Consider the following 56063-nt stretch of genomic DNA (forward strand, 5'->3'; position numbering starts at 1 on the left):
AGGTCGAAGCGATGGTCATGCGCGAGCTGCACGCCCACGCGCCTTCGCTCGCCGAGCGTGTGCGCGGCGCGCAGCGCGAGGGCGACTGGACGGCCGCCAGCGTGGGCTCGCACTGCCGCGAAGCCGCCGGCGCGGGCTGGGCGCTGGTGGGCGATGCCGGCGTGACGGTGGACCCGGTCACGGCCGCGGGCATCACCCTGGCGCTGCGCGATGCCGAGCTGCTGTCGGGCCTGCTGCACGAGGGCTTGCTGCAGGACGGCTCGTCGGGCCAGCGCGCACTCGATGCCGCCTTGGCCCATTTCGGCCCGCAGCGCGACGCCGTGTCCCGCCCTTTGCACCAGTTCGCGCAAGACATGGCCCAGCTGCAGGTGCCGCCGCAGGAAATGGTCGATGTCTTCATGGCGCTGGCGGGCCAGCAGGCCCAGATCGACCGCTACTTCGGCGTGTTCGGGCAGACCGTGACACCCGCCGAGTTTTTCGATCCGGCGAACCTGCAGGCCATCCTGTACGGGGCAGTCACCCCCGCCTGAGCGCACCCGGGCCGGGTCGCCAACCCCAGGCTCACAGGCTCACAAGCTCAACCGGTGCGCCACTGGCGCAGCACCGGGTGCCGCGCGCAAGCCGCATCCCACGACACCTGCGCGCGCTGCTGCCAGCGCACGGCCTGCTGCTCGTGGGCCAAGGTCAGGGCCAGGTGCAGCGATGCAGCCGCCTCGGCCACGTCCGCATCCGGCCTGCGCAACAGCAAGTCGCCGCGCACGCGGTGCAGCTCGGCCTCGTACCAACGCTCGCCACCGGCCTGCACGCGCGCTGAAGCCTCGGCCAGCCAAGCCAGGCCTTCGGCAACGGCGCCGGCCTGCCCCAGGGCTTCGGCCAGCAGCGTCTGGAAGAAGGGCACGGCGATGCCCGCACCGGTGGCGCAGAAATCGGCCAGGCCCTGGCGCATGGCGGCCAGGCCATGGCCGTCGGCCAGCGCCGCATCGCCCAAGGCCAAGGCCCTGCGGTGCGCGCACCATCCCAGCAGGAAGGCAGCCATGCTGCGGACGTAAGCGTGGCCGTGGGCCTCGGCCAGGCGCAAGCTCTGGCTGGCGCTGGCGCACAGGGCGTCCACGTCACCACGGTGCAGTCGAACCATGGCGCCCCAACCCAAGGCCCAGGCCAGGGAGTAAGCGTGGTTCAGGTCGTGTGCGCGCTGCTGGACGGCTTGCAGCCGCGCATCGACGTCATCGGTCTGGCCCGTGATCCAGTCGGCATGCAGGGCATGCACCTGCGCCACCAGCAGCAAATCGGTGGAGTACAGGGGGATGAGGCTGCGGTCCTGCGGGTCGTTGTAGCGGTGCCCGACCTGCTCGGCGTGGGTGGCCACCTCCACCAGGCGACCGCTGTAGAAGGTCAGCTGCGACTGCATCATGTCGTGCACCAGCCAGGCTTGGCGGCTGTGCGCCTGGCGGGCCACCGTCTGCATGCGCCGGCCGATGGCACAGGCCTGGACGATGTCGCCCTTGACCAGCTGGAACACGCCATTGCCCCACAGCGGCCAGATGGCGTCGTCGACATCGTCGCTGGCACCGGCCAGTTGCTGGGCGCGGCCGTAGGCCTGTTCGACCTCCGGAGCCGCCCAGCCTTTGCCCAGCATGTGCGTGGTGCCCAGCAGGCCGCGCAATTGCATCTCTTGCTGGTCCCGACGCGCTGAAGGAGGCTGCGCCAGCACCACGGCCAGGCCCGCGTCCAGGTGGGCCACGGCCTCGCTCAGCGATTTCTGCGCCAGGGCACGCTCGCCGGCGCGGCGCCAGTGGTCAACGGCGACTTCGCTCAGGCCGGCCTGCGTGGCGTGGTGGGCCAGCTCGGCGGGGTCGCTGTCGATGCGCGCCAGGAAGTGGGTCTGCAAGGTGTGCACCACCTGCGCGTGCAACTGCTGGCGGCGCACGGCCACGAGCGAGTCTCGGGCGGCGTCTTGCAGCAAGGCGTGGCGGAACGCCAGCTGCGGACCGCGCGGCCCTTCACCGCGCACCAGCACACCGGCCTGCAGCAGGGTGTGGAGGTCGCGCTCGAACTCGGCCGGCGGGCGGGCGTCCATGGCCTGGAGCACATCGAGGTCGAGCGTGCGCCCCAGCACCGCGGCGCGCTGGAGCAGCTCGCGCGCACAGGGGTGGCGGTCCAGGCGGGCCATCAGCGAATCGCGCAAGGTGGCGGGCACCGGGGCATGGCCGTCGTGCAGGGCCACGCCGTCGATCAGCGAGCGCGCCAGCTCTTCGACGAACAGGGGCACGCCATCGGTCTTGTGCGCGATGTGCTGGCGCGCGGCCGCCGACAGGGTGTGCGCGCCCGCGATGCGGTCCAGCAGCGCACCGGTGTCTTCGGCGCTGAGGCTGCTCACAGGCAACGGCGTCAGCACGGACGCTGGCGCGAGCACGGGCAGGGCCTGCGGGCGGTGCGTGACCAGCAAGAGCAAGGGCCAGTCGCGCAAGCGGTGTCCCACGGCCTGGACAAAGGCCAAGGTGCCCGGGTCGGCCCAGTGCAGGTCTTCGAGCAGCAACAAGGTCGGTCGCTGCTGGGCGCGGGCTTCGGTCAAGGCGACCAGGGCCGCCAGGATGGCCGCATGGCGCTCGTGGGCGGTGGTGACCCAGGGGGCCGCGCGGTCGGAGCCCTCGCCTTCGTCGCCGAGCATCAACAGCTCGCCCAAGGCTCGGGCATGGGCCGGCGCGAGGCCGTGGACGCCCAACACCAGCGCGTGCAGGCGCTCGCGCTGCAAGGCCGGCGACATGCCATGGCGGATGTCGAGGCGGCGCATCAGCCCCTCGCGCAGCGGGTGGAACTCGGCATGGCGATGCTGAGGCGCGCACTGCACGACCAGCGCCGCCAGGCCCGCGTTGCCCATGCGCTGGCGCAGCTCGCCGACCATGCGGGATTTGCCGATGCCAGCCTCGCCCGACAGCACCACGACCTGCCCCCGGCCCTGTGCGGCCTGCTGCCAGCGGTCGCTCAGCAGGACGAGCTCTTGCTGGCGACCCACCAGCGGGCTCAGGCGTGCCGACGTGGCCGCCTCGAACCGGCTGGCGGTCTGGGTCAGGCCGCGCACGCGCCAGACCTGGTGGGGCGCACGCACCCCCTTGAGCGCGTGCACGCCCTGGTCTTCGCACACGAAACACCCGCCCGACAAACGCCGCGTGGCTTCGCCGATGAACACCTGACCGGGCGGCGCCAAGGCCTGCAGGCGTGCGGCCAGGTGGGGCGCATCGCCCAGCGCCAGGTGCTCGCGGTGGCTGCCGGCCCCCACGTCGCCCACCACCACGAGCCCGGTGTCGATGCCCACCCGCACGCGCAGACCGCGCACATCCCCAACGCCCCCCATGTTGCCCATGCCACCCACGCCAGCCAGGCCCGCCACGTCCAGCGCGGCCACGGCCTGCACCAGCGCCAGCCCGCTGTGCACCGCGCGGACAGCGGCGTCTTCCTGCGCCAGGGGGTAGCCGAAATAGACCAGCAGGCCATCGCCCAGGTATTGGGCCACCACGCCACCATGGCGCTGCAGGATGTCCACGGCGGCCTGCTGGTAGGCCAGCACGATGGCGCGCCAGGCCTCCGGCGGGAGCGACTGGCACAGCGTCGTCGCGTCCACCAAGTCGGCGAAAAGGATGGTCAACTGGCGGCGCTCGCCGTCGGGCTGGGCCACCGCTTGAGGGCGCCGCGCCAGGGCCTGCAGCACGCGCTTGCGGTCGCCCATGGGCAGGCCGATCTGGGCCAGGTCGGCTTCGCTGAGGGAGCCCAGCACATCGATGTCGATGGCGTGGGCGCGCAGCAGCGCTTCGAGGTGCGGCACACCGGCGTCAAGCAGCCACTGGTGCAATGCCGATGCGCTCATGTCGGCGCCTGGCCCAGTGCCCAGGTGCAGACGGACTCGGGGTCCAGCGTGGCGCCCAGCGCCAGCAAGCGCTGCAGGACGGTGGGCTCCAGCGCGTCTTCCACGGCGGCGTGCGCGCGCGACCAGGCATAGACGGCCAGCACATCGTGCGAGCCCAGCGTGCGGTAGGTCTGCGCTGTGTAGCCCAGCAGGCGGGCCGCGGCTTCGTGGCGGCCCTCCATCGCAGCCAGCAGGGCGAGCAGGCCCGCGTACAGGCCCAGCCACTCCCAGCTGCGGCTGCGCGACGCGTCCAGGAAGTCGCGCAAGGTGGCGCGGGCCTGGGCCAGGTCGGCACGCACGAAGGCCACGCAGGCCACGATGGCCAGGGCATGGACGACGAAGTTGTCGCGGCGGTGGCGGCCCCGCGCCAGGATGTCCTGACTGATGCGCAAGGCCGCGTCGGTGTCGCCCAGCGCCAGGCTGATGGCGGCCAGGTCGCTGAGGCCCGCCGACGTCACGCCCTCCAGCCCGGCCGACTGCGCACGCACCAGCAGGTTCTGGCAGACGCGGCGCGCATCGGCCATGAGCTCCAGGCTGCGCAACACGCCGACCTCGGCCATCAGCCGCTGAGTGAGCAGGCGCACGGGCCAGTCGGGGCGCTCGAGGGTGCTCATCTCGCGCAGCAGGGCCACGGCCTGCGCGCGCGCCAGCATGCCGCTGCCGGCCACGCAGCGCAGCGCCAGGTACACCCCGCGGGCATCGTTGGCCGAACGGCTGGCCTGCTCGGCACGCCGAGCGCCTTGCAGCATGCCGGCGTTGTCCACTCCCCAGTGCAGGCGGCTGTGCTCCAGCCAGAACCGCGCCGCAGCAGGGTCGTCGCCCAGGCGGTCGGCCAGAGGCTCGATCCGGCGCCCGCGCAGCCGGCCTTCCGGGGCCAGCCCCAGCAGCAGGAACAGCGGACCGACGGCCCCTTGCAGGCGCACGGCCAGGTGGGGGTCATGGGCCACGGCCCAGTCCAGGGCCACGCGCACGTTGTCGATGTCGCAACCGAACTGGCCCAGCCAGGTGGCGTCGGCACTCAGCCAGTAGGCCTCGTAGGCACCGTCCATCAGCTCGGCCACCGCGCGCGCATGGTGGGCTTGCAGCAGCGCCTGCTCGCCGCTGGCCTGGAGCTTGAGGCTGGCGTAGTCGCGCATGCTGTCGAGCAAACGGTAGCGTGGCGCATCGCCGCCATCGACGGCCACGAGCGAGCGATCGACCAGCGCGCCCAGGGTGTCCAGCACCTGCCACTCGTCCAGGCAGGTGTCGGGCGTCAGGCCTTGCCCCAGCAGGGTGACCAGGCTGAGCGGGAAGCCACCGGCGAACACCGCCACGCGCCGGAACAAGGCCTGCTCAGGCGGTGTCAGCAGCTCGTGGCTCCAGTCGAGGGCGGCCATCAGGGTCTGGTGGCGGTCGGGCACGCCCGCGCTGTGGCCAGCGAGCAGGCGGAATCGCTCATCGAGGCGCTGTACCACGCCGGGCAAGCCCAGCAAGGGCACGCGCGAGGCCGCCAGCTTGATGGCCAGGGCCAGGCCATCGACCCGGCGGCACAGCTCGCAGACCAGCGCCACCTGGTCGGGCAGCAACGCATGGCGGCGGTCAAGCGCACGCACCTGGTCCACGAACAAAGCCACCGCGCCATGCTGCAGGGCCTCGTCCACCGAGGCGCCAGCCGGCGGGATGGACAAAGGCCCCAGCCGGAAGACGCGCTCGCCATCGACCTTCAAGGGCACCTGGCTGGTGACCAGCAACCGCACGCCCGGCGCGGCCTGCATCACGGCGCGCACCAGGCCCGTGACCGCCTCCAGCACGTGCTCGGCGTTGTCCAGCACCAGCAGAACCTTCAGCGGGCCCAAGGCCGAGGCCAGGCTGCCCAGACGATCTGCGCCAGCGACCGACAAACCCAGCGCCTGGGACACGGCCGTGACCGCGCAACCCGCGGAGTTCAGGCTGGCCAGATCGACCCAGGCCGTGCCATCGGGGCGGTCCGCGCGCCAGCGGTGGGCGGCGGCCAGGGCCAACGCCGTTTTGCCGATGCCGGCCGAGCCCACCAGGGTGATGAGCGGTGCCGGCAGCAGAGCGTCCAGGGCGGCCAGGTCGCGCTCGCGTCCCCACAGGCGCTGCGCCTGCGTGGGCAACGCGGTCAGCGCCTCGGTCTGGCCGGGCTCAGGCTGCGCCCGGCGCACGGGCGGCAGTTGCAGGGCCGAGGCTTGGGACGACGACGCACCTGCGGATGGCGACGGGGTTGTGGCAGCAGGCGCCGACGCAGCACCCGCTTCGCGCAAGCGCAAAGGCAGCACAAAACGGTAACCCCGCCCCGGCACGGTGACGATGGCGCCCGTGCCCAGGACCTTGCGCAGGGCAGACACCTGCACCTGGAGGTTGTTTTCCTCGACCACCAGGCCGGGCCAGACCAGCTCCATCAGCTCTGCCTTGGTGACCAGCCGGCCATGGCGCTGGGCCAGCGCGACCAGCAGCGCCATGGCGCGGCCGCCCAAGGCGGTGGGCTGCCCGTCCAGGTAGAGCACGCGCTCGTGCACACGGAGCGCGAATCGGTCAAAACGGATGCTGTCTGGCAAGGGTTCCCCGGTCGAAAGGACATCTTCAGAGGAATTTCAGGATCTCTTCAGGACGGCCCGTCCGGACACCCGGACAATGTGCAATATTCTAAAGAAACGCGGCACAAACGCACGGCCCCAAAGCTTTCACGAGCCCACTGGACCGCACGTGCAACCATGTGCTGACATCCAAACGCTGTCATCCAGAGAAAGACGGGTCGGAACCGTCTGCCTTGCGCACGCCGTGAGGTTCGCCCGCCGCCCTGGTCACCGGGACGGCGGGCTTCCGTTTTTGGGGTCCGCCACAGGGCCTGCCGGGAGCCGATGTCGGGGCGCCTTCTAAAATGAAGTCACCTGATCAGTGCGGAGCGATTCATGCACGACATCGATATCAAGCACAGCGACTTCCACCGCATCGACCTCAACCTGCTGGTCGCGCTCGACGCCCTGCTGACCGAGTGCCACGTGGCGCGTGCCGCCGAACGCATCTACATCGGCCAGCCGGCCATGAGCCACGCCCTGGCAAGGCTGCGCGTGTTGTTCGACGACGAACTGCTGGTGCGATCGGGCAAGCGCATGGTGCCCACCGACCGCGCCCTGGCGCTGGCGCCGCGCGTGCGCGCCTGGCTGGCCGACGCCAGCGACTTCATCCGCCGCCCTGACGATTTCGAGCTGGCGCGCGCCGAGGGCGTGGTGCGCATGTCCGCCCCCGACGGGCTGGAAATGCTGGTGGCGCCCGGCCTCGTGGCCTGGATGCGGCGGGAAGCGCCTGGCGTGCGCCTGCGCGCCCAACTGCTGGGGGTGGAACACGTGCTCGACGCCCTGGACGCCGACGAGCTCGACCTCGCCATCGTGGCCGTGGACCTGCCCCTGCGCAGCTGGCACCAACAGGTGCGCCTGCTGAGCTGCGCCTTCAACTACATGTACGCGCCACGACAGCTTGACCTGCCACCCGATGCCACTTTGGCCCAGCTGGCCGCGCTCGACCACGTCGCCAGCAGCCACCGGGACGAAACCGCCAGCGTGGTGGACGACTGCTTCGCCGCACATGGCCAGCCAAGGCACGTGGTGGCGACCGCATCCAGCGTCACCGCGCTGTTCCAGATGCTGCAGGCCGCACCGCTGGTGTCCATCCAGCCGGCCATCCACGCCGGGTTGACGCCCTCGCCAGAGGTGGTGATCCGCCCGCTGCCCACGCAGCCGACTTTGCAGATCCACGCGCACATGGTCTGGCACCGCCGACACGACCAGCACCCGCTGATGACACGGGTGCGCCAGCAAATCCAGGCCCTGATGGCCAGCGCCGAAGCGCGCTGCCCTCAGGCCAACCAGGGTGCGCTCACGCACGCAGCTGGGCCATCAGCGCAAATTGAACTGCACGCTGGCCCCGCCTGAGGGGCTGTCGGCCCGGCCTTCCACCGCGACCTTGGAAGCCGTCAGGCGCACGCGCTCGGCATCGAGCTTGTCGGCCAGGTAGGCCTTCACCGCGTTGGCGCGCTCGTCGGCCAGCGCCGTCAGCGCCTCCTTGCCCACCGGGGCCGAGGCCTTGAGCAAGGCGGCCATCTGGTCATCGGGCAGGCTCTGGGCCAGGCCGACCAGGTTGCGCGGCTTTTGGATGTCGGCGGCCTTGTACGCGGCCTTCAGCCAGGTGCTGCGCTCGGCCGGCTCGACGACCACTTCCGAGATCTCCTGCCCGGTGGACTTGGCCTTGGCGCGGCGCATGAGCTGGTCCACATGGGCCTGGCGCAGGCCTTCGGTGTCGATGTCGGGGTCGGCCCAGCCGGTGCCTTCGAGCTTGAGCGCGGGGCGGTCTTTGAGCTTGGTGGCCAGGGCGTCCAGGCGCTCGCGGGCCGCGGTGCTCAGCTCGGTCGAACCTGGCTGGAAGGGCACCACGCCCAGCTCGCTGGACGAGCCGCCGGTCAGCAGCGCGAACGGCGCCGTCACCGCCTTGCCGATCAGGTTGAGGATGACCTTCCAGATGATGCCGCCCACCGAGAACTGCGGGTCGTCGAGCGAGCCGGAGATGGGCAGGTTGACGTCGATCTCGCCGCGAGCGTTCTTCAACAGCGACACCGCCAGCAGCACCGGCAGCTTGGTGGCATCGGGGCTGTCCACGCGCTCGCCGAAGGTGAGCTGATCGAGGAAGACCTGGTTGTCGGCCTCCAGCTTGCCGCCATCGACCTTGTAGCGCACCGTCACCGACAGCGTGCCCTTCTCGATGGCGTAGCCGGCGTAGCGGGCCGCGTACGGCGTCAGGCGCGTCAGCTCGATGCCCTTGGCCGTGCCGGCGATGTCGGTGTAGAGCTTCGGGCCCAGCGGGTGCAACTTGCCGCTGATGCGCAGCGGCGCACCGTCGTCAACCGCGCCACTGACCTCGACCGTGGCCGGCTCGGGCGTGCGCGAAGACACCCCGGAGATGTCGCCAGCGATGCGGGTCAGACGCGCCGAGTAGTTGGGCTTGATGAAGGTGTCGGTGAAGTCCACCTCGCCTTGCGCCAGGCGGATGCCTTGCCAGCGCAGCTGGGGTGCGGGCGGCGCGTCGGCGGCCGAAGCCGAGGGCGATGGGGCGGGCGGCAAGGTCGTGGTGGTCACCGTGACGCCACCGGGCGCGCGGGCGCGCTGGGGTGCCGACGCACCCGACACCGGCGCCTGCGGCGTCGTGATCGACTGATCGCCTTGGCCGGCCTGGTCCGCCTGCTTGACCACGCTGGCGAGGTTCAGGCGGCCATCGGGGTTGACGATGATGCGGCCGTAGAAATCCTTCAGCGCGATGAAGCCAAGGTCGGCGTCGATGGCGCCCTTGGCGTAGCTCAGGTCGGTGCCATCCAGCGAGAAGCTGGCCCAGCGCAGGAAGAGCGCGTCGTTGACGCGGTCGCGCAGGCGCAGGTCGCTCAGGCCCAGCTTGCCCTGGTAGCGCGCGCTCAGACCCTGACGGGCGTCGTCGGCCAGGGTGATGCGCCCTTCGGCCTGGGCCGCGGCCGAGGCCAGCGCGACGTTGAGGTGCGGGTCGAGGTAGGGCTGCAGGGCGCGCAGGTCGAGGTTGGCCACGGCCAGTGCGCCCTTGACCGACAGCGGCTGCGGCCGCACATCCCCCTTGAAGCGGACCTTGCCTTGGCCCTGCGCCAGGGTCTGCAGGGCGATGGCCAGGGGCTGGTCCATGCGCGAGCCCAGGCCCTTGACGCTGAGGTCGGTGCGCTTGAGCGAGAACACCCCCGCCGGGCTGACCGTCTGGTCGGTGAACTGCACCGCGCACGCCAGGCAGCGCAATTCGCCCAGGGTGATGGGGACGGGGCTGGGCCCGGGTGTGTGGCCCTTGGCGGGTGCGTTGGCGGGTGCGTTGGCGCTTGCCTTGCCGGCCGCGGGCGCAGGAGAGGCTGAAGCGCCCCCCGACGCCTGGCCCAGGAACAGGCCCCGGGCGTCGCGGAACAGGGCCGCATCCAGACGGTCGGCCGTGACCGCCGCGGTGGCCAGGCGGCGCAAGCCGGGGCTGGTCGGCGCCAGGCTGGCCTCGGCCTCGATGCCATCGACCGTGAAGGCTTTCAGGGCGATGCGGTCCTGGCGGCGGCTGCCGGGCGCGCCGGGCGCGCCGGCCACCGCGGCCGCATCGGCCAGCAAATCGCTCAAGGTGAACTGCCCGGCGCTGAGGCGGACGGCTTGGGAGAGTGCGGCAGGCGAGGCCGCCGAGGCAGCCGGTGCAACCGGTGAAGCCGTTGCAGCCGGCACAGCCTCGGTCACCCGCATGTTCGCGCTGACGTGCGCCTTCGCGCCCACCAGCCCTTGCGAGATCACCACCGGCAAGGCCAGTTGGCGCTGCAAAGGCTTGAGCCAGGGCGCCACGGGCCACTGCGCCAGGCTCAGGTCGAGCTCGGCGCGTTGCAGCGTCGGGTGGGCCGTGCCCTGGGCGCCGAACTGGCCGCCGTGCTCGTCCTGCACAGACAGCTGCCAGCGCGCGTCTGGCGCCTGGGCGCGGGCGTCGAGGCCCTGCACGTCCAGCAGCAGCTGGGTCAGGCGCGGCCAGGCGGCCTCGGCCTGGGTCTGGGCGTCGATCTGGCGCGCAGCGACATGGAGCTTGGCCACCGACCATTGCCAGGGCGCGGCGGCAACCGTGGCAGGCGCAGAAGAAGAAGAGGAAGAAGAAGCAACAGCAGGCTCGGCCGGCGGCGAGACCGGCTGCACCCGCACGCTCAGCCCGTCCAGCGCAACGCTGGCGATGGCCACGCGGCGGGCCAGGGGTTCGGCGTCGATGCCCTCGACGCGCAAGGTCTCCCAGCCGGTGTCGATGCGGCCCAGGCCGGGTGCAGGCGGCAGGCCGATGTCGAAGCGGCTCACCTGGGCGCTGCCGCGGATGGCCAGCGTGGGCAGGGCCGGCGCCTTGCGTTGCTCGAACACGATGCTCAGGTCGGTGTCGAGCCGGCCGGCGCGGGCCTCGGGCCGCATCCCCTCCGGCATCAGGGCCTTGGCCGCGTCCAGCCAGTGGGCCAGGTCCACGTTCTGCCACTGCACCGTCACCTCGCTGCGGTGGCCTTCCCGGAACGGCAGGGCCTTGCCGGCCACTTTGAGCGGGCTGCCGTCGATGCGGGCCTGCAGCAGCGGCTGCACGGTCACGTCGAGGTCGGCGGGCAGGCTGCTGACAAAGGGCACGTCCAGGCGGAACTGGTCGATGCGGTGGCTTTGCGACAGCACCCGGTCCTCGTAGCGCAGCACACCGTCCTTGATTTCGATGTTGAAGACGGCGAAGCGTGCGGGGCCAGTGTCGGGCTGGGGCTGCGGCGAGGGCTGGCTGAGGCGCTCGATGACGGCGGTGATGTTGAAGCGCTCGGCGCTCTGGCGCTCCAGCAGCAGCTCGGGCTGGACCAGGCGCACATGGCGCAGCACGGGGGCCATGCGCCAGACCGATTGCAGTGAGAGCTGGGTGTCGGCGCGCTGCAGCTTGAACCAGGGCTGGGCGGTCGGGCCCACGGCCAGGTCGCCGGCTTCGACGCCCAGCGACCAGGGGTGGATGCGCAACTCGCCCAGGTGCACCGGCGTGCCCAGGGCCTCGGTGGCCGCGGCCTCGATGCGGGGGCGCAGCCAGTCGGGCAGCCAGTGACCGACCACGCCGGTCCACACACCCGCCGCCACCGCAGCACCGAGCGCCACACGGCCCAGCAAGCGCCAGGGGCCGTGGCCACCGGGGCGCTGAGGGGCCAGGGCAGGCGTGCCCGCAGGCGCGTTGGAGGGTGGGGAGGCGGTGTCAGGGGCCGGAGCGGTCATGGGGCAGCCATCCGCAGCGTGCGGGCAAGGGTGGTCAACCTTCGCATGTTAGCGGGCTGTGCCCCTGCGTGGCTTCAGCCGCCGTTCAGGGACCGGTCGGTGGCAGCGCGGCGTTGCCCTGGCGCAAGTCGGCCGGGGTGTCGGCATCGCGCAGCACGCCCAGGTCATCGACCACCACCTGCTCGGCCTCCGCCCAGTCCAGCAGGGCCTGGGCGCCGCGGTCACCGCGCAGTCCGACCGGGCCTGGCGCATGGGCTGGCGCTGACCCTGCCCCTGGCACCGCATCGCCCAGCAAGGCCAGCCACACGGCGCGCGGCAGCAGGCGCGGGTGGCCCAGGGCCTCACCGCAACGTGGCAGCACCACCCGGCCCGTGGCCTCGAAGCGCTCGCGCAGGCGCTGCAAGGTGTCGGCGCGGACCCAGGGCATGTCGGCCAGCGCCACCAGCGCGGCAGCCACCGGCTCGCCCGGGGCACCTGCCAGGGCAGACAGGCCCGCCTCGGCCTGCAACAGCCGCAAGCCGGCGGCCAGCGTGTGGCCCTGCCCGAGCACCGCATCGGGGCAAGGCATGCACCGGGCGCCATGCGCATCGCACACCGACTGCGCGAAGGCATCGGTCTGGCCGTCGGCAGTCGGACGGCTCAACACCCACACTTCATCGAACACCTCGCGGTGGGTGGCCACCACGGCGTCGAGCAGGCTGCGGCCATCGGGCAGCAGGGCCTGGCGCTTGTCACTGCCGAAGCGGGTGGACGCCCCCGCCGCCAGCACCAGCACCACCACGCGCGGCGAAGGCATCAAGCCGCCTTCAAGCGCAGCGGCAGCGAACGCAGGCGCTGGCCGGTCAAAGCGAACAGCGCGTTGGCCACGGCCGGCGCCACCGGCGGCACGCCCGGCTCACCGACACCACCGGGCGGGTGGGCGTTGCGCAGGATGTGCACGTCGATGCGCGGCATGTGCGCCAGCTTGACCAGGGGGTAATCGGTGAAGCTGGCCTGCTGCACGCGCCCTTGCGCCAGCGTGACCTCACCGAACAGCGCCGCGCTCAGGCCGAAGACGATCGCGCCCTGCATCTGTGCTTCGACGGTGTCGGGGTTGACGGTGTGGCCACAGTCGATGGCGCAGACGACGCGGTGCACGCGCACCTGATCGCCCTGCACGGACACCTCGGCCACCTGCGCGCAGATGGCGCCGAACGCTTCCTGCAAAGCGATGCCACGGGCGCGGCCGGCCGGCAAAGGCTGGCCCCAGCCGGCCTCCTTGGCGGCGCGCTCCAGCACGGCCAGGTGGCGCGGGTGCTGGCCCAGTCGGGCTTGGCGCCAGGCGAACGGATCCTGGCCGGCGGCATGCGCAACCTCGTCGGCAAAGCATTCGACGAAGAAGGCGTTGTACGAGTGGCCCACGCTGCGCCAGTAGCCCACAGGCACGTGGCCCTTCAAGCGCACCTGGCGCACCGCGAGGTTCGGGATGTCGTAAGGCAGGTCGAAGGCCCCTTCGATCTGGTTCTTGTCGGGGGAATCGGCCGCGGCCCAGGGCAGCAGGCGCTTCGTGGCGCCGTAGGTCGGCGACTGCGCCGCGACGCGGTTGTGCCAGGCGACGGCCTGGCCCTGCCCGTCGAGCACGGCACGGAAATCGGCCCAGGCGGCCGGTCGGTACAGGTCGTGTCGGGTGTCGTCCTCGCGGGTCCACAGCAGCTTGACGGGCTGGCCGCCCACCTGCATGGCCACGGCGACGGCCTGCTCGACCATGTCCACCTCCAGGCGGCGGCCAAAGCCCCCACCCAGCAGCGGCAGGTGCAGGGTCACGCGCTCGCTGTCCACCCCGGCGACCTGGCTGGCGCGCCACTTGGCCAAGGAGGCCGACTGGGTGGACACCCACACGGTGACCGCACCGTCCTTGACCTGGGCCGTGCAGTTGATGGGCTCCATGGCCGCGTGGGCCAGGTAAGGCGCGTGGTAGCGGGCCTGCAGCACCGTCTGCTTTTTGTTGCCTGGCTTGTTGCCTGGCTGGCCACCGGCCTTGGCCGCGGCCTCGGCGTCTTTCAGCACCTGCTCGGCATCGCCCCGGTTGGTGAACGAGGTGCCCGATTGCTGCGCCAGGGCCTCGTCGGCCTGGCGGGCGATGTCGGCCGAGCTGGTCTGGTCGTGCGGCGTGGCCGTCCAGCTGACCTTCACTGCGGCGGCGGCTTGCTTGGCACGCCACCAACTGTCGGCCACCACGACCACCGCGTGCGGGATCTGCACCACCTGCTTGACGCCGCGCATGCGCAGGGCCTCGGCAGCATCGAAAGACGCCACGTCCGCACCGAACACGGGGGCCTGCACGGGCACGGCGTAGAGCATGCCGGGCACGCGCACATCGACGCCAAACTGCGCCGAGCCATCGACTTTGGCCGGGATGTCCTTGCGCGGCGCGGCCTGGCCGATCAGCTTGAACTGGTCGGGCGATTTCAAGGGAACATCGGACGGCGGCGTGAGCTTGGCCGCATCGGCCGCCAGCTCGCCATAGCCCAGCTTGCGCCCCGTGGTGCTGTGAACAACCTGCCCGGCCTCGGTGCGGCAATCGGACGCCGGCACCTGCCAGCGCTGCGCCGCGGCCTGCACGAGCATGGCGCGCGCCGTGGCACCGACCACGCGCAACGGCAGCCAGGCATCGCGGATGCTGCTGGAGCCACCGGTGACCTGAAGGTGCAAGACGCGGCCTGTGCGTTGCATGACGCCCGCGGCGGTGCGCGCCAGCCAGCCGTGGTCGTCCACCCCGAAGGGCAGCGCGTTGAGCATCATGGCTTCGTTGGCATAGACCTGCGCGATGGGCGCGGCTTCGACGCGGACGTCCTCCCAGCGGGCATCGAGCTCTTCGGCCAGCAGCATGGGCAGCGAGGTCATCACGCCCTGGCCCATCTCGGCGCGCGGCACAGCCACGGTCACGGTGCCATCGGGCGAGATCTTGACCCAGGCATTGAGCGCGACCTGGTCGCCCTGCACGGGCAAATCGGCGGGCTTGCCCAGGCGCTCTTGCGGCGTGGGCGCGCCACAGCCCACCAGCAGGCCCCCGGTGGTGACGGCCCCGGCGATGAGGAAGCTGCGGCGGCTCATCGGGTTTGTGCGGCTGTTCGTGCGGCTGTTCGTGCGGACGTCGGCGCTCATGCGGCCCCCTTGTCGCGGCCAGACGCGCTGGGCGAAGCACCGGCAGCCGTGTGGATGGCCGCGCGCACGCGCTGGTAGGTGCCACATCGGCAGATGTTGGTCATGGCCGCGTCGATGTCGGCGTCAGAGGGCTTGGCGTTCTCGCGCAGCAAGGCCGTGGCGGCCATCAGCATGCCGCTCTGGCAATAACCGCACTGCGGCACCTGGTGCTGCACCCAGGCCGCCTGCAGCCGTGTCAGGATGGCATCGTCCTGGGTTTCGATGGTCTGCACCGACTGCCCGGCCACCGCCGAGATCGGCACCACACACGAGCGCACGGCGCCGCCATTGAGGTGCACGGTGCAGGCCCCGCAGGCCGCGATGCCACACCCGAACTTCGTGCCGGTGTGGCCGAGTTCGTCCCGCAAGACCCACAGCAAGGGCATGTCGTCTTCGACATCCACCTGCACGGGCCGACCGTTGAGTTGGAATTGATGCATGGTGGACAGCGTACATCTTTCTCGCGGATGCCGTCAAGCGTGAAGGCACAGGCGGGGCATGGCGTTACAGTGAGCCGATGTCCTACCCGAAAAAGCTCAGCCGCGAGGCCATCGTGGCCGCCGCACTGGCGCACATCGAAACCCATGGCGTGGACGCCCTGTCCATGCGCACCCTGGCCGCCGACCTGGGCGTGGCGCCCAATGCGCTCTACCGCTACTTCCCCAGCAAGACCGACCTGAGCTTCGCCCTGGCCGACGAGGCCGGCCGCATCCTCTTGAGCGCCCTGCAAGCGGCCGCGCAAGGCCTGACCCTGCTCGACGCTGTGCGTGCCACCGCGCAAACCTACCTGCATTTCGCCCGCACCCGCCCAGCGCTTTACGCCGTCAAGATGCGCCACTGCAAGTCCGGTGGCGAGGAACCGCCCAGCCACGCGCAGGTCTGGGACTTCGTGCTCTCCTTCACCGCCGACCTGCACACGCCCTGGGACCGCGAAGACCTGGCGCTGTCGCTGTGGGCGGCGCTGCATGGCCTGGTCGAGCTGGACCGCGCCGACATGCTCGATGGCCGCGACGCGCAAGCCACGCTGAACGTGATGCTGGACGTGCTGCTGGCCGGCCTGGCCTCGGGCCTGGCCGCCGCAACCTCAACCCAAGCCACACCCCAAGGGCGCCAGGCCTGACCAGGCCTCGGCCCGGGCCCAGTGCGACAGCGGCAGCGTGGTGTCGCAACGCAAAGCACGGACCTGCTCCTGCGCGCTCAGCCCGTCCCAGCCATCGCCGTGCAGCGCCCACTGTTGCGCCAGCACGGCCTCGTCGGCCTCGGACGCATCCCCGGCCAGACGCCGCGCCGCGATGCGCTCGCGCATCACCGCCAGCGGCGCCTGCACGTGCACGATGGCCCAGGGGCACCCCAAGCGCTCGGCGATGGCGATGGCCGCCTGGCGTTGCGCCGCGTCCAGGCAGGTGGCATCCAGGATGACGCGCTGGCCAGCCCGCAAGGCCGCCTCGGCCAGCGTGTGCAGGCGGGCATAGACGGCCGCGACCTGCGCAGGGGCGTAGCGGTCTGAGGACGCCATGCGTTGGCGCTCCACGTCCGAGCGCAAACGCACCGCGCCCCACACGCCGAGCAGGCCTTGTGACACGGCCGTCTTGCCGCAGCCCGACAGCCCGTGCATCAACACCAGGCCCGGCGACGGCGGCTGCAGCAGGCGCAGGCACAGCGCCAACTCGGGCAGCCCCGCGGGGCCCGCTCCCTTCAGCCGCGCCACCTTGAAGCGCACCAGCGCGCGCCACACCATGCACATCGGCAACAGGGGCAGGCCCGCGTGGTCGCCCGTGGCATCGAGGTAGCGGTTGAGCGCGCGCCAGGCCAGCGCCGACGCGCCTTTCGCGTGCAGGTCCATGAGCAGGAAAGCCAGGTCGTTCATGGCGTCGATCGTGCGCAAGGACGCGTTGAAATCGATGCCATCGAAGACCGTGACGCGGCCCTCGAACAGGCAGACATTGCCCAGGTGCAGGTCGCCATGCAGCTCGCGCACGAAACCGGCTTCGCGGCGGGCACGGCACAGCGGCGCCAGCGCGGCCTCCTGCGCCTGCAGCCACGCGACGATGCGCTGCAACCGCGCACGCTCCTGCGCATCGCGGGCCAGGGCCAGCCACTGCGCGGGGGACTCGGCCGTGGCCGCGTGCAGGTCCGACATCAACCCGAAGCCTTCGGCGCACACAGGCCGTGCCGTGGCGTGCAGGGACGCGATCTGGTCGGCCAGGGCGTCGATGCGATCGGCCCACACCGCGTTGAGCTCTGGCGTGGGCGCATCCGCGCGCGAAGCCGTCTCCGGTGGCACGGGCCATGTCGCTGCGAGCAGTTGGTCCAGCGTCTGTGCCGGGTCGAAGCGGCGCATGCAGACAGCGAAGTCGGCGGCGTCGGCTGACGGAGGCGATCCAGGCAGCAAGGCGCCCGCCTCGCTCACGCCCACCACGCCCAGGTACAGCGCCGGCGCCGTGCGGCGGTTGAGCCGCAGCTCCTCCTCACAGCCATGCTGGCGTGCGGCCAGGCTGCGCTGGTCGATGAAACCGAGGTCCACCGCTTTCTTGAGCTTGTAGGCGTGCTGTGGCGTGAGCAGCACCCAGCTGATGTGGGTCTCGATGCACGCCACCGCCCCCCCTTCCTGCGCGGCCAGCCAGGCCTGCAGGCGCACCACCCGCGCGCACTGGTCGGCGGGTGGCGTGGGCGTCATGGCGCGGGCAGGCGTTGACCTGGTTCTGCAAGGTCCACAAGATCACCGTTCGGCGGTTTCGCCAGCGCATCCCGCACAGGCACCGGTTGCCACAGGCCCATGCCCGGCTGCCAACCCGGTGGCATGAACAGGTGGCCCAACACGTCGCGCAGGCGCCGCGCCGAAGCCAGGTCACGCAACAGCTCGCCCCAGCCCGTGAACCACACGCGCAGCGGGTTGTGGCTGAGGATGGGCTTGACCAGGCCGTAACGCGGCGTCACGTCGGCGCGCTCGGGCACGTAGGTGCCGAACAGGCGATCGAAGACCAGCAGCACGCCACCGTAGTTGGCGTCGAGGTACTGCGGGTTGCTGGCGTGGTGCACGCGGTGCGCCGAGGGCGTGTTGAGGATGCCTTCCAGCCAGCCCAACTGGGGCAACCACGTCGCGTGGATCCAGAACTGGTAGAGCAGGTTGAGCGTCAGCGCCAGGCCCACCAGCTTGGCGTCGAAGCCCAGCCACACCAGCGGCCCGAAGAACACGAAGGTGCCCGTGACCTTGCCGAAGATGCCGATGCGCACCGCCGCCGCAAGGTTGAGCTCGTTGGACGAGTGGTGGATGGCGTGGTTGAGCCAGAACCAGCGCACGCGGTGCGAGGCGCGGTGGAACCAGTAGTAGCAGAACTCCAGGCCGACGAAGAGCAGCAGGAAGGCTTGCCAGCCGTCCAGCGAGAGGTCCATGAGGCGGTGCTCGCGCGCCCAGGCCGTCACCGGGGACGACAGCGCGAAGGGCACGAAGATGTTGACGAGCAGGCGCACGACCAAGTCCAGCACCGACACGCCCGTGGCCAGCCAGTCATAGGTCTGGCGGCGCGACAGCCACCAGCCTTCCACGAGCGCGGCCAGCACGATGGCGGGGGTCATGCCGAAGAGCAGGAATTGGTCGAGCGGGGTCATGGGGGCTCCGGCGTGCTGGGACGGTGTCGAGCTATCTGACCAGGCAGTGTGTCACATCTGCCGGCCGAGCACCTGCCGGGCCACGGCCTGGCCGCTCAACCAGGCGCCCTCCACTTTGCCCGCGGCCAGCCAGTCGCCACACAGGCCCAGGCCCAGCTCGGGCAGCCAGTGGCGCAGGCCGTGCGGTGGCGGCAGGCTGTCGGCGTAGCGCCAGCGGTGGGCCGTCCAGGTTGCGGGGCGCGGACCGCCCCAGCCGGCAAAGGCGGCCAGCAGGGCCTCGGCGGCGGCCTCGGGGCTGTCGTCGATGTGGGCCTCGCTCCACGCCGGGCTGGCGTGCAGCACCCAGGTCTCGCCCGCCGTCACAGACGCGGGCCGTCCCGGCTTGTGGCTGTCACGCGCCATCCAGCGCACGGGCCCGGCGTTCACGAAGGCTGCGTCGAAAGGCAGGTCCACGGGCGCGTCGAAACGCAGCATCAGCGCCCAGCAGCCGCGCATGGTCACGGCCGCGGCGACATCGGCCAGCACTTGGGCCTGGGCCTGGGCGTCCACCTGGGCGTCGGCGTCCACACCGGTGCCATCCGAGCCCTGCCAGCCCTGCCGCAACAAAGCCTCGGCCTGGGGCGCCGGCATGGCCAGCACCAACGCATCGAAGGCCTCGGACAGCCAGCCGTGTTCGACCGTGCCCAGGCGCCATTGCACACCGTCGCGCTGCAGGGTCTGGACGGTGTGCCCAGTGCGCACCCCCAGCCCCTCGGCCAGCCACTGCGCCGGCGAGGTCATGCGTGGCACACCGACGTGGCGCACCAGGCCAGCATCACCCGCATCACCCGCATCACCCGAGGCGCCACCGCCCAGCGATCCCCGGACATCGCGCTGCGGGTCATCGCCCCCCAGCACCGCGATGCGCGGCGTCCAGGGCGCGGCCACGCCAGCGTCGGTCCAGCGCGCCACTTCGGCAGCAAAGGCCGGGTGACGCGCTGTGAAGTACTGGGCGCCATGGTCGGCCTGCCAGCCCTCGCTGCGGCGGGTGCTCATGCGGCCGGCCACGCCACGGCTCTTGTCCAGCACGGTGACCTGCAGGCCTGCGCTGCGCAAGGCCTGCGCACAGCTCAGGCCGGCCAGGCCCGCACCGACGACGGCAACGGAGGAAATGGATGTCATGGCGGTGGCGGTTCAGTAGTGCGGGGGCAGCTCGTCGCGCAGGCTGCGAAAGGCCGTGGGCTGGCTGTCGGTCTGCTGCTGGCGCAGGGCGCTCAGCTCGCGCAGCAGCAGGTCGATCTGGCGTTGCTGTGACACGATGGTTTCGTTGAGGTGATCGAGCAGGTCTTCGGTGAAGGCCGACTTGATCTCCAGCTCGGTGAGGCGCTGCTCGGTGCGCTCGGCCTCCGAGGCGGGTGCCGTGGCCTGGGTGGCAGAAGGTGCGGAAGAAGGTGAAGGCATGGCCGTATTGGACAGCATCCGGGCAGCATCCACATCAAGGCAGATTGAACAGATCGCGCAGGCCCGCAGGCTGGCAGCGCAGGTACTGCGGCGGTGCGTGCACGCGTGCACCGAGCCGCGCCGCGGCATGCCAGGGCCAGCGCGGGTTGTAGAGCATGGCCCGCGCCAGGCCCACCAGGTCGGCCTGGCCTGAGGCCACCACGGCTTCGGCTTGTTCGGGCTCGGTGATCAGGCCCACGCCGATGGTCGGCATGCCGACCTCGCGCTTGAGGGCTTCGGCAAAAGGCAGCTGGTAGCCCGGCCCCAGCGTGATCTGCTGCTCGCCCGACAGCCCGCCGCTGGAGACGTGGACGAAATCACAGCCGCGCGCGCGCAGGGCCTGGGCGAACACCTGGCTTTGCGCCAGGTCCCAGCCGCCGGGCACCCAGTCGGTGGCCGAGATGCGCACGCCCACGGTCATGCCCGCAGGCACGGCCTCGCGCACTGCGTCGAACACCGCCAGCGGGAAACGCATGCGCCCTTCCAGCGTGCCGCCGTGGGCATCGGTGCGCGCATTGCTCAGGGGCGAGAGGAACTGGTGCAGCAGGTAGCCGTGGGCCGCGTGGATCTCGATGAGGTCCAGGCCCAGGCGGTGGGCGCGCCGGGCCGCGTCGGCAAAGGCCTGGCGGATGCGATGCAGCCCTGTGTCGTCCAGGGACGCGGGCGCGGGGTCACTGTCCTGGAATGGCACAGCCGAGGGCGCCACCGTCTGCCAGCCGCCTTGCTCAGGCAAGACACCAGGCAACACACGCGCGCCGCCCGTCCAGGGCGCGGCCACCGAGGCCTTGCGCCCCGCATGCGCCAGCTGGATGCCCCAGCGGATGGGCGAGTGCTGGCGCGCCGCATCCAGCGCGCGGCCCAGCGCGGCCTCGGTGTCGTCGGACCACAGGCCCAGGTCGAGCGGCGAGATCCGGCCCTCGGGCGTCACGGCGGTGGCCTCCAGGATGAACAGCCCAGCGCCCGACAGCGCCAGGTGGCCCCAGTGCATGAGGTGCCAGTCGGTGGCCAAGCCATCTTGGGCCGAGTACTGGCACATCGGCGCGATCACGATGCGGTTGTCCAAAAGGACCGATCCGAGTGTGAATGGCGAAAACAAATGGCTCATGGCACGCTTTCTGCAAGATGTGCGGCAAAGGTCTGGCACATTGTGCCCACCTGCCTGCGGGTTTGCTGGCACGCTTTGGATGTCCCTGCGGCACCGCTTGTCTGTCTGCCCCCTTGTCTGTCTGCCATCACCGAAAGGCCTCGCGCCATGTCCCACACCCCCTCTGACGCCCACCCGGACGCCCAGCAGCACTTGACCACGCAGGCCATCGAACTCTCCATGGCGGCGCCCCAAGTGGTGGCCCAGCGCCTCACGCGCATGGCCCTGGCAGGCATCAACCCGAGCCAGGGCGACCACGACGAGCTCATGCTCATGGGCAGCGAAAAGCTGCTGGCCTTCCAGCAGTCCTGGGTGGCGATGTGGCACCAGGCCTGGCACGCCCAGGTGGCCATGGCCGAATCGCTGACGCGCGGCTCGCTCGCCCTGGCCAGTGGCAACGACGCCCACGACGATCACCCGGCCCAGTGGCTGATGCAGATGCCGACGGCGGCGGCCAAGGTGCTGTCGGCCGGCCTGGCACCGGTGCACGGCCAGGCGATGGCCAACGCCCGGCGCCTGTCGGCCACTGGCGCCTGAGCCCATCCTGCGAGACCCCATGCACCACGGCGAACGCTTCAACACCCTCACCCACCTGCTCGGCCTGTTGCTGGCCGTGGTGGGCACGGTGTGCCTGCTGGGCCAGCCCAACGTTTGGCAAGACGCCGACAAGCTGGCCTGCATGTCGGTGTTCTGCGCCGCCATGGTCACGCTCTACATGGCCTCGTCGGCCTTCCACGGCTTGCGCGGTCAGGCCCGCTTGTGGTGGGCCAAGGCCGACCACTGCGCCATCTTCCTGATGATCGCGGGCACCTACACGCCCTTTGCCGTGCTCAGCATCGGCGGCCTGCTGGGCGGCGCCTTGCTGGCCGGGGTGTGGGGCCTGGCGGTGCTGGGCATCGTGCGGGAGTTGCGCGCGCACGAGGATGCCGCCCCCTCTTTGGCGCTCTACCTGCTGATGGGCTGGCTGGGCGCAGCATCGGCCGCCACCCTGCTGGACCGCCTGAGCACGCCCGGTGCCTTGCTGCTTCTTCTGGGTGGCCTGCTGTACACCGTCGGCGTGGTCTTCTACGTCAAGGGCGAACGCTGGCGCCATGCCCATGGCATCTGGCACCTGTTCGTCATGGGCGGCAGCGCCTCGCACTACCTCACGGTGTACCACTTCGTGGCCTGATCTGACATCCCGCGTGACCGCATTTCACGGCGCGGGCGGACCAGAGCGCGCTATCCTTTCGACCTCTGCCAAGGTGCGGGCCTGTGCTGCTCCCCGGGCAGGCGCAGTATCAGGAAGCCGAGCCAGGGGAGTGACAGCAGGTGCGCGGAAGGATGTTCAAGCTCTTGCAAACAGGCTGGCTCGCGGCATGGTGCTGTGGCCTGGCGCTGACGCACGCCATCACCGCGCAGGCAGGCCTGATCCCCAGCGCCGTGGCCGCTGCCGCCGACAAGGGCGCTTTGCGCGTGCTGGCCTGGCCGGGCTATGCCGAGCCCGAGGTCGTGCGCAGCTTCACGGCGCGCACCGGTGTGCGCGTGGAGGTCACGGTGGTGGACACCGACGAGGCCCTCTGGCAGAAACTCAACGCCGCGGGCAAGGCCAGCGGCAGCGGCAACGACACCGATGGCTTCGATGTCTTCGCCGTGAACACGGCCGAGTTGCAGCGCTACGTGGCCAGCAACCTCGTGCAGGGCATCGACGTCAAGCGCATCCCCAACACCCGGCTGCAACTGCCGCGCTTCCGCGACCGAGCGTCCATCCCGGGCTTGGTGCGGCAAGGCGCGCGGGGCGAACAGGTCCTGGGCATCCCCTTCACCTACTCGGCCATGGGCCTGATTTTCGACAAGCGCCAGCTGCGCGAGCCGCCAACCTCCATGGCCGCGCTGTGGGATCCGGCCCTGCAAGGCAAGGTCGTGATCTACAACGGCGGCACGCACAACTTCTCGCTGGCGGCCATGGCCATGGGCTGGGACGCACCCTTCCAATATGCCGACACGCAGTGGCAGGCTGGCGCCGACAAGCTCATCGCCCTGCGGCGCAACGCGGTGGCGGTGTACACGCAGCCGGCGGAATCTGCGCGGCTGTTCATGCGACACCATGCCGCCTTGATGTTCGCCAACTACGGCATGCAGCAACTCAACCTGCTCAAAGCGGCCGGGGCCGACGTGGGCTATGCCATCCCGGCAGACGGCGCGCTGGCCTGGCTGGACTGCTGGGCCATCCCGCGCAACGCTCCCCACCGCCACCTGGCCCACGCCTGGATCGACCACCTGCTGGGCGTCGAAGCCAGCGCGCTGCTGGTGACGCGCCAGGGCCTGTCCAGCACCGTGAGCGAGACCGGCCAGGACGGCACACACCCTCGGCTGCTCTGGCTGGCCCCGGTCGAAGACGCCATGCGGCGCGAGACCCTCTGGCGCCGCATCCGCTCCGGTGACCGGCTGGGCAAGGTGATGGCGCCATGAAGCAACGTTTCGGCATCGCCTGGCGCATGGGCGTTTCGCTGGCCCTGATCGGCGTGATCGCCTCGGGCCTCACGGGCTACTGGGGCTATGGCGAAAGCCGCAAGCTGCTGCGCAGCGCGGCCGAAGAGCGCTTGCTGACGGCCACGCGCGTGCTGGGGCGCCAGCTGACCGTTGGCTTGGGTGGAGCGGCACAGGACGTGCGCCTGATCGCCGCGCACCCGGGCACGCGGCAGTTGCTGGTGTCTCAGGATGCGGCCGCCGTGGCGCGGGGCCAGGAGACGCTGGCACAGCTGTTCAAGAGCATGCTGGGCACCCACCCCGAGTACTACCAGATGCGGCTGATCTCGGCCCGCCAGCACGGCCTGGAGCTGGTGCGCGTGGACCGCAGCGATGGCCCCCTGTTGCGGATCGAGGGCGATGACCTGCAGGAAAAGGGCCACTACCCCTACGTGGCCGACACCTTGCGGCTGCCCGAAGGCGCGGTGTATGTGTCGCGCGCCGAAATCAACCACGAGGTCGGTGCCCATGCCGGCCTGGACAAGCCCTCGCTGCAGGTGGCCACGCCCATCCATGGCAGCAAGGGCCAGGTGCTGGGCCTGATCGTGGTCAACATCGACCTCAACGGATTGTTCTCCCAGCTGGCCGCCGACCTCCCGTCCGACCTCAGCCTCTTCCTGAGCAATGGCGAAGGCGACTTCCTCATCCACCCGGACCCGCGCCAGGCGTTCGCCTTCGACCGCGGTCAGCGCTCGCGCGTGCAGGACAGCTTCCACGGCGTGTCGGAGCTGCTGTCGGATGCGCACGAGCGCAAGGCACAGCTCGTCACCACCACCGCCCACGCGTCGGCCCAGAACGAGCTGGTGGCCGCCTTCGTGCGCCAGCCGCTGGCGGGCCTGCACAGCGAGGACGACTTCATCCTCGGCCTGGCGCAACCCCTGAGCGCGGTGCTGGCCGACAGCGCCCACCTGGGCCGCGTGAACCTGCGCATCGTGCTGGCCTTCAGCGCGCTGGCCGTGCTCATCGCGGTGGTGCTGGCGCGCGCCCTGTCGCGCCCGCTGGAGCAGATCGTCGAAGCCATCCGGCACTTCGGCCAGGGCCAGGTGGTGGGCCGCCTGCCGCTGCACCGCAACGACGAGATCGGCATGCTGGCGCACAGCATCGACGAGATGCAGCACCAGATCCGCGGCCAGTTCGCCAACCTCGCGCAAAAGCAGGAAGCGCTCGACCGCCTGGCCGGCCATGACACGCTCACGGGCCTGCCCAACCGGCGTCTTTTCTTCGACCGCCTGCACCAGGCCCTGGCCCGCGCCAAACGCAACCACACGCACCTGGCGCTGCTCTACATCGACCTGGACAATTTCAAGGACATCAACGACACGCTGGGCCATGCGGCCGGTGACGCCGTGCTGTGCGCCGTGGGCCAGCGCCTGAGCCAGCTGGTGCGCGAGGCCGACACTGTGGCGCGTTTGGGCGGCGACGAGTTCATCGTGCTGCTCGATGGCGCCGAGGACGAACGCGCCATCGAGCTGGTGATGCAGCGCGTGCGCGAAGCCCTGGCCAAGCCAGTGCACTACCAACGCACCGAGTTGCAGTGCGATGGCAGCGTGGGCATGAGCCGCTACCCGGACGATGCCACCGAGGTGGGCGACCTGATCGCTGCGGCCGACCACGCCATGTACACCGCGAAAGCGGCCGGGCGCCAGCGCATCCGGATCTCGGCCCAGGCGGTCGATGCCGATGCCGGTGGTGGGGACGCGGGCGTCTGAGGCCGCAGGGTCCAGGCGCGCATCACACCCGGCGCACACCGGCAACATGCCGGCGCAAGGCCCATGCGAAGGCCACCGCCATCGCGGCATCGAAGGCGGCAAAAGCCGTCAAGGCAGCGTCCGAGTGGCTCAAGGCCACCGCCTGCACCTGCCCCAGGCCCACGCAACACAGAATCATCCAGGTGCCCGACAAGGCCGCCGCCGTGCCCGCCTCCTTGGGGAAAGGCGCCACCGCACCGGCCTGCGAGCAGACCTGGTTGAAGCCGTGGCCCAGCATGTAGGCCATCTGCGCGGCCACCAGCCAATGCACCGCGTGCCACTGGGGGCACAGGCTCAGCACCAGGAAGGCCGCCATGCCGCACGACGACAGCACCATGCCGCACAGCAAGGCCGCCCGGCGCCCCGCCCGGCGCAAGACCTGTCGGCAGGCCATGGTGCCCGCCAGGAAGCAGCCCGAGTAAGCCGTCATGAAATAGCCGAAGGTGTCGGGGCGCACGCCATGCTGCCCGACCAGCACCAGCGAGGAGCCGCCGATGAACAGGATGGCCTCGGTGTAAGTGAACGCGGCCAGGCCGGTGTTGAGCAGGAACTCGCGGTGCACCAGGATGCGGCCCCAGCCCCCACACACCTCGCGCCAGCCCGGCGTGTGCCCGGCGGTGGCGGGCGGGCGGCTTTCCTCGAAGCGGTGCCAGGTCAGCAGCAGCACCCCGCCGGCCAGCACGGCCAACAGGCCCAGGGTCCCGCGCCAAGGCACCCAGCGCGCCAGCAGGCCGCCCGCCACACCGCTGAGCGTGGCCGTGATGGCCATGCCCGTCAGGGCTTTGGCAAAGGCCTGCGGCCCCTCGTGCACGTCGAAGAGGTCGCGCACCAGCGCCCGCGCGCAGACGATCATCGCGGCCAGGCCGCAGCCCATGGCCACGCGCGCGGCCAGCAGCCAAGCGGCACTGGGGGCGAGGGCCGCCAGCAAGGCGCTGCAGGCATAGAGGCTGGTGCCCGCTAGCAGGACGCGGCGGCGCCCGATGCGGTCGCTGTGGTGACCCCAGAACAGCTGCGACACGGCGAAGCCCAGCAGCATGCCCAGCAAGGTGCCCTGGGCCTGCACCACGCTCAGGTTCAGGCTCTGCGTGATGAGTTGCAGCGAAGGCAGGTAGAGGTCGGTGCTGAGGGGCTGGAAGCTCAGCAAGAGGCCCATGAAGCCGATGACGAAGCCGGTGGACATGGGCCTGGGCGCGGTGGCTTCACGCATGGCAGCCCCCTGCACGATGGCTTGGAGGGGTGGTGAGCCGGTGCCACAATGGCCCAAGCCCCGTTGCCTGCTCACCATGAAGACCCGTTTGCCTGCTGCCAAAACTGCTGCCGCCAAGGCCCCGTCCCAGCCCACCGCCACGCACGGCCAACCGCGCCGCGGCCGCCCCAGCGCCGACCAGCGCCAGGCGCCCGACCAGACCGCCCAGAACATCCTGGAGGTGGCCACGCGGGAGTTCGCCGACAAGGGCTTCAGCGGGGCGCGCATCGACGCCATCGCCGAGTCCACGCGCACCAGCAAGCGCATGATCTATTACTACTTCACCAGCAAGGAAGGCCTCTACCTCGCCGTGCTGGAAGACGCCTACAAGCGCATCCGCAGCATCGAGAGCGGGCTGAACCTCGATGGCTTCGAGCCCCTGGACGCCTTGCAGCGCCTGGTGGCTTTCGCCTTCGACTACCACGTGGCGCACCCCGATTTCGTGCGCCTGGTGATGAACGAGAACATCCACAACGGTGCCTTCCTGGCCAAGTCCGAATCGATCCAGCAGGTCAACCGCTCGGCCATCGACCACCTCAACCGGCTGTACCGGCGCGGCTGCGAGGCCGGCGTCTTCCGCACCGGGCTGAACGCGGTGGACCTGCACATGTCCATCAGCGCGCTGTGCTTCTTCACCGTGGCCAACCGCCACACGTTTTCGCTGAGCTTCAAGCGCGACCTGAGCTCGCCCAAGGCCCTGGCAGCCCGCCGCCGCAGCATCATCGACATGGTCGTTCGGCACGTGCAGCAAGAGGTGCCGACCCCGCACTGAGCGGCCGGCCAAGGCGGGGCGCCTCGGGGTTGGGCATGGGTTCATTGACAAATAAACGTACCAGTTAGTACATTATGACACTCACCTCCCAACCGCGCAGCCCTTTCGCCCCGACCGTGACCACCGCCCTGTTCGACGCCTTCCTCTCGACCGACGCCATGGCGGAGGTGTTCAGCGCGCAGCGCCTGGTGCAATCGATGCTGGACGTGGAAGCGGCCCTGTCGCAAGCGCAGGCCGCGCAAGGCCTGGTGCCCGCGGCCGCGGCCGATGTCATCCGCCAGGCCTGCGATGTGGCGCTGTACGACATCGCGGCCCTGCTGCAAACCGGCCGGCGCGCCGGCAGCCTGGCCATCCCGCTGGTCAAGGTGCTGACGGCCGAAGTCGCCCGCCGCGACCCGCAGGCCGCGCGCCACGTCCACCAGGGCAGCACCAGCCAGGACATCCTCGACACCGCCGCCGTGCTGCAAACGGTCCGCGCCGTGGCCCTGCTGCAAGACGGCCTGGCGCGGCTGACCACCGCCCTGGCCACGCTGGCCCGCACCCACGCCGCCACGCCGGTGCTCGCGCGCACCCTGATGCAACCGGCCACCGTGACCACCTTCGGCTTCAAGGTCTGCGGCTGGCTGGAAGCGCTGCAACGCAGCCAGCAGGCCTTGCGCGAACGCAGCGCCCAGGCCCTGGCCCTGCAACTGGGCGGCGCGGTCGGCACGCTGGCCGCCATGGGCGAGGCCGGCCCGGCCGTGGCCGCGCACATGGCAAAGGCCCTGGGCCTGCGCCAGCCAGCCCACTGCTGGCACACCCAGCGCGACGACTGGATGCGCCTGGGCGCCGAAGTCGCCATCCTCACCGGCAGCCTGGGCAAGCTCGCCACCGACCTCTCGCTGATGGCGCAGGGCGAAGTCGGCGAGCTGGCCGAACCGGCAGGCGCGGGGCGCGGCGGCTCGTCCGCCATGCCGCACAAGCGCAACCCGGTGTCGGCCATGCTGGCCCTGGCCTCGGCCCACCGCGCACCGGGCCAGATGGCCACGCTGCTGGGCTGCATGGCGCAAGCGCACGAGCGCGGCCTGGGCGACTGGCAGGCCGAGCTGGCCGAGTGGCCCCACCTCTTCCACAGCGCCAACGGCGCCTTGCAGGCCCTGGTCGAAGCCTTCGAAGGCCTGCAGGTGGACAGCGCGCGCATGCGCCGCAACATCGACAACTTGCAAGGCCTGGTGTTCGCCGAAGCCGCCACCCGCGTGCTCGCGCCCGCCCTCGGCGGCGCACCAGCCCACCACCTGATGGAAACCTTGTCGCAGGAAGCCGTGGCCAGCGGCCAGCACCTGCGCGAGCTCACCCTGGCCCGCGTGCAGGCCGACGACGCCCTGCGCAGCACCATCGACACCGCCGCGCTGACCGCCGCCTTCGACCCCCACGAGGCCGCCCGCTGGCCGGCCGGCCTGACGCTGCAGCGCCTGGCCGCGGCACCCACAGGACACACCCCATGACGCCTTTCGACCACGACCTCGAACGCGGCCTGCGTAACCGCCGCAGCGTGCTGGGCGACGCCTGGGTGGACCGCTCGCTGTCCAAGGCCAACGCCTTCAACGCCGACTTCCAGGCCTTCATCAACCGCTATGCCTGGCACGAGGTCTGGGGCCGCCCCGGCCTGGACCACCGCACCCGCCGCACCCTCGTGCTGGCCATCACCCTGGCGCTGGGCCGCTGGGAAGAGTTCGAGCTGCACGTGCGCGCCGCGCTCTCCGGTGGCGACGAGGCCTCGCGCCTGACGGTCGATGAGGTCAAGGAAGTGCTGATCCAGTCGGCCATCTACGCCGGCGTGCCCGCGGCCAACACCGGCCATGCGCTGGCCTTGGCCATCCTGCGCGAGCTGGGCGAGGCGCCCGAACACGCCGACCTCCACGCCCGCCTGGCGCCCGCGCTGCAGCCCGCCGCCGTGCCCGAGATCGCCCACCCCGGCGTGGGCCGCAGCCACTTCACCGCCACGGCGCCGGCCCTGCACTTCACCGTGCGCGGCGCGCCACTGGGCCACGCGTCCCACCCAGCCGTCACACGCACTTTCGTGCTGTGCCACGGCCTGGGCACCGACCACATGGTCTGGGACGCGCTGGCCAACGCGCTGGTCGCCGCCTGGCCGGGCGCCCGCGTGGTCTGCTTCGACCTGCGCGGCCATGGCCTGAGCGACGCCCCCACCAGCGCCTGCACACTGGCCGACCTGGTCGCCGACGCCCACCACCTGCTCGACGCGCTCGGTGCGCCGGCGGGCACCGACACCGGCACCAACAAGGACACAGACACCGCCAGCGGCCCCATCACCTGGATCGGCCACGGCCTGGGCGGCACCATCGGCCAGGCACTGGCCGCGCAGAGCCCCGCCCGCCTGGCCGCGCTGGTGCTGGCCCACACGCCCGCGTCCACGACGCCCGCCTCATTGACGCCGTTGACCGCCCTGACCCGCGATGGCGCCGCCACCGACGCAGCGACCCGCGAGGCCCAGGCCGACGCCGTCATGGCGCACTGGTTCAGCGACGACTTCCGCCAGGCCCAGGCCGCCACCGTGGTCCGCTGGCGCCGCCGCCTGCTGAGCGCGCCGCTGTCCGGCCTGGCCCTGCACCCGGTGGCCGTGGCCGCCGCGCAAACCCGCCCCGACACGACGGCACTGAGCGCCCTGCCAACCCTGGTCATCACGGGCGCGCTCGACACCGACGCCCCGCCCACCGAGGCCCGCCAGCACCTGCTGCGCCACCCCGGCGCCGCATTGGTGCTGCTGCCCGACGCCGGCCACCTGGGCATGCTGGAGCAGCCCGCCCTCTTCCAGGCAGCCGTCCTGCCCTGGCTGACCTCGCTCGCCCAGCCCTGATTCAACCCTGACGCACCCCTGACGCCAAGCGCCGAGGCTTGCGCGCAAGCCTTTGGGTGTCACGCGCCGCCCCTCCATGGTGGCGCGCAAGGCTGGCCGAGCGGCATGCCGCTCACCCGGTGCGGCGCGTCGCTGTGGGGCAGTGGCGCGCCGAGTGCCTGTGCTTCGACCGCCGCACGGTGCGCGTCAACGTCCAGCCCTGGGGGCTTGCGTGCCGGGCTTTGCGCCCCGCGCACCGCACCGATCGGCTCGGTGCGCCCAAGCCCTGAGCCTCGGCCGCAAGGCCATGTGCGCGGCGCGCCGCTGACAAGGCCCGGCGCGCGACGGCGGGAAGGCGGCATGCCGCTGGAACAAGGCGATGTGCCGCTCGGGCAAAGCGGCGCGCCGCAGCGGGATGGCGGCGCGCGGCTCCAGCAGCGCGACAGGCCGCGCCAACGCGGCGACAAGCGGCGGTTTGAACTCGGCTGGCGGCTGAAGGAGCCCGGCACGCCGAGCCGCTTGGGCGGCACACGCAGCCCGGCGCCTGGCCTTTGCGGCTCACCGGCCCGCGCATGAAGCATGGCGCAGCACATCCCAGCATCGTCCTACCAAGCAGAACGCCCAAGCACCCCCCCACAATGCGGAGCCGCAGACAAACCTCACTGGTCTGACAACGGACATTGACGATGCGCCGACTCACCCTCCTCCCGATCGCTGCTGGCGCGCTCACCCTGGCGTCTTGCGCCACAACCCCAGGCCCGGCCGACTGTCGGCCTGCCTTGAACGACTTCCTTGAACGCCGGGAAATCTGCGATCACCTGCGCGGAGAGATCCCCGACCCGGACGACCCCGATGGCCTGCAAGCGGCCATCGCGGCCATCAACCAGCAATGCCAGGGCACCGATGAGGCGCTGCGCCGCATGAAAGCACGCTGCGCCTCAGACCCAGACGCCATGGCACAGCTGAACGCGCTGGTGCCGCGGATCGAGCGCAAGACACCCCATTGAAGACGGGGTCGAGCGGCCGATCCCCCTGGGCAACTCACCTCAATCCAGCACCACCGCGCCAGCCTCGGGGTAGAGGCGAGGGAACAGCATCGACAAAGCGTCCAGGGGGAAACCGATGCGCACCTGACCTTTGGGCGAGTCGCTCTGGAGCAAGCCGTCATCGAGCATGGCCTTGAGCGCCTTGCGGCCCGTGCGCTCGCCCAGGCCCGTCATCTGCACGAAGTCACCCCGGCTCACGGGGCCGGCGATCATCACGTGCTGCAGAGGCAAGATGAGCTCTTTGCGGTAATCGCTGGCATTGGGCCTGAGCTCCTTGCCCGTTTGCGCGCGGAACACGATCAGCGCGGCGATGTGCTCCTTGATGCGCGCCAAGTCCAGGACTTGGGTCATGAAGTCCACCTGGTCCTTGCACACGCCGATGAAGAAGCGGCACCACTCGACCAACATGCGCTCGCTGAGGTTGCCACGGCCATCGAGGTCGCCATGGCGCGGCATGTCGGCCTCGGACAGGCGCACGTAGTACTCGTCCTGCCTGCGCGCCAGACCGCGGTTGACCGACCAGAGCCCCCGCGTGAGGTGGTGCATCGCGCCATGCAACTGAAGCCGGCAAGCCCGCCCATTGCCGTCGATGAAGGGGTGCACCCAGAGCATGCGATGGTGCTGGCATGCCGCAGCCACCAGGAAACGCTCCAACGCCCAGGGCTTGGCGTAGGCATCGTCAGCGGCGCGCAAGAAACGCGGCACAGCGTACGCGATGGGCGGCTGGTGGCGCTGCACAGCGACATCCTGCTGGCGCAGTTGGCCGGGCACGATCACCAGGCCCGCCTCCGAGACCCGGTCATCCTGGCTGAGCCGGCTGTACAGCAGGTCGTGCGCCTTGACCAGCATCTCGCTATGGAACGCCACAGCGTGGGCCGCATCGCCGGCATCGGGGTGCTGCTGGCGCACCGATGGATGGGCCGCTGCATGCGCCAGCAGCGCCTCCAGTTCGGCCTCCGCCTCGATGTGCGCCAGCGCCAGGCGCTGCCGCTTGGCCACATCGGGCTTGTCAGAGAAGTCCTTGCGCAGGGCTTGCGCGATGTGGACCGGGTGGGTGCTCTGCCCTTCGATGCGGTTCGAGTAGTAGGAATTCATCGCGCGCGTGAGCTCGCGCAGCTGAGAACGCGTTTGTTCGTTGGTGGCCGCTTGCAAGCGCAATGAGGCCTCGACCACCGGACGCGCCATGCGGCCGAGCTCGTCCAGGGGGTGGCCTGCCGGCATCAGGGGCAGGAACTGGTGCGGCTGGTCGTAGAAGGCGATGGGCGTGGCTTGGACGGACATGGGGGTGCGCACGATTGACGCCGGTTATTTTGCCGATCTTTCTGCCGATCACTTTGCCGGCTTCCATGCCGCGATCCTAGCCTCAGCCCCCTTCCATATCAAGCACTTGCATGAAAATCAACCCATGCCTGAGGCCATCCAAGCGCAGATCTTCTGAGACTTTTGTGCCGATCTCGTTGCCGCACCGCTTCGGCGCTGAGTCCTCTGCCGTCAGCGCACAAAAAAAGGGCCCCTGTGGGGGCCCTCGGCGTTCCAGCGAAGCCCAGCTTGTGGCCGGGCTGCACCCATCGAGCACAGATCGCTCAAACGACCATCAAACGTCGAAAAACACGGTTTCCTTGCCGCCGTCCGGGGTGTCCTGGATGCGGATGTCGAAGCGATAGACCACCTCGCCGGCGCGCTGCTCGCGGGTGGCCAGCAGGGTCTTGCGGCGCACCTCCCACTCGATGCCGTTGAGGATGGGGTCGGTGGCGTTGGCCAGGTCTTCGTCACCGAAGTACAGGCGGGTGTGCAGGCCGGTGTTGATGCCGCGCGCGAACAGGATCAGGCAGATGTGCGGGGCTTGCAGCTGGCCGTTGGCACCCACCACCTGGCCGGGCTTGATGGTCTCGAAGCTGAAGACGCCGGTGTCGAAGTCGGCGCCGGTGCGGCCCCAGCCGCGGAAGGCGGGGTCCAGCGGCTTGTCCTGGCGGTCGGCCGGGTGGGCGTACTTGCCAGCGGCGTTGGCCTGCCAGACCTCGATCAGCACGTCGCGCATCAGCGTGCCGCTGCCGTCGAACACGCGGCCTTCGACGCGGATGCGCTCGCCCAGGGTGTCGGGCTGCACCATCACGTTGCCGAAGTTGTTGTCGAAAATCTCGAAGCCGGCCTGTTGGGGGGCCAGGCCGATGTGCACGTAGGGGCCGCCGGTCTGGGAGGGGGTCTCGGGGTAGCGGGTCAATTGCGTGGTCAATGGCGTGGTCAGTTGGATCGTCATCTCGTGGGCCCTCGTCTCAGTTCTCGAACCAGGTGGCGTTGCGGCCGCGCAGGGTGATGTCGAAGCGGTAGGTCAGGCTGTCCATCGGCTTGGCGTGGTCCTTGTCCAGCAGCGCGATCAGGCTGCGGATCTGCGACTCGCTGGGGATGGTCTTGATGATCGGGCACTCGGGGATGAGCGGGTCACCTTCGAAGTACAGCTGCGTGATCAGGCGCTGGGCCCAGCCGTCGCCGCTGATGGAGTAGTGGATGTGCGCCGGGCGCCATTCGTTGATGCGGTTGCGCCAGGGGTAGGGACCGGGCTTGACGGTGCGATAGACGTAGTGGCCATTGGCATCGGTGAGCACACGGCCGCAGCCGCCGAAGTTCGGGTCCATGCTGCCGATGTACTGGTCCTTCTTGTGGCGGTAGCGGCCGCTGGCGTTGGCCTGCCAGACCTCGACCAGGGCGTTGCGCACGGGCTGGCCGAACTGGTCGCGCACGAAGCCGTGCACCACGATGCGCTCGCCAATCGGCAGGCCATCCTTGGCGAAGTTGGTCAGCAGGTCGTTGTCCTTGGCGCCCAGCTCTTGCGGCTGGAACACCGGCGCCGTCATCTCCGACAGCGTGGGCAGGTTGGCGATCAGCGCGTTGCGCGGCGAGCGCAGGATGCTGGTCTTGTAGCCGGGGGTCAGCGCGGGCGGATGGGCTTCGCTGTCGCGCTGGACGAAGGGGCCCAGTGGGCCGCTCTGGCCGTCGATGGAGAGGATGTGGCTCATGTCTCGGTGCAATCTCTGTGGGTTGGATGGCGTGGGGGCACTGTAGGCAGTGGGGTGCGCGGTGGCAATTGAAGATTCGTCGGCGCAGCGATCACCAGGCGCTATATCTGACGGTGTCTGCCGGTGTCTGACAGCACACCCGCCCTCACACCTGCAGCAAAGCGAGCTGCTCCTGACAGCGGTGGCGCCAGGCCAGGCCGGCATCGCGGATGACGTCCGACATCGCGGCCACGCGGGCCGACCCCAGCGCCGGCACCGCCTGCGTGAACATGCCGACGGCTTCGGTGGCCGTGCCGGGCAGCACGCGCCCCACCAGCAGGCCCGAGGCCAGGTCGTGGCGCACCGTGCTCAGCGGCGTCAGCCAGACCGCCCCGCCTTGCAAGGCCATTGTGCGCGCCACGGGCACGACCAGGGTGTCGATGCCGTGCGGGTGCGAGGCGGGCCAGCCCAGGCTGGCGGCGAAGGCGTCGGCCACCTGGCGGATGCCGGTGCCGGGCAAGGGCATCACCACCGCGCCATCCCAGCCGCGCCAGGCTTTCCAGGGCGCCTGGGCCAGCGGGTGCTCGGGCACCATCACGGCGATCAGGGGCTCGGCCCACAGCGGCTCGAAGCGCAGGGCCAGCATGCGGTCGGGCTCGGCCAGGCGGCCCAGCACGGCGTCCAGTTCACCGCGTTGCAACTGCGTCAGCAGCTCGTGGTTGCGCCCGGTCACCACCTGCACCGCGCCCTGCATGCCGCGGCCCCGCCAGGCCATGAGGATGTCGTGGACCAGCTCGACGGCCAGGGTGGGCAGCACGCCCAGGCGCACCGGCCCGGCGTCGGCCTCGCTCACGCTGAGCAGGGCGTCTTCGAGCGCGGCCACGCCCTGGCTGGCATGGCGAGCAAAGCGCTCACCGGCAGGTGTCAGGCACACGCCATGGCGCAGGCGCTGCACCAGGGGCTGGCCGACCACGTCTTCCAGCTCCTTGATGATCTTGGTGACGGCCGGCTGCGTGATGCTCAAGGCCTCGGCCGCCGCCTTCATGTTGCCGTGCGTGGCCGTGGCCAGCAGGCAGCGCACGTGCTGCAGGCGGATGCGGTGCACCAGGGGCGTGGCCATGGTCGGGGCAGCGCGGAGGGTGACTCAGCCCTGGCGCGCGCGCTTGAGGCGCATCTGGCCGGGCAGTGGCACCGAGCGTTGCAGCACGGTCTCGCCCAGCCACACGGCCGACTTGTGCGCCCGCTGCGCCACCGTGGCCGGCGGGATCTGCTGGTAGTCGTCGTTGAAGACTTCGAAGCTGTAGTCGCCGCGGTAGCCGATGCGGTCGAGCTTGCGCACCAGCTCGGCGACCTCGGCGCTGTGCGCACCTTCGCCGGGGAAGACGCGGAAGTGGCGCGCGGTGTTGATGCGCTCTTCGACCGAGCGGATCTCGTTCCACATGAAGTCGGCCAGCTGCACCAGGAAGATCTTGTCCGGGTCCACCTCGTCGAGCAGGTCCAGGTCGGTGCGGGTGGCGAAGGCGTGGAAGGAGTCCACGCCCAGGCCGAGGTTGGGCATGTCGGCGCGACAGACCGCGTCCCAGGCTTGCGGGAACTCGTTGATGGTGCGCCCCCAGGACAGGCCCTCGAAGGCCACCTTGATGCCGCGCGGCAGCGCCAGCATGGCCAGGCGGCGCAGGTCGGTGGCGATGGCGTCCATGTCGTCGGTGGCGTGCGTCGAGGTCGATGAGCACACCAGCAGCACCTTGGAGCCCACCGCCGAGCACAGCGCCAGCATGGCCTTGGCGATGTCCACCTTGTACTCGCGCAGGCCGCCGCTGAGGCCTTCGAAGTCGCGCAGCACCTGGAAGCCGGTCACGCGCAGGCCGCTGTCCTTGACAGCGCGGATGGCCGCCTCGACGCCGCCTTCGTGGCCGACGATGTCACGCGCCGACAGCATCACCTGGGTGAAACCGGCCTCGCGCATGGCCTTGAGCTTGCCTTCCAGCGGGCCGGCCAGCGAGATGGTGTCCATCCCGAAGCTGTCAATGTTGCCGTTGAATTGGGTCATGCCGGGTCCTCCGCGTCAGGCGCGTTCGCTGTGCACCAGCTCGAACGACAGCCCGAAGAGCTGGCCGGCCACCACCGCACCGCGGTCGCTGATGGGCGCGCGCGCCGACTCCGAGAACAGCACGCCGCGCTGCTTGAGCTCGGCCACCGCGGCGGCCACGTCGGGCGTGCCCAGGCCGATGCGCTCGATGTACTCCTGGCCATCGGCCTCCAGCTCCAGGCCGGGCTCGGGCTCGACCAGCTGGAAGTAGAAGGTGCCGCAGGGGCTGCGCAGCAGGCGGCCCTTGGGCAGGATGCCAAAGCGCGTCTGGTCGGGGATGGCGGTGAAGCCGAACAGCTCGGCGTAGAAGGCCGTCCAGTCCTCAGTGCGCTCCCAGCCGATGTACTGCACGGCGCCGAAGAAGTGCATCTGGGCCAGCGAGGCCGGGCGCTTTGCCACACCGGGGATGGGCACGAAGTCCACGTCGTAGATCGAGAACTCCTTGTGGCGGTCCACGAAGTAGATGCGGCTGGCGCCCACGCCGTGGATGGCGGGGATGTTGAGCTCCATCACCTCGACCTGCGTGGGCACGGCCCAGGCGCCCTTGTCCAGCGCGCGGCGGTAGGCCAGGCTGGCGTCGCGCACGCGCAGCGCGATGGCGCCGATCACCGGGTTGCCCTGCGCACCGGCCAGGCGGCCATCGGCGGCGTCATGGGCGTTGACGATGATGTTCATGTCGCCCTGGCGATAGAGCAGCACTTCGCGCGAGCGGTGGCGCGCCACCGGGTGGAAGCCCAGCGTCTCCAGCACCTGGCCCAGGGCCTGCGGCTTGGTGGTCAGGTACTCGATGAACTCGATGCCCTCCATGCCCAGAGGGTTGTCGGTGGCCTGCAGGCCTTCGCGTTGGGTGGGGTCAATCTGCATGGTGTGGTTTCCGGGAAAATCAGATCAGGCGTTCTTGGCGCGGGCCACCAGGCCCTCGATGGCCAGGCGGTAGCCATCGACACCGAAGCCCACCACGATGCCAGCGGCGGCCGGCGACAGGCAGGAGTGGTTGCGGAAGGGCTCGCGGGCGTGGACGTTGGAGATGTGCACCTCGATCACCGGCACGCCCGTGCCCTTGATGGCGTCGTGCAAGGCCACCGAAGAGTGGGTGTAGCCACCGGCGTTGAAGACCACGCCGATCAGCTCGCCGGCGCGGTGGGCGCGGCCCGCCTCGTGCAGCGCGTCGATCAGCGCGCCCTCGTGGTTGCTCTGCAGGCAGGTGACCGTGTGGCCGTGCGGCTGGGCCGTGGCCAGGCACAGGGCCTCGACATCGGCCAGGGTGGCCGCGCCGTAGATGCCGGGCTCGCGCGTGCCCAGCAGGTTCAGGTTGGGACCGTTGAGGACCAGGATCGAGGCCATGCGTGCGTCTCCGTGGCGCGTGATCTGCGCGCTTGTTGTGGGGAATGGCACCAGCCTATGCAAATTGAAGCCCCCCCACAAGCACATCAGCCCTCGATTGCGCGACAATCGCTCACGGCGCGCGACACGCGTCTGTTACTGGGGTTATCACGCATGGATGACAGCGACTTCCAGATCGCTCGCAAAGACCTGATCGAAAGCCTGGGCAAGGGCCTGTCGATCATCGAAGCCTTCGACGACGAACACGTCCGGCTCACGCCCAGCGAGGCCGCGCGCCTCACCGGCATGACCCGCACCGCGGCGCGCCGCTACCTGCTCAGCCTGGTCCACTTCGGCTACGCCGGTACCGACGGCAAGCTGTTCTGGTTGACCCCGCGCGTGCTGCGCCTGAGCCAGAGCTACCTGGGTGCCGCGCGCCTGCCACGGCTGGTGCAACCCTTCATCCAGCGCATCTCGATGCAATGCGGCGAGACGGTCAACGTCAGCGTGCTCGATGGCCACGAGGTGGTCTATGTGGCGCGCAGCAACTCGCCGCGCGTGGTCTCCATTGGCTATCACACGGGTGCGCGCGCACCGGCCCACGTGGTCACCCCCGGCATCGCCATGCTGTCCACCCTCACCGACGAGGCGCTGGACGAGTGGATCGGCGAGCACTCCTTCAGCGGCTTCACGTCCTACACCATCACCGACCGCGACACCTTCCGCGCCAACGTGCGGCACGCCCGGGTGCTCAACCACTGGATCACGCACCAGCAGTTCGACCTGGGCCTGAGCGGCGTGGCCATGGCCCTGAAAGACCGCAAGGGCGAGTGCAAGGGCGCCATGGGCATGACCGTGCAGTCGCGCGCCTACACGCCCGAGCAGATCGAGGCGCAGTTGCTGCCGCTGCTGCAAGACGCCGTCCAGACCCTGCGCCCCTTGCTCTGATCGGCGATGAAAAAAGGCGCCCCTCGCGGAGCGCCTTGTCGTGTGTCAGGCCTTCAGGCTGCGTTCAGCCCGCAACCCACCGCTGCATCAGAAGCGGTGCACGATGCCCGCCTGGATGCCCTGGATGCGGCGACCATTGACGTCGTTGCCCGAGAAGTTCGGGCTCACGCCGGCCGAGCCCGAAGGACGGAAGCCAGCGTTGTTGTCGTTGCTCATGGTCTCGTACATGGCCAGCAGCGTGGTGCGCTTGCTCACGTCGTAGTACGCACCGATCGAACCACCCTTGGCGCCACGGCCGGAGTTCGAGGTGTCCACGATCTTGCCGTACAGCGCGCCCACGCGCAGCTTCGGTGTGACGCGGTAGTCGGCCGACAGCTGCACGATGTTGTAGAAGCGGTTGGCATCGGCGTTCGTGCCAGCCACCAGTGCGCCTACGTTGCCCAGGATGGTGGCAGCGTTGTTGCCGTCGGCGGAAGCTGTGCTGTTGTTGCTGCGGATGAAGGTCGCGTAGATCTTGCCCTGGCCGTAGTCGTAGTTGGCGTACAGGTTGCGGTAGGTGATGGCCTTCTTGACCGTGATGGCAGCGCCCTTGTTGGGCTTGCCCGTGATGTCGGCGTAGCCCACGCGGAAGGGGCCGTTCACGTAGTCGGCGGCCAGCTGATAGACAGCCTGTGCGCCCATGCCCGCGGTGGACTCACCCGGTGCGTAGTGCGCCTCCAGCTGCAGGCCCGACCAGCGCGGCGAAATCCAGGCCAGGTCGTTGCTGTAGCGCGAGGGCGTGCCGAAGTTGTTGACGATGGAGCCCAGGGTGCGCGAGCTGTAATCGATGTAGTCGCCGCGGAAGAAGATCGCGGTGTTCTGGCGCCCGATGCGGAACTCACCGGCCTGCGGCGTGGCCACGCCCACCCAGGCCTGGCGGTCGAACAGCGAGCCCGAGGTGCCGGAGGCGCCGGTGTCGGCACTCAGGGCGCCTTCCAGCTGGAACTTGAGGCCATGCCGCCGCCGATGTCTTCCGTGCCCTTCAGGCCGATGCGGCTGCGCAGGAAGGCGCCGTCGCTGACCGACTTGATCTTCGCGCCGGAGCTGCTGCTCATGTAGTTCAGGTACTGGTCGATGGTGCCGTACAGCGTCACGGACGAGGTGGCAGCGGCCTGGGCGAAAGCACCCGCGCAAGCGCACATCAAGGTGGCGGCGACAGCGGTCTGGTTGAGTTTCATGGGGTCTCCTGAGAGAGGACGTGGGGAAGGGATGCGGAGAGGGCGACAGGCACTGGGCCGTGACCGGCTCTCCGCCAGCACCCATGGATTGCAACAGCGAGGCACCGCTGTGAACAAGGTGGATGTCGCTCCATTTGCGCGCTGATCGCTCGATTTGGGCGTTCAGCGCTCCTAAATCGGGTTTGCCCTGCTCCGGGTTTACGTGAGGGGATCGCTGTGAAGATCAGCAACAGTTGCCCGTGCACCACACCAACGTCCATGCTGCGCCAACCCGATGGATAAAGGCTTCTGAGGCGATGCCACACACCCGCATCGGGCTGAACTTGCATGTTGCCAGCCCCCGAAGACACCGGCTTGAGCCTGGCATGCACCACGTGCCGGACGGGGACTAACCCCAGCTTCAATCGATGATCGCGCAAGATGGGCGATCAGCGCCCAACAGACGGCTGAGGCCCATTGTGGCTGCGCGGAGAAGTCCCTAACCTGCCATCCATGCAGGGAAAGCGCCGTCTGACACGCCTGCGCCACCTGCCAGCCACCCTCTGGACACACCTAGGAGACACCCATGATCGCACCCATGATCGCTCCCGTTCCCGCCCTGTACCGCCGTGCCATCCTGGCCGCTTGCGCCGGCCTGACGCTGACCCTGGCCGCGCCGCTCACGCAGGCCGCCGACGCCATCCGCATCACCTCCATCCAGGAGCTGTCGGGCACGGGCGCCACCGCCGGCACCAACTTCAAGAACGGCATGGCCCTGGCCATCAAGGAAATCAATGCCTCCGGCGGCGTCCTCGGCCAGAAGATCGACGTCACCTTCGCCGACACGCAGAGCAACCCCGGTGTCGCCAAGGGCCTGGCCCAGAAGGCCGTGGACGATGACGTGTTCGCCGTGTTCGGCCCGGGCTTTTCCGGCTCCATCCTGGTGAGCATGTCGGAGACCCGCCGCGCCAAGATCCCCAACTTCACCGGTGGCGAAGCCGCATCCGTGACGCTGCAAGGCAACCCCTACGTCTTCCGCACCAGCTTCGGCCAGCAGACCTCCATGCCCAAGGCCGCACGCTACATGGTGCAGAACCTCAAGGCCAAGACGGTGGCCGTCATCTACGTCAACAACGACTTCGGCAAGGGCGGTCGCGACATGATCACCAAGTCGCTGGAGATCATGGGCGCCAAGGTGGTGGCCGACATCTCCACCGACCCGGGCAAGCTGGACTTCTCCGCCCCCGTGCTGCAAGCCAAGCAGAGCAACGCCGACGTCATCTTCGTCTATACCAACGAAGAAGAAGCCGCCCGCTGCCTGCGCGAACTCAAGAAGCAGGGCGTGACCAAGCCCATCTTCGGCGAGACCGTGCTGACCGGCCAGAAGGTGATCGAGCTGGCCGGTGACGCCGCCAACGGCGCCCAGGCCCACATCGGCCTGTCTGTCGATGCGCCCGTGCCCACGATGCGCGCCTTCCGCGCCCGCTTCGAGAAGGCCTTCGGCTACATCCCCGACCACAACGGCATCAAGGGCTACACCAGCGTCTATGTGATGAAGGCGGGCATCGAGAAGGTCGGCAAGGTGGACCGCGCTGCCTTCGCCAAGGCCATGCAAGGCCTGAGCGTCAGCGCCGCCAAGCACCCCGGCGTGCTGATGGACGTGTCCTACAACGACAAGGGCGATCTGGACCGCGAGAGCTTCATCGTCGAAGTGCGCAACGGCAAGCAGGAAGTCAAGGAAGTGCTGCCCGCCCTGTCCAAGAAGTGACGTCGGCCTGAGCAGCCAGGGCGCCTGCCGTGAGGCGGTGCCCAGCCCACGCCCTCGCTCACGCTCACGCACGATCCCGCTGCGGCGCCCGCCCCTGGGCTGCAGCGCCCTCCCCCCCTCCCTCCTCCACCTGGAGCCGAGATGAACGACTTCATCCAATTGCTGCTGTCAGGCCTGGCCTCGGGCAGCATTTACGCCCTGGCCGCCCTGGGCTTCACCTTGTTGTGGCAAGCCAGCGGCACCATCAATTTCGCGCAAGGCGAGTTCGTCATGCTGCCGGCCTTCATGATGCTGGCCTTCAGCAGCCTGGGGCTGCCCCTGTTGCTGAGCTTTGCCTTCACCTGCTTCGTGGCGGTGATCGTGCTGGGCTGGGCCTTCAAACGTGGCCTCGCCGACCCGCTGCTCAAATTCGGGATGATGCCCATCGTGGTGGCCACGCTGGGCCTGTCCATCGCGATGAAGAACGGCATCCGCGCCGGCGTCAGCGCCGAAGCCTTCCCCTTCCCCAGCCTGTTCGGCGACACCGTGCTGCACCTCGGCTCAGCCGCCATCACCGTGGGTGACCTGGGCACGCTGGCCGCCGCCCTGCTGCTGGTGCTGGCCACACAGGCCTTCCTGAACAAGACGGTGACCGGCCGCGCCATGCAAGCCGTGGCGCAGAACACCGACAGCGCCACCGTGCTGGGCATCAACGTGCCGCGCATGATTTTCTACACCTTCGCCATCAATGCGCTGCTGGCCTGTGCCGCCGCGCTGCTGGTGACGCCGGCCTACCTCGCCAAGTTCGACATGGGCGAAGGCCTGAGCACCAAGGCCTTCTTCGCGGCCATCATCGGCGGCTTCAACAACTCGCGCGGTGCCCTGCTGGGTGGCGTCATCGTCGGCGTGAGCGAGAACCTGGCCGCCCACTACGTGTCGGCCGCCTACAAGGACGCCGTCGCCCTGGTCATCTTCATGTTCGTCATTCTCGTCAAGCCGCAAGGTCTGCTTGGCAAGAAGGTCGAGCGCAAGGTCTGAGGAGCACCCCATGATCAACCGCAACGTCATCGCAGGCGCGATCGGGCTGGCCGTCCTGCTGGCCGTGCCGCCCTTCCTCAAAAGCTACGGCATCTACCTGTTCAGCTACTGGCTGGTCTATGTGATCGCCAACATGGGCCTGAACCTGACGGTGGGCTATGCCGGTCAGAAGTCCCTGGGGCACGCCGCCTTCTTCGGCATCGGCGCCTACACGGTGGCCATCCTGATGAAGGCCGGCATCAGCTTCTGGATCGGCCTGCCCCTGGCCATGGCCGGCTGCTTCGCCATCGGCCTGGTGCTGGGCTTCCCGGCCCTGCGCGTGCAGACCATCTACCTGGCCTTCGCCACGCTGGGCTTCAACACCGCGGTGTGGCTGGTGATGCGCAACGAGGAAGGCCTCACGGGTGGCACCTACGGCATCAACGGCATCGGCCGCCCGGAGTTCTTCGGCCTGTCGCTGGAAGGCTCGCTGGCTTTCTACTACCTGATCCTGGGCGCCACCATCCTGCTGGGTGCGCTGATGTGGGGCCTGCTGCGCTCGCCCTGGGGCAAGGCCTTCACGGCCCTGCGCGACAACCCCATCCGCGCTGAAAGCTTAGGCATCAATGTGCAGGCCTACACGCTGCTGGCCTTTGCCATCGGGGCGATGTATGCCGGCATTGCGGGTGCGCTGTTCGCCTCGCTGGTGGACTTCATCGAGCCCGGCCCCTTCGCCATCGGCACGTCTTTCATGATGTACCTGATGCTGGTGGTCGGTGGCCCGGGCTACTTCCTGGGCCCGCTGCTGGGCTCGGCCGTCGGCGTGCTGCTGCCCGAGTGGCTGCGCTTCGCCCAGGCCTGGTACCTGTTCATCTTCGGTGTGGCCGTGGTCCTGCTGATGCTGTGGCTGCCCGATGGCCTGCTCAGCCTGCCTGACCGCCTCAAGGCCCGCCGCCAAGCCCGCGAGGCGTCTGCCGCCCGCGCCGCCGCTGCTGCCCGTGTTGGAGGTGCGCAATGAGTCCCGTTCTGAAAGTCAGCAAGCTCAAGAAGGCCTACGGCGCCATCCAGGCCGTGGGTGGGGTGTCCTTCGATGTCCGCCCCGGCGAGATCTTCGGCGTCATCGGGCCCAACGGCTCGGGCAAGACGACGATGTTCAACTCGGTGCTGGGCCAGATCACCCCCGACGAGGGCCAGATCGAGCTCCATGGCCAGAGCATCGCGGGCGTCTCGCCCCAAAAGCTCAACCAGATGGGCGTGGGCCGCACCTTCCAGACCCTGCAGGTCTTCGGCAAGATGACGGTGCGCGACAACCTGCTGGTGGCCGCGCAAGAGCACCACGGCAGCATGTTCAGCCGCATGTTCGCCCCCGGCGATTCGGGCAATGGCGCCAAGGCCGATGCCCTGATCAACCAGTTCCGCATCGCCCACGTGGCCGACAAGAAAGCCGGTGACCTGAGCTATGGCCAGCAAAAGCTGGTGGACATCGCCATGGCCTTCATGAGCGACCCGGCCCTGGTGCTGCTCGACGAGCCCTGCGCTGGCGTGAACCCCAGCCTGGTGGGCGGCCTGAGCAGCCTGCTCAAGGAGCTGAACCAGACCCGCAAGAGCTCCTTCGTCGTGATCGAGCACAACATGGACTTCGTGATGGACCTGTGCCACCGCATCATGGTGATGGTCGAAGGCAAGGTGATGGCCATTGGCACGCCGGCCGAGATCCGCGCCAACAAAGAGGTGCTGGACGCCTACCTCGGGAGCTGAACATGAGCGCACCTGCCAACGACACCTGCATCGAGTTCGACAATGTGCTGGCCGGCTACGGCGAGTTCATGATCCTCAACAACCTGAGCTTCAAGGCCAAGCGCGGCAAGATCACGCTGCTGCTGGGCCCCAACGGCGCGGGCAAATCCACCGTGCTCAAGGCCATCTTCGGCCTGACCAAGATGCGCTCGGGCGCCATCAAGCTCGATGGCGAGAACATCACCGGCGCCAGCGCCAAGGACCTGCTCGTCAAGCACGGCATCGCCTTCGTGCCGCAAGGCCGCAACCTGTTCGGCCAGCTCTCGGTCTATGAGAACCTGGAACTCGGTGGCATCACCTTGGGCATGAAGACCACGCACGAACGCATCCCCGAGGTGCTGGAGTTCTTCCCCCGCGTCAAGGAGCGCATGCACTCGCTGGCCTCGTCCCTGTCGGGTGGCGAGCAAAAGCAGCTGGAAGTGGGCCGTGCGCTGCTGCTGCGCCCCAAGGTCCTCCTGATCGACGAGCCCTCCATCGGCCTTTCGCCCATGGTCGTGGCCGATGTGTTCAAGCTGCTGCGCAAGCTGGCCGACCAGGGCACCACGGTGCTGATGGTCGAGCAAAACGTCAAGAGCGCCCTGAAGATGGCCGACGAAGCCATCGCGCTGGAATCGGGTCGCCTGGTGCTGCACAAGCGCGCCGACGAGCTGCTGGCCGACCCCAACCTCGAACGCATCTTCCTCGGTGGCGCACACGCTGCGCCCGCCCCGTCGGCGGCCTCCACCGTTTGATCAACCGTTGAGCCAGAGGCAGGGGCCGCTGCGGCGGTGACTGCGCCCTTGGGGCGTGTCCTTCACCGGGCACGCCCCTTTTTTGTGCCCGCGTGATCGACTGATTGACCATCACCGCGCAGCCGCGCACAGCTCAGCGCCGCCCCCAGAGGGTGGCCAGGGGAGGCCGCTGCGGGCCCGCATGCGCGGTGTCCTGCCCTGCACCTGCCTGGTCGGTGTTCAAGGGGTGATGGTCATCGGACTCGGTGGTGCCCCGCGCCCAAGGCCTGCGGCGGCCTCCCCTGGCCACCCTCGACCGCACCAGCACCAGCACCAGCACCAGCACCAGCACCAGCACCAGCACCAGCACCAGCCACAGTCAAAGAAAAAGGGCCCGAAGGCCCTTTGAAAAAACGAACGTGAAGGCGTCAGATCAGGCCGCTTCCACCTGACGCGGCGCCATGAAGTACAGCCACGTCAGCGCGACAAAGTAAGCCGCCGGGATCATCGTGAACAGCACCGTGTAGTTGTTGTTCGTCACCGTCAGCACATAACCCACCAACTGGGTCATGAACATGCCGCCGATGGCGCCGATCATGCCGCCGAAGCCGAACACCGAACTCACCACATGCTTGGGCGTGTAGTCCATCACCATCGACCAGATGTTGGCCGTCCAGGCCTGGTGCGCGCCAATCGCGATCGAGATCGCCGCCACCGCCATCCACAGGCTGCTGGCACCGGCGGCGAACACCACCGAGGTGATGCACAGCGCACAGATCAGCATCGAGGTCAGGCGCGCCTGCACCGGCTGCATGCCGCGGCCGATCATCCACGACGACAGGATGCCGCCGCCCACGCTGCCCACGTCGGCCGTCAGGTAAATGATGATCAGCGGGATGCCCATCTTCGAGACGCTGATGCCCAGGTTGTACTGCTGGTTCAGGAAAGGCGGCAGCCAGTACAGGTAGAACCAGAACACGGGGGCCGTCATCGCGAAGGCCAGCGCAAAAGCCCAGGTGCCACGCATGCGGATGATGCGCGAGTAAGGCACCTTCTCGGCTTCAGGCTCCACACCCTGCTGCACGTGCTGCAGTTCGCGGGCGCTGACGCTGGGGTGGTCTTCCGGGTTGGCGTAGTTTTTCAGCCAGAAGAACAGCCACACCGCGCCCAGGGAGCCGATGAAGTAGAAGGCCACTTGCCAGCCCCAGACCTGCAGGATGAAGGGCAGCATCACCGGCGTGAGCATGGCGCCCACGTTCGTGCCGGCGTTGAAGATGCCCGTCGCCATGGCGCGCTCGCCGGCAGGGAACCACAGGCGCGTGGTCTTCACACATGCGGGGTAGTTCGCGGCCTCGGCCAGGCCCAGGAAGAAGCGGCAGACCATGAAGCCCACCGCCGACACGGCCAGACCGTGCGCACCGGCCGCGATGCTCCACAGCAGCACGGCCAGCGCGAAGGCCCGCTTCACACCGACCATGTCGATGAAACGGCCTTGTGCGGCGAAGCCGATGGCATAGCCCACCTGGAACCAGAAGTTGATGTCGGCGTAGTCCTTCGGCGTCCAGTTCATCGCCTTGGCCAGCACCGGCTGCATCACGCCAAGCGCGGCGCGGTCGATGTAGTTCAGCGTGGTGGCGAAAAACACCAGCGACAGCATCACCCAGCGGGTTTTGCCAATGGCCATGGCAGAGCGCAGCTTCTGCCCTGTGCTGGTGGGTTCGGCAGGGATGCCGGGCTCGTGGGTCATGGGGTTCGGTGTGACGGCCATGTTTGAAAAATCTCCATCATTGGCTGATCAACAGCCTTGCGTGCAGGGCACCGCCGCCATGGGGTGCCCCTGTCAATGGACGCGACGATAGGCGTGTGATGCGGCCGCTTCAAGACGAAATCGATCAGATGCGCGATCTGCGCGCAGGCTGCACGATCAGCGATCCAATCTTGGGTTTCCCCTCGGTTCAAGCAAAAGCCGCACGCGGGCATCGTGTGAGCCATGGAGACACCACGATGATCAACGGCAACACCACCCTCATCGCCCACATCGGCTACCCGACATCGACGTTCAAGTCGCCGATGATTTACAACCCTTGGTTCGACAAGCACGGCATCGACGCCGTGGTCGTGCCCATGGGCGTCAAGCCCGAGCATTACGCCGAGTTCCTCAAGGCCCTGTTCAAGACGACCAACGTGCGCGGCGCCCTCATCACCATGCCGCACAAGGTCGTGACCCTGGACCTTGTGGACGAGCTCACCCCGACCGCCCAGGTGGCCGGCGCCGCCAACGCCGTGCTGTGCCGCGCGGACGGCACCCTGCTGGGCGACCAGTTCGATGGCGCAGGCTTCGTGCGCGGCGTGCTGCGCAAAGGCCAGGCGCTCCAGGGCAAGCGCGTGCTGGTGTCGGGCAACGGCGGCGTGGGCTGCGCGATCGCGGCGTCGCTGGCCGATGCGGGCGTGGCCGAGATGGCCTTGTTCGACAGCAATCCGGCCTCGTCGGCATCGCTGGCGCAGCGCCTGCAGCAGCACCACCCGGCCTTGAAGGTCAGCACCGGCTCGAACGACCCGGCCGGCTTCGACCTCATCGTCAACGCCACGCCACTGGGCATGAAGGACGGCGACCCGCTGCCCTTCGACGTCAGCCGCATCGCCCCGACCACCTTCGTGGGCGAGGTGGTGATGAAGCACGAGATCACGCCGCTGCTGGCCGCCGCGCAAGCGAAGGGTTGCCCCATCCAGGTCGGCACCGACATGCTGTTCGAGATGATCCCGGCCTACCTGGAGTTTTTCGGCTTCGGCACGACCACGCCAGAAGAGCTGCGCGCCGTGGCGCGGATCAGCTACTGATCAGCGCGCCATCGTCTCGCCGATGCGCTTGGCCACGGCCTGCAGCATCGGCAGGCACTGCTCGCGCAGCTCGGTGGCCGTGCGCCGCTGCGGCTGCGTGCTCACATTGAGCGCCGCCACCACGCGGCCCTGGCGGTCGGTCACGGGCACGGCCAGCGACATCAGGCCCAGTTCCAGCTCCTCGCTCACCAACGCGAAGCCCTTGCGCCGCACATCGCCCAGCACGCTCAAGAGGCGGTCCGGGTCGGTGACCGTCTTGGGCGTCTTGGCCGTCAGGTGCATGGCCATCACGCGGCGCTCGCGCTCGTCTTCGGGCAAGCCGGCCAGCAACACGCGCCCCATGGACGAGCAATGCGCCGGCAAGCGCGAACCCACGCCCAGGTTGATGGACATGATCTTGTGGGCCGGCACGCGCAACACATAGACGATCTCGTCGCCGTCCAGCACCGCGGCCGAGCTCGACTCGTGCAGCGTCTGCGTGAGGTCTTCCATCAGCGGCTGGGCCACGTGCCACCACGGCTGCGAGGCCAGGTAGGCAAAGCCCAGCTCCAGCACCTTGGGCGTGAGGCGGAAATCGCGCCCCTCCTGCGCGACATAGCCCAGACCTTGCAGCGTCAGCAGGATGCGGCGCGCGCCGGCACGTGTCAGGCCCGTGCGCTCGGCGGCCTCGCTCAGGGTCTGGGTGGGCGCGTTGGCGCCGAAACTGCGCAGCACCTCCAGGCCCCGCGCGAACGACTGGACGTGGCTGTCGCTGGGACGCTGGGCATCGCTGGCGGGTGCTTCAGGCGCTTCAAGCCGGGCAGCGGGCAGCGGGGTGCGGGAACGGGTGGCCATGGGGTCTCTCCTGAACGCACTTTGTGCAGGGCGCAGCAAGGGCAAGCCGCCTTGACAGCGCTGTGACAGGGCGCTACGCTGTGCGCATGTTCGGTATGCGAATTCTTGTTCGCTATTAGAACACAAGATTCGGCGCTGGCAAGGCGCCCCCCACGCGGAGACACCCCATGATCCAGAAAATCGTCAAGACCCCGGCCGACGCGCTGGCCGACGTGCGCGATGGCGCCACGGTGATGATCGGCGGCTTCGGCACGGCCGGCCAGCCCAACGAGCTGATCGACGCCCTGATCGAGACCGGCGCCAAAGACCTCGTCATCGTCAACAACAACGCGGGCAACGGCGACACCGGCCTGGCCGCGCTGCTGGCCAAGAAGCGCGTGCGCAAGATCATCTGCTCCTTCCCGCGCCAGTCCGACAGCCACCACTTCGACGCGCTCTACCGCGCCGGCGAGCTGGAGCTGGAACTCGTGCCGCAAGGCAACCTGGCCGAGCGCATCCGCGCCGCCGGCGCCGGCATCGGCGGCTTCTTCACGCCCACCGGCTACGGCACCGAGCTGGCCAAGGGCAAAGAAACCCGCGAGATCAACGGCAAGATGTACGTGCTCGAAGCGCCCATCCACGCCGACTTCGCCCTCATCAAGGCCGAAAAGGGCGACCGCTGGGGCAACCTCACCTACCGCATGACGGCGCGCAACTTCGGGCCGATCATGGCCATGGCCGCCAAGACCACTGTCGCCACCGTGCACGAGGTCGTTGAGCTCGGCGCGCTGGACCCGGAAGCCGTCATCACCCCCGGCCTGTTCGTGCAACGCGTGGTGCCCATCGCCCGCACCGCCACCGCCGCCGGCGGTTTCAAGCGCACCGCCTGAGGAGAGACACCATGAGCCAAGTCAACCACACCACCCTGCCCCGCTGGACGCGTGACCAGATGGCCGCCCGCGTCGCTGCCGACATCCCCGACGGCGCCGTCGTCAACCTCGGCATCGGCCTGCCCACCGCGGTGGCCAACCACCTCAGCGCCGACAAGGAAGTCGTGCTGCACTCCGAGAACGGCGTCATCGGCATGGGCCCCGCGCCGGCCGAAGGCGAAGAGGACTTCGACCTCATCAACGCCGGCAAGCAGCCCGTGACCTTGCTGCCGGGCGGCTGCTTCTTCCACCACGCCGACAGCTTCGCCATGATGCGCGGCGGCCACCTCGACGTCTGCGTGCTCGGCGCCTTCCAGGTCTCGGCCACGGGCGACCTGGCCAACTGGCACACCGGCGCGCCCGACGCCATCCCCGCCGTCGGCGGTGCGATGGACCTGGCCATCGGCGCCAAGAAGACCTGCGTGATGATGGAGCTGCTGACCAAGACCGGCCAGAGCAAGCTCGCGCCCGCCTGCACCTACCCGCTCACCGGCATCGGCTGCGTCAGCCGTGTTTACAGCGACCTGGCCATCTTCGACATCACCCCGCAAGGCGTGAAGGTGGTGGACACCGTGCCCGGCCTGAGCCTGTCCGACCTGCAAGCCCTGGTGCCCGGCGTCACGCTGCAAGCCTGAGCCCGCGCTGCCCTCCCCGAAAGAAGCCCCATGACCCAACACGCCTACATCTGCGACGCGCTGCGCACCCCCTTCGGCCGCTACGGCGGCAGCCTGTCCGGCGTGCGTGCCGACGACCTGGGCGCCGTGCCGCTCAAGGCCCTGATGGCCCGCCACCCCCAGCTCGACTGGGAAGCCTTCGGCGACATCATCTACGGCTGCGCCAACCAGGCCGGTGAAGACAACCGCAACGTGGCCCGCATGTCGGCGCTGCTGGCCGGCCTGCCGATTGCCCTGCCCGGCTCGACCGTCAACCGCCTGTGCGGCTCCGGCATGGACGCCGTGGGCACGGCCGCGCGCGCCATCAAGGCCGGCGAGGTCGAGCTGATGCTCGCCGGTGGCGTCGAGAGCATGAGCCGCGCGCCCTTCGTCATGCCCAAGGCCACGTCGGCCTTCGCGCGTGAGAACGCGGTCTATGACACCACCATCGGCTGGCGCTTCGTCAACCCGCTGATGAAGCAACTGCACGGCGTGGACAGCATGCCCGAGACCGCCGAGAACGTCGCCAGCGACTTCGGCATCTCCCGCGAAGACCAGGACCAGATGGCGCTGGCCTCGCAGGCCAAAGCGGCGGCGGCGCAGCAGTCTGGCTTCTTCGACGCCGAGATCACGCCCGTGACCATCGCGCAGAAGAAGGGCGACGCCCTCGTCGTCAGCCGTGACGAGCACCCGCGCGAAACCACGCTGGAGGCGCTGGCCAAGCTGCGCCCCGTCGTGCGTGCCGATGGCACCGTGACGGCCGGCAACGCCTCGGGCGTCAACGACGGCGCCTGCGCCTTGATCTTGTCGAGCGAAGGCGCTGCAGCCCGCCACGGCCTGACGCCGCGCGCCCGCGTGGTCGGCATGGCCACGGCCGGCGTGGCCCCGCGCATCATGGGCATCGGGCCAGCCCCGGCCACCGTCAAAGTGCTGGCGCAGACCGGCCTGACCCTCGCGCAGATGGACGTCATTGAGCTGAATGAGGCCTTCGCCTCGCAAGGCCTGGCCGTGCTGCGCCAGCTCGGCCTGCGCGACGACGACCCGCGCGTCAACCCCAACGGCGGCGCCATCGCCCTGGGCCACCCGCTGGGTGCCAGCGGTGCCCGCCTGGTCACCACCGCCATCAACCAGCTGCACCGCACCGGCGGCCGCTACGCGCTGTGCACCATGTGCATCGGCGTGGGCCAGGGCATCGCCCTGATCGTTGAACGTGTTTGAGGCCCAGCGCATGACGAACCCCACCCCCGCCCAGGTGCAGCGCCAAGGCGCCACCGCCTACACCGTGCACGAACCGCGCAACGGCCAGGCGCCCCAGCGCACCTTCCTGCTCGGCCACGCCCTGGGCTGCGACCACACCATGTGGGACGCGCTGACCCAGCACCTCGCGGCCGAGAACCGCGTGGTCTGCTGCGACCAGTTCGGCCACGGCGCCAGTCAGGATCCGCAACTCGTCCCCACCGGCCCTTACACCATGGCGCAGCTGGCCGACGAAGCCGCCGCACTCATCGATGCCCTGCAACTGGGCCCGGTGGTGTGGATCGGGCTGTCCATGGGCGGCATGGTCGGTCAGGAACTGGCCTTGCGCCACCCCGACAAGGTCAGCGCCCTGGTGCTGGCCAACACCACCACGCACTACCCCTTCGAAGCCCGCCAGGGCTGGGACACGCGCATCGCCACCATCCGCGAACAGGGTCTGCAAGCCATCGTGGACATGGCCATGACGCGCTGGTTCCACGACGCCTTCCGCGCCGCACAACCCGAGGTGGTCGCGCATTGGCGCGCCAAGGTGCTGGGCTGCAACACGGCCGGCTACATCGCCTGCTGCGAAGCCATCCGCGACGTGGACACGCTGGACCGCCTGCACCGCATTCAGGTGCCAGCGCTTGTCATCGCGGGCGAGCTGGACCTGGGCACGCCGCCGGCCATGGCACGCGCCATCGCCGGGCAGATCTCGGGCGCCCAGCTGGTCGTGCTGCCCGAAGCCTCGCACCTCAGCGTGCTGGAGCAGCCGCAGGCTTTCATCCAGACCGTGGACACCTGGCTGCAAGGCCTGGAGGCCGGCACAGCGTGACCCGCACAACCGTGCTGAAGCGTGACCTCTCGGTCTCGGCGATCACCGCCGGCTTCCTGGCCGTGCTCATCTCCTACGCCGGGCCTTTGCTCATCTGCTTCCAGGCGGCGCAATCGGCGCACGCCTCGCCCGAGATGCTCGCGTCCTGGGTGTGGGCCATCTCGATCGGTGCGGGGGTGTCGGGCATCGCGCTGAGCTGGTGGCTGAAAGCCCCGGTGGTCACGGCCTGGTCAGCGCCGGGCACGGCCCTGCTGATCACGCTGTTTCCCCACCTGTCGCTGAACGAAGCCGTGGGCGCCTACCTCACGGCCGGCGCCATCGTGCTGGCCATTGGCCTGAGCGGCAGCTTCGACGCGCTGATGCGCCACATCCCCAAGAGCGTGGCCGCCGGCATGATGGCCGGCATCCTCTTCCAGTTCGGCGCCAAGGCCTTCAAGGCCGTCGAGACGCTGCCCGTGCTCACGCTGTGCATGGTCGCGGCCTTCCTCGTCTTCAAGCGCTGGCGCCCCAGGTACCACATGCTGATGGTGCTGGCGCTCGGCGTCGCGCTGGCGGCCTTCGGCCCTTTCAGCACGCCCATCCCCTGGTCGCAGATGCCGCTGTCGCTGACGGTGCCGGTGTTCATCCAGCCCGCATGGTCATGGGCTTCGACGCTCAGCCTGGCCATCCCGCTGGTGGTGGTCAGCCTGAGCGGCCAGTACCTGCCGGGCATGGCCATCCTGCGCGCGGCGGGCTATGACACGGCGGCCAAGCCCATCATGGTGGGCACCAGCCTGGCCTCGCTGGCGGTGGCCTGTTTCGGTGGCATCACCATCGTGCTGGCGGCCATCACGGCGGCCCTGTGCACCGGGCGCGATGCCCACGAAGACCCCAGCAAGCGCTACATCGCCGGCATCGCCAACGGGGTGTTCTACATCGTGGGTGGCAGCATGGTGGGCGCCATCCTGTGGCTGTTCGCGGCCCTGCCCCCGGCCTTCATCGCCGTGCTGGCCGGCCTGGCCTTGCTGGGCGCCATCACGGCCAACATCACCCACGCGGTGATGGACACCGAACACCGCGAAGCCGCCATCCTCACCTTCCTGGTGACGTCCTCGGGCATGGCCTTCCTGGGCCTGGGCTCGGCCTTCTGGGGCGTGGTGATCGGCAGCCTGGCGCACTGGATCTGGCAGCCGCGTGCACAGGCCTGACGCCTCAAGGGCCCGCCAGTTCCTCGTTGCGGCGGCGCTCTTCGGCCTGGGCGCGGTAGATGTCGTCGATGAGGTTGCGCAGCAGCACGATGTCGGGTGACTGGTCGTGCAGCCGCGTGCTCATGATGATGGGCGAGACCGCCTGCGGCTCGGCCAGGGGCCGGTACACCACCTCGTCAGGGCGCAGCCGGTGCACGCTGGCCGGCACCACGCACAGGCCCATGCCGGCGGCCACCAGGCCCAGGGCGGTCTGCATCTCCTGCACCTCGTGCACGTTGGCCGGCTCCAGGCCCGCATCGCGGAACAAGGACAGCACCTGGTCGGCATAACCCGGGCGCGGCGTGTGCGGATAGACCAGGTTGTCGTGGCGCGCGACCTCGGCCAGCGTCATGGCCTTGTCGGCCTTGTCGGGCGCAGCCGCCTCATGCTCATGCGGTATCGCCACCACCAGCCTTTCCTCGCGCAGCACCTCGCGCTTGATGGCCGGGTCATCGAGGCGGATGCGGCCATAGCCCACGTCGATGCGACCGGTCTTCAAGGCCTCGATCTGCGCCACGGTGGACATCTCCAGCAGCGCCAGTTCGGTCTGCGGGCGCGCCGCGCGGAACAGGCGCACCAGTTGCGGCAGGGCGCCGTACATGGTGGACGAGACGAAACCGATCACCAGCCGGCGCTCCACCAGCGCAACGCGCCGCGTGGTGCGCACGGCCTGCGCAGCCTGCTCCAGCAAGCGCGTGGCATGGCCATAGAAGAAACGCCCGCCTTCGGTCAGCCGCAGGGGGCGTGAGCCGCGCTCGAACAAGGCCAGGCCCAGCTCGGCCTCCAGGTCCTGGATCTGCCGGCTCAAAGGCGGCTGGGAGATGTGCAGCTTCTCGGCTGCGCGGGTGAAGTTCTGCTCGTCGGCCACGGCGACGAAGTACTTGAGGTGTCGGAGATCCATGCGTATTTACCCACCCTCACCATGCTCGCAAGGTATGGAGGCAGTCTAAAACTGTCTTGGACAGGAGGCAAGCTCCCTTCCTAAGATGCCGTCAATTCTTCTCTCGAATGAAGTGGCGACATGAGCTCCCAAGTCCAGATCCTCGCGCTTGAAACCCTGCTGGTCGATGTGCCGACCATCCGGCCGCACAAGCTGTCCGTGGCGACGATGATGGGCCAGACCCTGGTGCTGGTGCGCTTGCAGACCAGTGACGACGTCGTTGGTTGGGGCGAGGCCACCACCATCGGCGGCCTGGCCTACGGCGAGGAAAGCCCCGAAAGCATCAAGACCAACATCGACCGCTACATCGCGCCGCTGCTGGTCGGCCAGGACGCCACCCAGGTCGCCGCCTGCATGGCCCGCGTCAAGGGCCACGTCCAGGGCAACCGCTTCGCCAAGTGCGCCATCGAAACCGCGCTGTACGACAACCAGGCCAAGCGCCTGGGCGTGCCGCTGAGCGAGCTGTTCGGTGGCCGCGTGCGCGACAGCCTGCCCGTGGCCTGGACACTGGCCAGCGGCGACACCACCAAGGACATCGCCGAAGCCGAGCGCGTGCTCGACCTGCGCCGCCACAACATCTTCAAGCTGAAGATCGGCCTGCGTTCGGTCAAGGACGACGTGGCCCACGTGGCCGCCATCCAGCGCGCCGTCGGTGACCGCGCCAGCGTGCGCATCGACGCCAACCAGGCCTGGTCGGTGACCGAGGCCCTGGAAGGCTGCCGCATGCTGGCCGACGCCGGCATCGACATGGTCGAGCAGCCGATCGCCGCGCACGACAAGCTCGGCCTGCGCCGCCTGACCCAGGCCAACATCATCCCCATCATGGCCGACGAGTCGCTGCACGGCCCGGTGGACGCCTTCACCGTGGCCAGCACGCAAGCCGCCGACATCTTCGCCGTGAAGATCAACCAGTCGGGCGGGCTGCGCGGTGCCGCCCAGGTGGCGGCGATCGCCGAAGCCTCGGGCATCGCGCTGTACGGCGGCACCATGCTCGAAGGCGCCGTGGGCACCATGGCCTCAGCCCAGCTCTTCGCCACCTTCGACTCGCTGAGCTGGGGCACCGAACTGTTCGGCCCGCTGCTGCTGACCGAAGAGATCCTGCGCGAGCCGCTGATGTACCGCGACTTCGCCCTGCACCTGCCCCGCACCCCCGGCCTGGGCCTCGACATCGACGAGGCCAAGCTCGCGCGCCTGCGCCGCGACCGCTGAGCCCGCATCACCGCCCACAAGGAAAACACCATGCTGTTCAAAGTCGAAATGGTCGTGAAGCTGCCGGTGGACATGCCGGTCAGCCAGTCCGACGCCCTCAAAAAAACCGAGCGTGAGCTCGCCCAGCAGCTGCAGGCCAGCGGCAAGTGGCGCCACCTGTGGCGCATCGCCGGCCAGTACGCCAACGTGAGCATCTTCGACGTCGAGAGCAACGAAGAGCTGCACCAGCTGCTCATGAGCCTGCCGCTCTACCCCTACATGGCGATGGACGTGACGGCGCTGTGCCGCCACCCCTCGTCGAT

General features: G+C 69.4%; 50 protein-coding genes and 1 pseudogene (2 of these 51 running past the window's edge). 27 read left to right on the top strand and 24 right to left on the bottom strand.

What is annotated here, in order from left to right:
• Nucleotides 1-530: the end of an NAD(P)/FAD-dependent oxidoreductase gene (locus tag EV672_RS05885; RefSeq protein ID WP_166643472.1), read on the top strand. 712 nt of this gene lie to the left of the window's left edge; only the last 530 of its 1242 coding nucleotides appear in the window; its start codon lies off the left edge, out of view; it ends in the stop codon at nt 528-530.
• Nucleotides 531-577: 47 nt separating this feature from the next.
• On the opposite strand, the gene EV672_RS05890 is transcribed toward EV672_RS05885, so the two are convergent.
• Both EV672_RS05890 and EV672_RS05895 read right to left on the bottom strand, forming a co-directional pair.
• Nucleotides 578-3862: an ATP-binding protein gene (locus tag EV672_RS05890; RefSeq protein ID WP_133607172.1), complete on the bottom strand. Its 3285-nt coding sequence runs from the start codon at nt 3860-3862 to the stop codon at nt 578-580.
• The gene (locus EV672_RS05895) at nt 3859-6459 is read right to left on the bottom strand and encodes an ATP-binding protein (protein WP_133607174.1); all 2601 of its coding nucleotides are present in this window, start codon (nt 6457-6459) and stop codon (nt 3859-3861) included. Before EV672_RS05895 ends, EV672_RS05890 begins: the two co-directional genes overlap by 4 nt.
• A 354-nt stretch (nt 6460-6813) precedes the next feature.
• On the opposite strand from EV672_RS05895, the gene EV672_RS05900 reads away from it, so the two are divergent.
• Nucleotides 6814-7833, top strand: a complete 1020-nt coding sequence (locus EV672_RS05900; RefSeq protein ID WP_133607176.1) for a LysR family transcriptional regulator — start codon at nt 6814-6816, stop codon at nt 7831-7833.
• Here EV672_RS05900 and EV672_RS05905 read toward each other — a convergent pair.
• The 4 genes from EV672_RS05905 to EV672_RS05920 all read right to left on the bottom strand — a co-directional run bounded on the left by EV672_RS05905 (nt 7798) and on the right by EV672_RS05920 (nt 15314).
• Nucleotides 7798-11691: a DUF748 domain-containing protein gene (locus tag EV672_RS05905; RefSeq protein WP_133607178.1), complete on the bottom strand. Its 3894-nt coding sequence runs from the start codon at nt 11689-11691 to the stop codon at nt 7798-7800. The genes EV672_RS05900 and EV672_RS05905 overlap by 36 nt on opposite strands.
• Before the next feature lie 85 nt (nt 11692-11776).
• The gene (locus EV672_RS05910; protein WP_208110717.1) at nt 11777-12487 is read right to left on the bottom strand and encodes a nucleotidyltransferase family protein; all 711 of its coding nucleotides are present in this window, start codon (nt 12485-12487) and stop codon (nt 11777-11779) included.
• Nucleotides 12487-14835: a xanthine dehydrogenase family protein molybdopterin-binding subunit gene (locus EV672_RS05915; protein WP_243738548.1), complete on the bottom strand. Its 2349-nt coding sequence runs from the start codon at nt 14833-14835 to the stop codon at nt 12487-12489. Before EV672_RS05915 ends, EV672_RS05910 begins: the two co-directional genes overlap by 1 nt.
• Entirely contained in the window at nt 14832-15314 is a 483-nt protein-coding gene (locus EV672_RS05920) for a (2Fe-2S)-binding protein (protein ID WP_133607182.1), read from the bottom strand. The genes EV672_RS05915 and EV672_RS05920 overlap by 4 nt, the downstream gene beginning before the upstream one ends.
• A gap of 77 nt (nt 15315-15391) precedes the next feature.
• On the opposite strand from EV672_RS05920, the gene EV672_RS05925 reads away from it, so the two are divergent.
• On the top strand, nt 15392-15994 hold the full coding sequence (locus EV672_RS05925) for a TetR/AcrR family transcriptional regulator (RefSeq protein WP_133607184.1): 603 nt from the start codon (nt 15392-15394) through the stop codon (nt 15992-15994).
• Here the strand turns inward: EV672_RS05925 and EV672_RS05930 are convergent.
• The 5 genes from EV672_RS05930 to EV672_RS05950 are packed head-to-tail and all read right to left on the bottom strand — an operon-like array spanning nt 15959 to nt 21067.
• Nucleotides 15959-17551: a bifunctional aminoglycoside phosphotransferase/ATP-binding protein gene (locus EV672_RS05930; protein WP_133607186.1), complete on the bottom strand. Its 1593-nt coding sequence runs from the start codon at nt 17549-17551 to the stop codon at nt 15959-15961. The genes EV672_RS05925 and EV672_RS05930 overlap by 36 nt on opposite strands.
• The gene (locus EV672_RS05935) at nt 17548-18483 is read right to left on the bottom strand and encodes a sterol desaturase family protein (protein ID WP_133607188.1); all 936 of its coding nucleotides are present in this window, start codon (nt 18481-18483) and stop codon (nt 17548-17550) included. Before EV672_RS05935 ends, EV672_RS05930 begins: the two co-directional genes overlap by 4 nt.
• Nucleotides 18484-18534: 51 nt before the next feature.
• Complete coding sequence (locus EV672_RS05940) at nt 18535-19644, bottom strand: NAD(P)/FAD-dependent oxidoreductase (RefSeq protein WP_133607189.1); 1110 nt, start codon at nt 19642-19644, stop codon at nt 18535-18537.
• A 12-nt stretch (nt 19645-19656) separates the two neighbouring features.
• A complete protein-coding gene (locus tag EV672_RS05945) occupies nt 19657-19923 on the bottom strand; it encodes a SlyX family protein (protein WP_133607191.1) in 267 nt (88 codons plus the stop codon).
• A gap of 34 nt (nt 19924-19957) precedes the next feature.
• On the bottom strand, nt 19958-21067 hold the full coding sequence (locus EV672_RS05950; protein ID WP_133607193.1) for an NADH:flavin oxidoreductase/NADH oxidase: 1110 nt from the start codon (nt 21065-21067) through the stop codon (nt 19958-19960).
• A gap of 147 nt (nt 21068-21214) precedes the next feature.
• On the opposite strand from EV672_RS05950, the gene EV672_RS05955 reads away from it, so the two are divergent.
• The 4 genes from EV672_RS05955 (at nt 21215) to EV672_RS05970 (ending at nt 25323) form a co-directional block, all read left to right on the top strand.
• A complete protein-coding gene (locus EV672_RS05955; protein WP_243738549.1) occupies nt 21215-21643 on the top strand; it encodes a polyhydroxyalkanoate granule-associated phasin in 429 nt (142 codons plus the stop codon).
• A gap of 19 nt (nt 21644-21662) precedes the next feature.
• Nucleotides 21663-22277 (top strand): PAQR family membrane homeostasis protein TrhA, encoded by a 615-nt coding sequence (trhA, locus tag EV672_RS05960; protein ID WP_133607195.1) that lies wholly within the window; start codon nt 21663-21665, stop codon nt 22275-22277.
• Between the two features lie 152 nt (nt 22278-22429).
• Nucleotides 22430-23557 carry an ABC transporter substrate-binding protein gene (locus EV672_RS05965; RefSeq protein WP_133607197.1) on the top strand — a complete coding sequence of 376 codons (1128 nt, stop codon included), beginning with the start codon at nt 22430-22432 and terminating at the stop codon, nt 23555-23557.
• Nucleotides 23554-25323: a GGDEF domain-containing protein gene (locus EV672_RS05970; protein ID WP_133607199.1), complete on the top strand. Its 1770-nt coding sequence runs from the start codon at nt 23554-23556 to the stop codon at nt 25321-25323. The genes EV672_RS05965 and EV672_RS05970 overlap by 4 nt, the downstream gene beginning before the upstream one ends.
• Before the next feature lie 22 nt (nt 25324-25345).
• On the opposite strand, the gene EV672_RS05975 is transcribed toward EV672_RS05970, so the two are convergent.
• Entirely contained in the window at nt 25346-26569 is a 1224-nt protein-coding gene (locus EV672_RS05975) for an MFS transporter (RefSeq protein WP_166643473.1), read from the bottom strand.
• Nucleotides 26570-26645: 76 nt separating this feature from the next.
• On the opposite strand from EV672_RS05975, the gene EV672_RS05980 reads away from it, so the two are divergent.
• The 5 genes from EV672_RS05980 to EV672_RS06000 all read left to right on the top strand — a co-directional run bounded on the left by EV672_RS05980 (nt 26646) and on the right by EV672_RS06000 (nt 31223).
• The gene (locus tag EV672_RS05980; RefSeq protein WP_133607203.1) at nt 26646-27380 is read left to right on the top strand and encodes a TetR/AcrR family transcriptional regulator; all 735 of its coding nucleotides are present in this window, start codon (nt 26646-26648) and stop codon (nt 27378-27380) included.
• 74 nt (nt 27381-27454) lie between these two features.
• Nucleotides 27455-28864, top strand: coding sequence for a 3-carboxy-cis,cis-muconate cycloisomerase (pcaB, locus tag EV672_RS05985; RefSeq protein ID WP_341770452.1), 1410 nt, complete (start codon nt 27455-27457; stop codon nt 28862-28864).
• Nucleotides 28861-30237, top strand: coding sequence for a bifunctional 4-carboxymuconolactone decarboxylase/3-oxoadipate enol-lactonase PcaCD (gene pcaCD / locus EV672_RS05990; protein WP_133607205.1), 1377 nt, complete (start codon nt 28861-28863; stop codon nt 30235-30237). The genes pcaB and pcaCD overlap by 4 nt, the downstream gene beginning before the upstream one ends.
• 339 nt (nt 30238-30576) lie before the next feature.
• Nucleotides 30577-30792, top strand: a complete 216-nt coding sequence (locus EV672_RS05995; protein WP_133607207.1) for a hypothetical protein — start codon at nt 30577-30579, stop codon at nt 30790-30792.
• A 203-nt stretch (nt 30793-30995) separates the two neighbouring features.
• On the top strand, nt 30996-31223 hold the full coding sequence (locus EV672_RS06000) for a Rho GTPase-activating protein (protein ID WP_133607209.1): 228 nt from the start codon (nt 30996-30998) through the stop codon (nt 31221-31223).
• A 39-nt stretch (nt 31224-31262) separates the two neighbouring features.
• Here EV672_RS06000 and EV672_RS06005 read toward each other — a convergent pair whose 3' ends face one another.
• Nucleotides 31263-32543 carry a Fic family protein gene (locus EV672_RS06005; RefSeq protein WP_133607211.1) on the bottom strand — a complete coding sequence of 427 codons (1281 nt, stop codon included), beginning with the start codon at nt 32541-32543 and terminating at the stop codon, nt 31263-31265.
• Nucleotides 32544-32547: 4 nt separating this feature from the next.
• On the opposite strand from EV672_RS06005, the gene EV672_RS18695 reads away from it, so the two are divergent.
• Nucleotides 32548-32700, top strand: coding sequence for a hypothetical protein (locus EV672_RS18695; RefSeq protein ID WP_166643474.1), 153 nt, complete (start codon nt 32548-32550; stop codon nt 32698-32700).
• A gap of 156 nt (nt 32701-32856) precedes the next feature.
• On the opposite strand, the gene pcaG is transcribed toward EV672_RS18695, so the two are convergent.
• The 6 genes from pcaG to aroQ form a co-directional block, all read right to left on the bottom strand.
• Entirely contained in the window at nt 32857-33519 is a 663-nt protein-coding gene (gene pcaG / locus EV672_RS06010; RefSeq protein WP_133607213.1) for a protocatechuate 3,4-dioxygenase subunit alpha, read from the bottom strand.
• A gap of 16 nt (nt 33520-33535) precedes the next feature.
• Nucleotides 33536-34276 carry a protocatechuate 3,4-dioxygenase subunit beta gene (gene pcaH, locus EV672_RS06015; protein ID WP_133607215.1) on the bottom strand — a complete coding sequence of 247 codons (741 nt, stop codon included), beginning with the start codon at nt 34274-34276 and terminating at the stop codon, nt 33536-33538.
• Nucleotides 34277-34421: 145 nt separating this feature from the next.
• Entirely contained in the window at nt 34422-35375 is a 954-nt protein-coding gene (locus tag EV672_RS06020; protein ID WP_133607217.1) for a LysR substrate-binding domain-containing protein, read from the bottom strand.
• Between the two features lie 24 nt (nt 35376-35399).
• Nucleotides 35400-36305 carry a sugar phosphate isomerase/epimerase family protein gene (locus tag EV672_RS06025; RefSeq protein WP_133607219.1) on the bottom strand — a complete coding sequence of 302 codons (906 nt, stop codon included), beginning with the start codon at nt 36303-36305 and terminating at the stop codon, nt 35400-35402.
• A 15-nt stretch (nt 36306-36320) separates the two neighbouring features.
• A complete protein-coding gene (locus EV672_RS06030) occupies nt 36321-37208 on the bottom strand; it encodes a 4-hydroxyphenylpyruvate dioxygenase (protein ID WP_133607221.1) in 888 nt (295 codons plus the stop codon).
• 24 nt (nt 37209-37232) lie between these two features.
• Nucleotides 37233-37688: a type II 3-dehydroquinate dehydratase gene (gene aroQ / locus EV672_RS06035; RefSeq protein ID WP_133607223.1), complete on the bottom strand. Its 456-nt coding sequence runs from the start codon at nt 37686-37688 to the stop codon at nt 37233-37235.
• 153 nt (nt 37689-37841) lie between these two features.
• Here aroQ and EV672_RS06040 point away from each other — a divergent pair, with 153 nt between their 5' ends.
• Nucleotides 37842-38615, top strand: a complete 774-nt coding sequence (locus tag EV672_RS06040) for an IclR family transcriptional regulator domain-containing protein (RefSeq protein WP_133607225.1) — start codon at nt 37842-37844, stop codon at nt 38613-38615.
• Between the two features lie 87 nt (nt 38616-38702).
• On the opposite strand, the pseudogene EV672_RS06045 reads toward EV672_RS06040, so the two are convergent.
• Nucleotides 38703-39832: pseudogene (locus EV672_RS06045) on the bottom strand (porin).
• 565 nt (nt 39833-40397) lie between these two features.
• Here EV672_RS06045 and EV672_RS06050 point away from each other — a divergent pair.
• The 5 genes from EV672_RS06050 (at nt 40398) to EV672_RS06070 (ending at nt 45103) form a co-directional block, all read left to right on the top strand.
• Complete coding sequence (locus EV672_RS06050) at nt 40398-41579, top strand: ABC transporter substrate-binding protein (protein WP_243738550.1); 1182 nt, start codon at nt 40398-40400, stop codon at nt 41577-41579.
• Nucleotides 41580-41720: 141 nt separating this feature from the next.
• The gene (locus EV672_RS06055; protein ID WP_133607227.1) at nt 41721-42596 is read left to right on the top strand and encodes a branched-chain amino acid ABC transporter permease; all 876 of its coding nucleotides are present in this window, start codon (nt 41721-41723) and stop codon (nt 42594-42596) included.
• A gap of 10 nt (nt 42597-42606) precedes the next feature.
• Complete coding sequence (locus EV672_RS06060) at nt 42607-43593, top strand: branched-chain amino acid ABC transporter permease (protein WP_133607229.1); 987 nt, start codon at nt 42607-42609, stop codon at nt 43591-43593.
• On the top strand, nt 43590-44333 hold the full coding sequence (locus EV672_RS06065) for an ABC transporter ATP-binding protein (RefSeq protein WP_133607231.1): 744 nt from the start codon (nt 43590-43592) through the stop codon (nt 44331-44333). The genes EV672_RS06060 and EV672_RS06065 overlap by 4 nt, the downstream gene beginning before the upstream one ends.
• Nucleotides 44334-44335: 2 nt before the next feature.
• Nucleotides 44336-45103, top strand: coding sequence for an ABC transporter ATP-binding protein (locus EV672_RS06070; RefSeq protein WP_133607233.1), 768 nt, complete (start codon nt 44336-44338; stop codon nt 45101-45103).
• Nucleotides 45104-45236: 133 nt separating this feature from the next.
• On the opposite strand, the gene EV672_RS06075 is transcribed toward EV672_RS06070, so the two are convergent.
• Together EV672_RS06075 and EV672_RS06080 are read right to left on the bottom strand one after the other, a co-directional pair.
• Entirely contained in the window at nt 45237-45452 is a 216-nt protein-coding gene (locus EV672_RS06075; RefSeq protein WP_133607235.1) for a hypothetical protein, read from the bottom strand.
• 63 nt (nt 45453-45515) lie between these two features.
• The gene (locus EV672_RS06080; protein ID WP_133607237.1) at nt 45516-46850 is read right to left on the bottom strand and encodes an MFS transporter; all 1335 of its coding nucleotides are present in this window, start codon (nt 46848-46850) and stop codon (nt 45516-45518) included.
• A 236-nt stretch (nt 46851-47086) separates the two neighbouring features.
• Here EV672_RS06080 and EV672_RS06085 point away from each other — a divergent pair, with 236 nt between their 5' ends.
• Entirely contained in the window at nt 47087-47920 is an 834-nt protein-coding gene (locus EV672_RS06085; RefSeq protein ID WP_133607239.1) for a shikimate dehydrogenase family protein, read from the top strand.
• Here the strand turns inward: EV672_RS06085 and EV672_RS06090 are convergent, their stop codons facing one another.
• Nucleotides 47921-48754, bottom strand: coding sequence for an IclR family transcriptional regulator domain-containing protein (locus EV672_RS06090; RefSeq protein WP_133607241.1), 834 nt, complete (start codon nt 48752-48754; stop codon nt 47921-47923). It abuts the gene before it with no gap.
• Between the two features lie 167 nt (nt 48755-48921).
• On the opposite strand from EV672_RS06090, the gene EV672_RS06095 reads away from it, so the two are divergent.
• The 5 genes from EV672_RS06095 to EV672_RS06115 are packed head-to-tail and all read left to right on the top strand — an operon-like array spanning nt 48922 to nt 53573.
• Nucleotides 48922-49623, top strand: coding sequence for a 3-oxoacid CoA-transferase subunit A (locus tag EV672_RS06095; protein WP_133607243.1), 702 nt, complete (start codon nt 48922-48924; stop codon nt 49621-49623).
• A gap of 35 nt (nt 49624-49658) precedes the next feature.
• Nucleotides 49659-50297, top strand: coding sequence for a 3-oxoacid CoA-transferase subunit B (locus EV672_RS06100; RefSeq protein ID WP_133607423.1), 639 nt, complete (start codon nt 49659-49661; stop codon nt 50295-50297).
• 30 nt (nt 50298-50327) lie between these two features.
• On the top strand, nt 50328-51533 hold the full coding sequence (gene pcaF, locus EV672_RS06105) for a 3-oxoadipyl-CoA thiolase (RefSeq protein ID WP_133607244.1): 1206 nt from the start codon (nt 50328-50330) through the stop codon (nt 51531-51533).
• Between the two features lie 10 nt (nt 51534-51543).
• A complete protein-coding gene (pcaD, locus tag EV672_RS06110) occupies nt 51544-52386 on the top strand; it encodes a 3-oxoadipate enol-lactonase (RefSeq protein WP_133607246.1) in 843 nt (280 codons plus the stop codon).
• Nucleotides 52383-53573 (top strand): benzoate/H(+) symporter BenE family transporter, encoded by a 1191-nt coding sequence (locus EV672_RS06115; protein ID WP_243738551.1) that lies wholly within the window; start codon nt 52383-52385, stop codon nt 53571-53573. The genes pcaD and EV672_RS06115 overlap by 4 nt, the downstream gene beginning before the upstream one ends.
• A gap of 4 nt (nt 53574-53577) precedes the next feature.
• Here the strand turns inward: EV672_RS06115 and EV672_RS06120 are convergent, their stop codons facing one another.
• Entirely contained in the window at nt 53578-54513 is a 936-nt protein-coding gene (locus tag EV672_RS06120; protein ID WP_133607248.1) for a LysR family transcriptional regulator, read from the bottom strand.
• Between the two features lie 120 nt (nt 54514-54633).
• Here EV672_RS06120 and EV672_RS06125 point away from each other — a divergent pair, with 120 nt between their 5' ends.
• Both EV672_RS06125 and catC read left to right on the top strand, forming a co-directional pair.
• Nucleotides 54634-55761: a muconate/chloromuconate family cycloisomerase gene (locus EV672_RS06125; RefSeq protein WP_133607250.1), complete on the top strand. Its 1128-nt coding sequence runs from the start codon at nt 54634-54636 to the stop codon at nt 55759-55761.
• A 30-nt stretch (nt 55762-55791) separates the two neighbouring features.
• Nucleotides 55792-56063: the 5' portion of a muconolactone Delta-isomerase gene (catC, locus tag EV672_RS06130; RefSeq protein WP_133607252.1), read on the top strand. 19 nt of this gene lie beyond the right edge of the window; 272 of the gene's 291 nt are visible here — the first part of the coding sequence; the start codon lies at nt 55792-55794; its stop codon lies beyond the right edge, outside the window.

It is taken from the genome of Aquabacterium commune, from assembly GCF_004362855.1.
In the GTDB taxonomy this organism is placed as follows: domain Bacteria; phylum Pseudomonadota; class Gammaproteobacteria; order Burkholderiales; family Burkholderiaceae_C; genus Aquabacterium; species Aquabacterium commune.

Bases quoted from the DNA above. Each gene is read 5' to 3' on its own strand.
- EV672_RS05890 (WP_133607172.1), bottom strand. From the start codon at position 3,862: ATGAGCGCATCGGCATTGCACCAGTGGCTGCTTGACGCCGGTGTGCCG.
- EV672_RS05900 (WP_133607176.1), top strand. From the start codon at position 6,814: ATGCACGACATCGATATCAAGCACAGCGACTTCCACCGCATCGACCTC.
- EV672_RS05905 (WP_133607178.1), bottom strand. From the start codon at position 11,691: ATGACCGCTCCGGCCCCTGACACCGCCTCCCCACCCTCCAACGCGCCT.
- EV672_RS05910 (WP_208110717.1), bottom strand. From the start codon at position 12,487: ATGCCTTCGCCGCGCGTGGTGGTGCTGGTGCTGGCGGCGGGGGCGTCC.
- EV672_RS05915 (WP_243738548.1), bottom strand. From the start codon at position 14,835: ATGAGCGCCGACGTCCGCACGAACAGCCGCACGAACAGCCGCACAAAC.
- EV672_RS05920 (WP_133607182.1), bottom strand. From the start codon at position 15,314: ATGCATCAATTCCAACTCAACGGTCGGCCCGTGCAGGTGGATGTCGAA.
- EV672_RS05925 (WP_133607184.1), top strand. From the start codon at position 15,392: ATGTCCTACCCGAAAAAGCTCAGCCGCGAGGCCATCGTGGCCGCCGCA.
- EV672_RS05930 (WP_133607186.1), bottom strand. From the start codon at position 17,551: ATGACGCCCACGCCACCCGCCGACCAGTGCGCGCGGGTGGTGCGCCTG.
- EV672_RS05935 (WP_133607188.1), bottom strand. From the start codon at position 18,483: ATGACCCCGCTCGACCAATTCCTGCTCTTCGGCATGACCCCCGCCATC.
- EV672_RS05940 (WP_133607189.1), bottom strand. From the start codon at position 19,644: ATGACATCCATTTCCTCCGTTGCCGTCGTCGGTGCGGGCCTGGCCGGC.
- EV672_RS05945 (WP_133607191.1), bottom strand. From the start codon at position 19,923: ATGCCTTCACCTTCTTCCGCACCTTCTGCCACCCAGGCCACGGCACCC.
- EV672_RS05950 (WP_133607193.1), bottom strand. From the start codon at position 21,067: ATGAGCCATTTGTTTTCGCCATTCACACTCGGATCGGTCCTTTTGGAC.
- EV672_RS05955 (WP_243738549.1), top strand. From the start codon at position 21,215: ATGTCCCACACCCCCTCTGACGCCCACCCGGACGCCCAGCAGCACTTG.
- trhA (WP_133607195.1), top strand. From the start codon at position 21,663: ATGCACCACGGCGAACGCTTCAACACCCTCACCCACCTGCTCGGCCTG.
- EV672_RS05965 (WP_133607197.1), top strand. From the start codon at position 22,430: ATGTTCAAGCTCTTGCAAACAGGCTGGCTCGCGGCATGGTGCTGTGGC.
- EV672_RS05970 (WP_133607199.1), top strand. From the start codon at position 23,554: ATGAAGCAACGTTTCGGCATCGCCTGGCGCATGGGCGTTTCGCTGGCC.
- EV672_RS05975 (WP_166643473.1), bottom strand. From the start codon at position 26,569: ATGCGTGAAGCCACCGCGCCCAGGCCCATGTCCACCGGCTTCGTCATC.
- EV672_RS05980 (WP_133607203.1), top strand. From the start codon at position 26,646: ATGAAGACCCGTTTGCCTGCTGCCAAAACTGCTGCCGCCAAGGCCCCG.
- pcaB (WP_341770452.1), top strand. From the start codon at position 27,455: ATGACACTCACCTCCCAACCGCGCAGCCCTTTCGCCCCGACCGTGACC.
- pcaCD (WP_133607205.1), top strand. From the start codon at position 28,861: ATGACGCCTTTCGACCACGACCTCGAACGCGGCCTGCGTAACCGCCGC.
- EV672_RS05995 (WP_133607207.1), top strand. From the start codon at position 30,577: ATGCCGCTGGAACAAGGCGATGTGCCGCTCGGGCAAAGCGGCGCGCCG.
- EV672_RS06005 (WP_133607211.1), bottom strand. From the start codon at position 32,543: ATGTCCGTCCAAGCCACGCCCATCGCCTTCTACGACCAGCCGCACCAG.
- pcaG (WP_133607213.1), bottom strand. From the start codon at position 33,519: ATGACGATCCAACTGACCACGCCATTGACCACGCAATTGACCCGCTAC.
- pcaH (WP_133607215.1), bottom strand. From the start codon at position 34,276: ATGAGCCACATCCTCTCCATCGACGGCCAGAGCGGCCCACTGGGCCCC.
- EV672_RS06020 (WP_133607217.1), bottom strand. From the start codon at position 35,375: ATGGCCACGCCCCTGGTGCACCGCATCCGCCTGCAGCACGTGCGCTGC.
- EV672_RS06025 (WP_133607219.1), bottom strand. From the start codon at position 36,305: ATGACCCAATTCAACGGCAACATTGACAGCTTCGGGATGGACACCATC.
- EV672_RS06030 (WP_133607221.1), bottom strand. From the start codon at position 37,208: ATGCAGATTGACCCCACCCAACGCGAAGGCCTGCAGGCCACCGACAAC.
- aroQ (WP_133607223.1), bottom strand. From the start codon at position 37,688: ATGGCCTCGATCCTGGTCCTCAACGGTCCCAACCTGAACCTGCTGGGC.
- EV672_RS06040 (WP_133607225.1), top strand. From the start codon at position 37,842: ATGGATGACAGCGACTTCCAGATCGCTCGCAAAGACCTGATCGAAAGC.
- EV672_RS06050 (WP_243738550.1), top strand. From the start codon at position 40,398: ATGATCGCACCCATGATCGCTCCCGTTCCCGCCCTGTACCGCCGTGCC.
- EV672_RS06055 (WP_133607227.1), top strand. From the start codon at position 41,721: ATGAACGACTTCATCCAATTGCTGCTGTCAGGCCTGGCCTCGGGCAGC.
- EV672_RS06060 (WP_133607229.1), top strand. From the start codon at position 42,607: ATGATCAACCGCAACGTCATCGCAGGCGCGATCGGGCTGGCCGTCCTG.
- EV672_RS06065 (WP_133607231.1), top strand. From the start codon at position 43,590: ATGAGTCCCGTTCTGAAAGTCAGCAAGCTCAAGAAGGCCTACGGCGCC.
- EV672_RS06070 (WP_133607233.1), top strand. From the start codon at position 44,336: ATGAGCGCACCTGCCAACGACACCTGCATCGAGTTCGACAATGTGCTG.
- EV672_RS06080 (WP_133607237.1), bottom strand. From the start codon at position 46,850: ATGGCCGTCACACCGAACCCCATGACCCACGAGCCCGGCATCCCTGCC.
- EV672_RS06085 (WP_133607239.1), top strand. From the start codon at position 47,087: ATGATCAACGGCAACACCACCCTCATCGCCCACATCGGCTACCCGACA.
- EV672_RS06090 (WP_133607241.1), bottom strand. From the start codon at position 48,754: ATGGCCACCCGTTCCCGCACCCCGCTGCCCGCTGCCCGGCTTGAAGCG.
- EV672_RS06095 (WP_133607243.1), top strand. From the start codon at position 48,922: ATGATCCAGAAAATCGTCAAGACCCCGGCCGACGCGCTGGCCGACGTG.
- pcaF (WP_133607244.1), top strand. From the start codon at position 50,328: ATGACCCAACACGCCTACATCTGCGACGCGCTGCGCACCCCCTTCGGC.
- pcaD (WP_133607246.1), top strand. From the start codon at position 51,544: ATGACGAACCCCACCCCCGCCCAGGTGCAGCGCCAAGGCGCCACCGCC.
- EV672_RS06120 (WP_133607248.1), bottom strand. From the start codon at position 54,513: ATGGATCTCCGACACCTCAAGTACTTCGTCGCCGTGGCCGACGAGCAG.
- EV672_RS06125 (WP_133607250.1), top strand. From the start codon at position 54,634: ATGAGCTCCCAAGTCCAGATCCTCGCGCTTGAAACCCTGCTGGTCGAT.